General features: G+C 74.2%; 51 protein-coding genes (2 of these 51 cut by a window edge). 21 read left to right on the top strand and 30 right to left on the bottom strand.

The features are described 5' to 3' along the window. Positions 1-846, bottom strand: partial view of a xylulokinase gene (gene xylB / locus ACGFS9_RS04820; RefSeq protein ID WP_393250884.1) — the 5' portion only. It extends 600 nt beyond the left edge of the window; the window shows 846 of its 1,446 coding nt (coding positions 1-846); it begins with the start codon at positions 844-846; the stop codon falls past the left edge of the window. A 199-nt stretch (positions 847-1,045) separates the two neighbouring features. On the opposite strand from xylB, the gene xylA reads away from it, so the two are divergent. Continuing rightward, a complete protein-coding gene (gene xylA / locus ACGFS9_RS04815; RefSeq protein ID WP_393250883.1) occupies positions 1,046-2,212 on the top strand; it encodes a xylose isomerase in 1,167 nt (388 codons plus the stop codon). Positions 2,213-2,677: 465 nt separating this feature from the next. Then, a complete protein-coding gene (locus ACGFS9_RS04810; protein ID WP_393250882.1) occupies positions 2,678-2,860 on the top strand; it encodes a hypothetical protein in 183 nt (60 codons plus the stop codon). Positions 2,861-2,961: 101 nt separating this feature from the next. Here ACGFS9_RS04810 and ACGFS9_RS04805 read toward each other — a convergent pair whose 3' ends face one another. After that, complete coding sequence (locus ACGFS9_RS04805) at positions 2,962-3,873, bottom strand: hypothetical protein (RefSeq protein WP_393250881.1); 912 nt, start codon at positions 3,871-3,873, stop codon at positions 2,962-2,964. Positions 3,874-4,005: 132 nt separating this feature from the next. Beyond that, on the bottom strand, positions 4,006-4,278 hold the full coding sequence (locus ACGFS9_RS04800; protein WP_393251266.1) for a hypothetical protein: 273 nt from the start codon (positions 4,276-4,278) through the stop codon (positions 4,006-4,008). Between the two features lie 139 nt (positions 4,279-4,417). Between ACGFS9_RS04800 and ACGFS9_RS04795 the strand changes: the two genes are divergently transcribed. Then, positions 4,418-5,305, top strand: a complete 888-nt coding sequence (locus tag ACGFS9_RS04795) for an oxygenase MpaB family protein (RefSeq protein ID WP_393250880.1) — start codon at positions 4,418-4,420, stop codon at positions 5,303-5,305. Between the two features lie 63 nt (positions 5,306-5,368). On the opposite strand, the gene ACGFS9_RS04790 is transcribed toward ACGFS9_RS04795, so the two are convergent. Further along, positions 5,369-5,968, bottom strand: a complete 600-nt coding sequence (locus tag ACGFS9_RS04790; RefSeq protein ID WP_393250879.1) for a class I SAM-dependent methyltransferase — start codon at positions 5,966-5,968, stop codon at positions 5,369-5,371. Positions 5,969-6,120: 152 nt separating this feature from the next. On the opposite strand from ACGFS9_RS04790, the gene ACGFS9_RS04785 reads away from it, so the two are divergent. Genes ACGFS9_RS04785 through ACGFS9_RS04765 form a run of 5 tightly spaced genes read left to right on the top strand, consistent with a single transcriptional unit; the run spans position 6,121 to position 11,000 of the window. Then, positions 6,121-6,894, top strand: a complete 774-nt coding sequence (locus ACGFS9_RS04785; protein ID WP_393250878.1) for an MHYT domain-containing protein — start codon at positions 6,121-6,123, stop codon at positions 6,892-6,894. Between the two features lie 49 nt (positions 6,895-6,943). Beyond that, on the top strand, positions 6,944-9,472 hold the full coding sequence (locus tag ACGFS9_RS04780; protein WP_393250877.1) for a nitrate- and nitrite sensing domain-containing protein: 2,529 nt from the start codon (positions 6,944-6,946) through the stop codon (positions 9,470-9,472). Further along, positions 9,469-9,906, top strand: a complete 438-nt coding sequence (locus ACGFS9_RS04775; protein WP_393250876.1) for a roadblock/LC7 domain-containing protein — start codon at positions 9,469-9,471, stop codon at positions 9,904-9,906. The genes ACGFS9_RS04780 and ACGFS9_RS04775 overlap by 4 nt, the downstream gene beginning before the upstream one ends. Positions 9,907-9,924: 18 nt before the next feature. Next, positions 9,925-10,338, top strand: coding sequence for a DUF742 domain-containing protein (locus ACGFS9_RS04770; RefSeq protein WP_393250875.1), 414 nt, complete (start codon positions 9,925-9,927; stop codon positions 10,336-10,338). A 56-nt stretch (positions 10,339-10,394) separates the two neighbouring features. Further along, positions 10,395-11,000 (top strand): ATP/GTP-binding protein, encoded by a 606-nt coding sequence (locus tag ACGFS9_RS04765; protein WP_393250874.1) that lies wholly within the window; start codon positions 10,395-10,397, stop codon positions 10,998-11,000. Positions 11,001-11,032: 32 nt separating this feature from the next. Here ACGFS9_RS04765 and ACGFS9_RS04760 read toward each other — a convergent pair whose 3' ends face one another. Further along, positions 11,033-11,461, bottom strand: coding sequence for a PPOX class F420-dependent oxidoreductase (locus tag ACGFS9_RS04760; RefSeq protein ID WP_393250873.1), 429 nt, complete (start codon positions 11,459-11,461; stop codon positions 11,033-11,035). 94 nt (positions 11,462-11,555) lie between these two features. Here ACGFS9_RS04760 and ACGFS9_RS04755 point away from each other — a divergent pair, with 94 nt between their 5' ends. Next, positions 11,556-11,969 (top strand): roadblock/LC7 domain-containing protein, encoded by a 414-nt coding sequence (locus tag ACGFS9_RS04755; protein ID WP_393250872.1) that lies wholly within the window; start codon positions 11,556-11,558, stop codon positions 11,967-11,969. Positions 11,970-12,096: 127 nt separating this feature from the next. Continuing rightward, complete coding sequence (locus ACGFS9_RS04750) at positions 12,097-13,041, top strand: DUF6397 family protein (RefSeq protein WP_393250871.1); 945 nt, start codon at positions 12,097-12,099, stop codon at positions 13,039-13,041. On the opposite strand, the gene ACGFS9_RS04745 is transcribed toward ACGFS9_RS04750, so the two are convergent. Both ACGFS9_RS04745 and ACGFS9_RS04740 read right to left on the bottom strand, forming a co-directional pair. Beyond that, positions 13,028-13,894, bottom strand: a complete 867-nt coding sequence (locus ACGFS9_RS04745) for an acyl-CoA thioesterase (RefSeq protein WP_393250870.1) — start codon at positions 13,892-13,894, stop codon at positions 13,028-13,030. The two genes, ACGFS9_RS04750 and ACGFS9_RS04745, sit on opposite strands and share 14 nt — an antisense overlap. 19 nt (positions 13,895-13,913) lie before the next feature. Next, positions 13,914-16,427: a DEAD/DEAH box helicase gene (locus tag ACGFS9_RS04740; RefSeq protein WP_393250869.1), complete on the bottom strand. Its 2,514-nt coding sequence runs from the start codon at positions 16,425-16,427 to the stop codon at positions 13,914-13,916. A gap of 145 nt (positions 16,428-16,572) precedes the next feature. Here ACGFS9_RS04740 and ACGFS9_RS04735 point away from each other — a divergent pair, with 145 nt between their 5' ends. After that, positions 16,573-17,367: a metal-dependent hydrolase gene (locus ACGFS9_RS04735; protein WP_393250868.1), complete on the top strand. Its 795-nt coding sequence runs from the start codon at positions 16,573-16,575 to the stop codon at positions 17,365-17,367. 38 nt (positions 17,368-17,405) lie between these two features. Here the strand turns inward: ACGFS9_RS04735 and ACGFS9_RS04730 are convergent, their stop codons facing one another. The 4 genes from ACGFS9_RS04730 to ACGFS9_RS04715 form a co-directional block, all read right to left on the bottom strand. Next, entirely contained in the window at positions 17,406-17,681 is a 276-nt protein-coding gene (locus ACGFS9_RS04730) for a type B 50S ribosomal protein L31 (protein WP_393250867.1), read from the bottom strand. Positions 17,682-17,720: 39 nt separating this feature from the next. Next, positions 17,721-18,191, bottom strand: coding sequence for a DUF5709 domain-containing protein (locus ACGFS9_RS04725; protein ID WP_393250866.1), 471 nt, complete (start codon positions 18,189-18,191; stop codon positions 17,721-17,723). Between the two features lie 698 nt (positions 18,192-18,889). Next, a complete protein-coding gene (locus ACGFS9_RS04720) occupies positions 18,890-20,734 on the bottom strand; it encodes an ABC transporter ATP-binding protein (protein WP_393250864.1) in 1,845 nt (614 codons plus the stop codon). Then, the gene (locus ACGFS9_RS04715) at positions 20,731-22,599 is read right to left on the bottom strand and encodes an ABC transporter transmembrane domain-containing protein (protein WP_393250862.1); all 1,869 of its coding nucleotides are present in this window, start codon (positions 22,597-22,599) and stop codon (positions 20,731-20,733) included. The genes ACGFS9_RS04720 and ACGFS9_RS04715 overlap by 4 nt, the downstream gene beginning before the upstream one ends. Before the next feature lie 525 nt (positions 22,600-23,124). On the opposite strand from ACGFS9_RS04715, the gene ACGFS9_RS04710 reads away from it, so the two are divergent. Continuing rightward, on the top strand, positions 23,125-23,874 hold the full coding sequence (locus ACGFS9_RS04710; protein ID WP_393250860.1) for a L,D-transpeptidase family protein: 750 nt from the start codon (positions 23,125-23,127) through the stop codon (positions 23,872-23,874). Positions 23,875-24,284: 410 nt separating this feature from the next. On the opposite strand, the gene ACGFS9_RS04705 is transcribed toward ACGFS9_RS04710, so the two are convergent. After that, a complete protein-coding gene (locus tag ACGFS9_RS04705; protein WP_393250858.1) occupies positions 24,285-24,755 on the bottom strand; it encodes a MarR family winged helix-turn-helix transcriptional regulator in 471 nt (156 codons plus the stop codon). Between the two features lie 379 nt (positions 24,756-25,134). Here ACGFS9_RS04705 and ACGFS9_RS04700 point away from each other — a divergent pair, with 379 nt between their 5' ends. Next, a complete protein-coding gene (locus ACGFS9_RS04700) occupies positions 25,135-26,934 on the top strand; it encodes an ABC transporter ATP-binding protein (RefSeq protein ID WP_393250856.1) in 1,800 nt (599 codons plus the stop codon). A 44-nt stretch (positions 26,935-26,978) separates the two neighbouring features. Continuing rightward, a complete protein-coding gene (mltG, locus tag ACGFS9_RS04695; protein ID WP_393250854.1) occupies positions 26,979-27,836 on the top strand; it encodes an endolytic transglycosylase MltG in 858 nt (285 codons plus the stop codon). 107 nt (positions 27,837-27,943) lie between these two features. On the opposite strand, the gene ACGFS9_RS04690 is transcribed toward mltG, so the two are convergent. Further along, the gene (locus ACGFS9_RS04690) at positions 27,944-29,032 is read right to left on the bottom strand and encodes an NAD(P)-binding domain-containing protein (RefSeq protein WP_393250852.1); all 1,089 of its coding nucleotides are present in this window, start codon (positions 29,030-29,032) and stop codon (positions 27,944-27,946) included. Positions 29,033-29,236: 204 nt separating this feature from the next. Between ACGFS9_RS04690 and ACGFS9_RS04685 the strand changes: the two genes are divergently transcribed. Beyond that, positions 29,237-29,659, top strand: a complete 423-nt coding sequence (locus tag ACGFS9_RS04685) for a YjbQ family protein (protein ID WP_393250850.1) — start codon at positions 29,237-29,239, stop codon at positions 29,657-29,659. 164 nt (positions 29,660-29,823) lie between these two features. On the opposite strand, the gene ACGFS9_RS04680 is transcribed toward ACGFS9_RS04685, so the two are convergent. Beyond that, positions 29,824-31,686 carry a SpoIIE family protein phosphatase gene (locus tag ACGFS9_RS04680; protein ID WP_393250848.1) on the bottom strand — a complete coding sequence of 621 codons (1,863 nt, stop codon included), beginning with the start codon at positions 31,684-31,686 and terminating at the stop codon, positions 29,824-29,826. A 53-nt stretch (positions 31,687-31,739) separates the two neighbouring features. Then, positions 31,740-32,384, bottom strand: a complete 645-nt coding sequence (locus tag ACGFS9_RS04675) for a class I SAM-dependent methyltransferase (RefSeq protein ID WP_393251265.1) — start codon at positions 32,382-32,384, stop codon at positions 31,740-31,742. A gap of 347 nt (positions 32,385-32,731) precedes the next feature. On the opposite strand from ACGFS9_RS04675, the gene ACGFS9_RS04670 reads away from it, so the two are divergent. Continuing rightward, positions 32,732-33,796: an NAD(+)/NADH kinase gene (locus ACGFS9_RS04670; RefSeq protein WP_393250846.1), complete on the top strand. Its 1,065-nt coding sequence runs from the start codon at positions 32,732-32,734 to the stop codon at positions 33,794-33,796. 14 nt (positions 33,797-33,810) lie between these two features. Here ACGFS9_RS04670 and ACGFS9_RS04665 read toward each other — a convergent pair whose 3' ends face one another. Continuing rightward, a complete protein-coding gene (locus ACGFS9_RS04665) occupies positions 33,811-34,287 on the bottom strand; it encodes an Lrp/AsnC family transcriptional regulator (RefSeq protein WP_393250844.1) in 477 nt (158 codons plus the stop codon). A 241-nt stretch (positions 34,288-34,528) separates the two neighbouring features. Here ACGFS9_RS04665 and ACGFS9_RS04660 point away from each other — a divergent pair, with 241 nt between their 5' ends. From ACGFS9_RS04660 to ACGFS9_RS04650, 3 genes are all read left to right on the top strand, one after another. Beyond that, the gene (locus ACGFS9_RS04660; protein WP_393250842.1) at positions 34,529-36,016 is read left to right on the top strand and encodes an FUSC family protein; all 1,488 of its coding nucleotides are present in this window, start codon (positions 34,529-34,531) and stop codon (positions 36,014-36,016) included. Between the two features lie 743 nt (positions 36,017-36,759). After that, positions 36,760-37,857 (top strand): nitric oxide synthase oxygenase, encoded by a 1,098-nt coding sequence (locus ACGFS9_RS04655; protein WP_393251264.1) that lies wholly within the window; start codon positions 36,760-36,762, stop codon positions 37,855-37,857. A gap of 199 nt (positions 37,858-38,056) precedes the next feature. After that, on the top strand, positions 38,057-39,103 hold the full coding sequence (locus ACGFS9_RS04650) for a lactonase family protein (RefSeq protein WP_393250840.1): 1,047 nt from the start codon (positions 38,057-38,059) through the stop codon (positions 39,101-39,103). Between the two features lie 440 nt (positions 39,104-39,543). Here the strand turns inward: ACGFS9_RS04650 and ACGFS9_RS04645 are convergent, their stop codons facing one another. The 8 genes from ACGFS9_RS04645 to ACGFS9_RS04610 all read right to left on the bottom strand — a co-directional run bounded on the left by ACGFS9_RS04645 (position 39,544) and on the right by ACGFS9_RS04610 (position 50,622). After that, positions 39,544-40,464 (bottom strand): sirohydrochlorin chelatase, encoded by a 921-nt coding sequence (locus tag ACGFS9_RS04645; protein ID WP_393250838.1) that lies wholly within the window; start codon positions 40,462-40,464, stop codon positions 39,544-39,546. Positions 40,465-40,593: 129 nt separating this feature from the next. After that, complete coding sequence (locus tag ACGFS9_RS04640) at positions 40,594-41,682, bottom strand: N-acetylglucosamine kinase (RefSeq protein WP_393250836.1); 1,089 nt, start codon at positions 41,680-41,682, stop codon at positions 40,594-40,596. Beyond that, positions 41,679-42,356 (bottom strand): uracil-DNA glycosylase, encoded by a 678-nt coding sequence (locus tag ACGFS9_RS04635; protein ID WP_393250834.1) that lies wholly within the window; start codon positions 42,354-42,356, stop codon positions 41,679-41,681. The genes ACGFS9_RS04640 and ACGFS9_RS04635 overlap by 4 nt, the downstream gene beginning before the upstream one ends. Before the next feature lie 197 nt (positions 42,357-42,553). Continuing rightward, entirely contained in the window at positions 42,554-44,620 is a 2,067-nt protein-coding gene (locus ACGFS9_RS04630) for a HEAT repeat domain-containing protein (RefSeq protein WP_393250832.1), read from the bottom strand. 120 nt (positions 44,621-44,740) lie between these two features. Then, positions 44,741-46,546 (bottom strand): phosphatidylglycerol lysyltransferase domain-containing protein, encoded by a 1,806-nt coding sequence (locus ACGFS9_RS04625; protein ID WP_393250830.1) that lies wholly within the window; start codon positions 46,544-46,546, stop codon positions 44,741-44,743. 358 nt (positions 46,547-46,904) lie between these two features. Next, the gene (locus ACGFS9_RS04620) at positions 46,905-47,207 is read right to left on the bottom strand and encodes a hypothetical protein (protein WP_393250828.1); all 303 of its coding nucleotides are present in this window, start codon (positions 47,205-47,207) and stop codon (positions 46,905-46,907) included. A gap of 299 nt (positions 47,208-47,506) precedes the next feature. Next, positions 47,507-48,862: a nucleobase:cation symporter-2 family protein gene (locus ACGFS9_RS04615; protein WP_393250826.1), complete on the bottom strand. Its 1,356-nt coding sequence runs from the start codon at positions 48,860-48,862 to the stop codon at positions 47,507-47,509. Between the two features lie 380 nt (positions 48,863-49,242). Then, a complete protein-coding gene (locus ACGFS9_RS04610) occupies positions 49,243-50,622 on the bottom strand; it encodes an FAD-dependent oxidoreductase (RefSeq protein ID WP_393250824.1) in 1,380 nt (459 codons plus the stop codon). Between the two features lie 212 nt (positions 50,623-50,834). On the opposite strand from ACGFS9_RS04610, the gene ACGFS9_RS04605 reads away from it, so the two are divergent. Then, positions 50,835-51,302 carry a DUF6214 family protein gene (locus ACGFS9_RS04605; RefSeq protein ID WP_393251263.1) on the top strand — a complete coding sequence of 156 codons (468 nt, stop codon included), beginning with the start codon at positions 50,835-50,837 and terminating at the stop codon, positions 51,300-51,302. A 148-nt stretch (positions 51,303-51,450) separates the two neighbouring features. On the opposite strand, the gene ACGFS9_RS04600 is transcribed toward ACGFS9_RS04605, so the two are convergent. Further along, positions 51,451-52,185 carry a TetR/AcrR family transcriptional regulator gene (locus ACGFS9_RS04600; RefSeq protein ID WP_393250822.1) on the bottom strand — a complete coding sequence of 245 codons (735 nt, stop codon included), beginning with the start codon at positions 52,183-52,185 and terminating at the stop codon, positions 51,451-51,453. A gap of 159 nt (positions 52,186-52,344) precedes the next feature. Continuing rightward, the gene (locus ACGFS9_RS04595) at positions 52,345-52,599 is read right to left on the bottom strand and encodes a hypothetical protein (RefSeq protein ID WP_393250820.1); all 255 of its coding nucleotides are present in this window, start codon (positions 52,597-52,599) and stop codon (positions 52,345-52,347) included. 251 nt (positions 52,600-52,850) lie between these two features. Between ACGFS9_RS04595 and ACGFS9_RS04590 the strand changes: the two genes are divergently transcribed. Continuing rightward, entirely contained in the window at positions 52,851-53,096 is a 246-nt protein-coding gene (locus ACGFS9_RS04590) for a DUF2630 family protein (RefSeq protein ID WP_393250818.1), read from the top strand. Here ACGFS9_RS04590 and ACGFS9_RS04585 read toward each other — a convergent pair. The 4 genes from ACGFS9_RS04585 to ACGFS9_RS04570 form a co-directional block, all read right to left on the bottom strand. Continuing rightward, complete coding sequence (locus ACGFS9_RS04585; protein ID WP_393250816.1) at positions 53,084-53,809, bottom strand: HAD family hydrolase; 726 nt, start codon at positions 53,807-53,809, stop codon at positions 53,084-53,086. The two genes, ACGFS9_RS04590 and ACGFS9_RS04585, sit on opposite strands and share 13 nt — an antisense overlap. 231 nt (positions 53,810-54,040) lie before the next feature. Continuing rightward, positions 54,041-54,976, bottom strand: coding sequence for a M56 family metallopeptidase (locus tag ACGFS9_RS04580; protein WP_393250814.1), 936 nt, complete (start codon positions 54,974-54,976; stop codon positions 54,041-54,043). Positions 54,977-55,082: 106 nt separating this feature from the next. Beyond that, on the bottom strand, positions 55,083-55,709 hold the full coding sequence (locus ACGFS9_RS04575; protein WP_393250812.1) for a DUF5134 domain-containing protein: 627 nt from the start codon (positions 55,707-55,709) through the stop codon (positions 55,083-55,085). 656 nt (positions 55,710-56,365) lie between these two features. Continuing rightward, positions 56,366-56,459, bottom strand: partial view of a VOC family protein gene (locus tag ACGFS9_RS04570; RefSeq protein ID WP_393250810.1) — the 3' end only. Its footprint extends 293 nt past the window's final position; the window shows 94 of its 387 coding nt (coding positions 294-387); its start codon lies beyond the right edge, outside the window; its stop codon occupies positions 56,366-56,368.

Genomic DNA, 56,459 nt, shown 5'->3' with positions numbered 1-56,459 from the left:
GAAGCCCGCCACCGTGCCGGTCGGATCGGCCGGCCGCCGGGTGGACACGGCGTACACCGTGCCCGACGTGCCCAGACTCACCACCGGAGTCCCGGGCCGCAGGCCCAGGCCGAGCGCCGCTGCGGCGTTGTCGCCCGTTCCGGCAGCCACCAGGGTCCCTCGGGAGAACGGCAGGTCTCCGCCGGCGTGCACCGTTCCGGCGATCTCGCCGGGCCGGACGACGCGGGGCAGCAGGGCGGGGTCGAGCCCGATGTGCGCGAGGACCTCCTCGTCGTACGCCTCACCGGCCGAGGACCACCAGCCCGTCCCCGACGCGTCGCCCCGGTCGGTGGTGCCCTCGCCTGTCAGCCGCCCGGTGAGGTAGTCGTGCGGCAGGCGGACCGCTGCGGTGGCCCGCACGGCGTCCGGTTCGTGTTCGGCGAGCCAGGCCCACTTCGTGGCCGTGAACGAGGCGGTGGGCACGCTGCCCGTGCGCTCGGCCCAGGACTTCGGGCCGCCGAGTTCCTCGACCAGGCGGCGGGCCTGCGGCGCCGATCGCACGTCGTTCCAGAGCAGCGCGGGCCGGACGGGCCGGCCCTCGGCGTCGAGGGTCACGAGGCCGTGCTGCTGGCCGCCGACCGAGACCGCGGCCGCTTCGTGCGCCGCGCCGCCGCACTGGTGCAGCGCCGAGCGGAGGGCGTCCCACCACTGGCGGGGGTCGCTCTCGCGGGCCGCCCCGGCGGAGACGGTGTGCGGTGCCTGTCCGCTCGCGACCACCCGGCCGGTCGACGCGTCGACGACCAGCGCCTTGGTGGACTGGGTGGACGAGTCCACCCCGACGACGAGCGGACCCTCGGCTGCTGACATGGGGCTCTCCCTCTTCCGCGGCTCTGCGGGATCTGTCCTGGTTGCGGGGGTGCCCGGACCGTTTCGATCCGGGCGCCGCACGGCGTTCCCCGACCCTCACGCCGGGGGTTTCCTCCGTCGTCTCTTCCCAGAGACGCGTTCGCATACTAATTTGTAAACGGCCATGACGAAATAGTCGGAGTCAGCAGGGAGCCGCGACATGAACATCCAGCCCACCCCCGAGGACAGGTTCACCTTCGGTCTGTGGACCGTCGGCTGGCAGGGACGGGACCCCTTCGGCGACGCCACACGGCGCGCCCTCGACCCGGTCGAATCGGTACGCCGCCTGGCCGAACTCGGCGCCTACGGAGTGACCTTCCACGACGACGACCTGATCCCGTTCGGATCCTCGGACAGCGAGCGCGAGGCACACGTCAAGCGTTTCCGGCAGACCCTGGACGCCACCGGGCTCAAGGTGCCGATGGCCACCACCAACCTGTTCACCCACCCCGTCTTCAAGGACGGCGCCTTCACCGCGAACGACCGGGACGTGCGGCGCTACGCGCTGCGCAAGACCCTCCGCAACATCGACCTGGCGGCCGAGCTCGGCGCCGAGACGTACGTCGCCTGGGGCGGCCGGGAGGGAGCCGAGTCCGGCGCAGCCAAGGACGTACGCGTGGCACTGGACCGCATGAAGGAGGCGTTCGACCTCCTCGGCGAGTACGTGACCTCGCAGGGGTACGACCTGAGGTTCGCGATCGAGCCCAAGCCCAACGAGCCGCGCGGCGACATCCTGCTGCCCACCGTCGGCCACGCCCTGGCGTTCATCGAACGGCTGGAGCGCCCGGAGCTGTACGGCGTCAACCCCGAGGTCGGCCACGAGCAGATGGCCGGGCTGAACTTCCCGCACGGCATCGCGCAGGCCCTGTGGGCGGGCAAGCTGTTCCACATCGACCTGAACGGCCAGTCGGGGATCAAGTACGACCAGGACCTGCGGTTCGGCGCCGGCGACCTGCGGGCCGCCTTCTGGCTGGTGGACCTCCTGGAGAGCGCCGGCTACGCCGGTCCGAAGCACTTCGACTTCAAGCCTCCGCGCACCGAGGACTTCGACGGCGTGTGGGCCTCGGCGGCCGGCTGCATGCGCAACTACCTGATCCTGCGCGAGCGGGCGGCGGCCTTCCGGGCCGATCCGGAGGTCCAGGCGGCACTGCGGGCGTCTCGGCTCGACGAACTGGCGCAGCCCACCGCGGCGGACGGCCTGGAGAGCCTGCTCGCGGACCGGGGTGCCTTCGAGGACTTCGACGTCGAGGCCGCGGCCCTGCGGGGCATGGCCTTCGAGCAGCTGGACCAGCTGGCGATGGACCACCTGCTCGGAGCCCGCGGCTGACCGGTGCGGCCGGGGTACGGTCCGTCTCCCCGGGGCCCGAGCCGGCGGGCGGGGCCGCCGGGCCGGGCTGCGGGCGCCGGTCCTCCCGTGCGCGCGCGCCCGCGACGACCAGGCCCCACCCGCAGGAGTGCGGGCCACGAGGGTACCCGGGTAGGCGACCGTGGTCTCCGTGCCGCCGCCGACGGGCCGCCGCGTGCCTACCGCGCCGGAACCGTCGGTCGTCCCGGAGCCCCTGTCGTCGACGACCGTCGGGGCGCGGCAGCGGCAACCACCGGGCGGGGGCCCGTCGCGTGCCCTTGGTGGCATGACGAGACGCCGCACGTGCTCGGGCGGCGTCTCGGGGGCCTGTGGGGGACGGCCTCAGGGATTGTCAGGGATATATCAGGGTCGTGGTCCGGAACCGTGGGACGCGGGGACCCGTTCTCACCACAGAGAGCGGCAGCAGCCGCGGAGGAGGCGACCCACATGTCGAAGAACGCGAAGATCGCCGCAGGAGGCGTGGCCGTCGGCCTGATCCTTTTGATCTGGCTGCCCTGGTGGGCCGCCCTCTTGATCGTGCTGGGCGTCCCGGCGGCCGCGTACCTGGCCCTTGACCCTTCGCAGCGGCGCCGGCTGCGCCGTGTCTCCCGCCGGGAGATCGGCCGTTGAGCGGCGCCTGACGGCTGCCCTCCGCCACACCGGCGGCCGTTCCGGCGCGGGGACGGGGCATGCGGAGGCCCCTGTCGCCCAAAGGTCCGGCCGACGACCGTTCAGCTCGGCCGGACCGCCATCCCGTCGAGAGCCGCGAGGAGCCCGGGAAGCTCGGGACCGCGGCCCACCGGGAGGACCTCGCCGGGTTCCTCGTCGAGCAGGACGAACGCGATGTCGTCCGTTCTGGCGACGAGTGACCATCCCGGACCGTCGGCCCGCAGGGTCCGCGCGTCGCCGCTCGCGAACGACGACCGCACCCGGCCCAGCGGGGGAGGGGTGTCCACGTAGGCCCGGGCCTGGGCCAGGACCCGGCGCACGCCGGCGCGGTCCGGGCCGGCGGTTTCGTCCCCCGAGCCGTCGCCCGCATCCGTCTCCGCGGCCTCCTCGGCGTTCCCGGACGCGGCGTCGTCGGCCGGCTGCTCCGCACCGTCGGGGGCGGCGAACTCGCTGTCGTCGATCTGGTCCCGCCACACGGCCCACTGGAGCGCGATCTCGTCGGCCCCCATCCGGCGCTGGGCGGGCCCCCACACGGAGGTGTCCGGCGGCGCGAGCGGCGGGCGCTCCGCGACCTCGGCCGACGGATCGTGCGGGGCCGGTACCCCCGGGGCCGAGACGGCGACCTCGAGCGGCCAGCCGGGCAGGGCTGCCACGACCGTCCGCTCGTCCGGCGACAGTTCGTGCTCCATCCCGCAGTCCCACGAGGCGATCGCGACGGCCACCAGGGACACGTCGTCGATCACGACCGTCCAGCGCGCGCCCTCCCCGTCCTGGCCGAGCACCAGCCCGTACCCGTCGGCGAGCGGCGCGAGCCCGAGCGCCGCGCAGGCCTCCGGATAGTCGTCCCCGAGAACGCTGGGGAACTTCGCGGGTGTCAGCAGCACCGCCGTCAGCACGTACAGCGCGTCGTCGTCCACGGTGGCGACGGCTTCCTCGTCCACCGTGATGACGGCTTCTTCGTCCGTCCCGGCCATGCCAGCCTCCCGATCGGTCCATCTGTCGGCGCACCCTAATGCGACCGGAAGGCAGTTGTCACGGGCCTGAAACACATGCGGAGCTGCAGTTATCCGGCTGGACAGGGGCGAAACGCCCGCTGCTCCCGGCGGTCAGGCGACCGGAAGGCCGAGCAGGGCGCGGGTGACCGTCCGGGGCGTCTCGCCCCGCTCCCGGGCGAGAGCGACGACCGCCCGCGAGGCCAGTTCGGTCACCGCGAACGACAGCGCTTCCGGAGACACCCGGGAGGCGGCCTCGTCGATCCTGTCCTGATCGTCCTCCGCGCACGCGCACACATAGGCCGACGCGGCCTCGAACAGGTTGTGGCCGCGCCTCGCGGTGCCGTGTGCCTCCGTGCGCCCCGGCTCGGAAGTCCCCGCGGTCATGCCCCGCACCATCGCACGAAGCCTGTCGAACGTGGTCATCGGGCCGCCTCTCCCCTGCACGGTCGTGGTCTGCGACCGTTCGCCGTCTCTCCCGTCCAACGTAGAGTTGGACGCCCGACGGCAGAAGGGGGACGGCCCGGTGAAGCGCTATGAACGGCTCGAAAGGATCCGGCGGATGGATCCCGTGAAGGACGCCTCCGCCATCTACCGGCTCACCTCCGCCTACGAGTTCCCGTGGGATGTCGCCCGCTCCCTGGAGCTGGCGCTGTACCGCACCTACGCCGTGCCGAGCATCGGCCGCCTGCTCGCCGAGACGGCCGAACTCACCGTCCGGACGCAGAAGCGCTACGACGACACCGCCCTGCTGCTCGACGCCATCGTCGAGCACGGGTTCGGCGCCGATCAGGGCCGCACCGCGATCCAACGGATCAACCGGATGCACCGCGCCTACGACATCGCCGACGACGACATGCGGTACGTGCTGTGCACCTTCGTCGTGATGCCCAAGCGCTGGATCGACGCCTACGGATGGCGGAAGTTGTCACGCCACGAGACCGTCGCCTGCGCCGAGCACTACCGCACGCTCGGACGGCACATGGGGATCAAGGACATCCCGGAGACGTACGAGGAGTTCGAGTCCTGCCTCGACGCCTACGAAGAGGCGCGTTTCGGCTGGGACGAGGGAGGCCGGAGCGTCTCGGACGCGACCCTGGACCTGATGGCCTCGTGGTATCCGCGCCCGCTCGCGCCTCTGCTGCGGACCTCCACACTGGCCCTGCTCGACGAACCGCTGCTGCGCGCCTTTCGCTATGAGCCGCCGGGCGCGGCCACACGCGGGCTGGTGCGCCGCGCCGTACGCGCGCGTGGCCGGCTGGTCCGGCTGCTGCCGCCTCGACGCGCTCCGCACTTCGCCCGGCAGAACCGGGAGATCAAGGGCTACCGCGGCGGCTACCGCGTCGCCGACCTGGGCACCCACCCCGTCCCTGGGGTGCGCGGCTGCCCGGTGTCGCCGGGCAGCCCGCCGTGAGCCGAGCGGCCGTTCGCGGCCGGCCGGCGCGCTCGGGCGGCGCCGAGACGGCGGAGGGCGCCCTCAGTCTGTGCGGACGGCGAGCGCCAGGAAGCGGGACTCCTCGTCCGCGTAGGAGGTCATCGTCCAGCCCGAACTGGCCAGCAGCGGGCGCAGGTTGTGCTCGGCCCGCAGGTCCTCCGGCGTGAGCGCTCTGCCCTGGCGTGCCGCGAGGGCGGATCGGCCGATCGGATGGAAGAGGGCGAGCACGCCTCCCGGGCGCACCACACGGCCCAGTTCCCGCAGGTTCCCGCCCGGGTCCGGCAGATGCGCCACGAGGCCGGCGGCGAACACCGCGTCCAGGGAGGCCGATCGCAGGGGGAGCGCGGTGACGTCGGCCAGCAGCAGACGTCCGGCGCCGTCACGTCTCGCGCCGACCGCCGCCTCCAGCATGGCCGGGGCCAGATCGGCACCGAGGACGACTCCGGTGTCCGTCACGGCGCTCCTCAGCGGCGCCAGCGCCCGCCCGGTGCCGCAGCCGGCGTCGAGCACCCGGTCACCCGGGCGCAGCCCCATCTCCGCCACCGCGGCCTCGTACGCGGGCCCGTCGTCGGGGAAGCGTGCGTCCCAGCGGGCCGCGCGGGCACCGAAGAAATCCCGGACGTTCGTATGGTCGTCGTTCATGTGCCGCATGATCCCTCACTGACACGGAGCACGCAGACGCGCACAGGTTCGACCCCGACACGATCGTCGGACCGTACACTGTGGCCATATTCCAACAGGTTTCGCAATGCGCCCCCTGCGCGCCGCTCGGCGCCGACTAGCGTCCCCGGGCCATGGGACACCTGGACCATGCCGCCTTCGGCTGGCTGACCCCCGTGCTGTCGTACGCGATGGCCGCCGTCGGCGCCGCCCTCGGGCTGCGCTGCGCGGTCCGCGGGCTCGGCTCGACGGGCCGCGCACGCCGCAACTGGCTCCTCGCCGCGGCCTCGGCGATCGGTACGGGCATCTGGACGATGCACTTCGTGGCCATGCTGGGATTCGGCGTCACGGGCACGGAGATCCGCTACGACGTGCCCCTGACCATCCTCAGCCTGCTCGTCGCCATGGCGTTCGTCGGCGCCGGCCTCCTCGCGGTCGGATACGGACGGGACAGGACCCGCGCGTTCGCCGTCGGCGGGCTCACCACCGGGCTCGGCGTCGCCGGCATGCACTACCTCGGCATGGCGGCGCTGCGCCTGCACGGCCGGGTGGACTACGACGCGACCCTCGTCGTCCTCTCCGTCCTGCTCGCCGGGCTGGCCGCGACCGCCGCCCTGTGGGCCGCCCTCACCATCAGGTCGCCCGCGGCGGTCACCGCCGCCTCTCTCGGCATGGGCGGAGCGGTGAGCAGCATGCACTACACCGGAATGATGGCGGTGAGCGTGCACGTCACCCCTTCGGCCACCGAGCTGCCCGGGGCCACGGCCCTGCAGTTCATCTTCCCGCTCGCCGTGGGGCTCGGGTCCTACCTGTTCCTGACCGCGGCGTTCGTCGCGCTGTCCCCGATGGCCGACGCCCGCGGGACGACCGTGTCCGCGCACGCGCAGGCCGACAGCGCGGCCCACTAGAGGCGGCCCGCGGCCGAGACACCCCCGAACCTCTCCGATCGAGGAGGCCATGCGTACACCTCGCAGACCCACGCCCGCCGGATCCGGACCGCCGCCCCGCGCGCGGGGCCGCCGCGCCCACGCCGGGCCGCCGGCCGACGAGCGGGCCGGGGCCGGCGGCATCGCGCCCGCCGCCGCGGCACCGGCGTCTCCGTCCGCCCGGGGGCGCCACCTCAGGCCCCGTACCGTCCGGGCCAAGGTCGTCAGCCTGCTGATGGTGCCTGTGGTCTCGCTCCTGGCCCTGTGGGCCTTCGCCACGGTGGGTACCGCGCAGGACGTCGCACGGCTGCGGCAGGCGCACCGTGTCGACGCCACCGTCCGGGCGCCCGTCCTCGCCGCGATCGCCGCGCTGCAGGAGGAGCGCTCGGCAGCGGTCGGGTACGCGACCGAACCGGCGACCGACGGGGCGATCCGGGTGCGGGCCCTGGCGCGGCAGACCGACCGCGCCGCGGCGAGACTCCGCCTGGACGGGCGCCACACCGTCGCGGACGGTGCCGACCTGCCCGCGGGAGCTTCGGCCAGGCTCGCCGTCTTCGTCGCGGAGACGGACCGCTTGAGGGCGCTCCGCCCGTCCGTGCTCGCCCGCGGAACCGGCTGGGAGGAGACCTACGGCCGCTACACGAGCGCCATCGCCGCGGCCCTCGCAGCCGACGGAGCCCTCAGCGGTGTCCCTGGTGCGAGACCGGGCACCGACGCGCGGGTCCTGCTCGAATTCTCCCGAGCCGGTGAGGCGCTCGCACAGGAGGACGCCGTCCTCGCCGGTGCCCGCCGTGCCGGAACCCTCGACGGTGAGAGGCTCCGGCTGTTCACCGGAGCCATCGGCACCCGCCGCGCCCTGACGGACGCCGCCACGGCGGACCTCCGCGGATCCGAACTGTCCGCCTGGACGGACCTGGCCCGGTCGAGCGACTACCTGGACGTACGGGTGGCCGAGGACGCCGTGCTCGCCGCCCGTCCCGGTCCGAATGCGGTCCGGGCCGCCCCGGAGTCGCGCTGGGACATCGCCCGGGCCCGTGTGCAGGACGCTATGCGGGCGATCGTGAGGGACGCCGTGGCCACGGGCGATCCGAGCCCGTTCCGGGACGCTCTGCTGACGCCGGCGGGGGCGGCGGTCCTCTTCGGACTGGCGGCAGGCGTGGCCTCGCTGCTCATCTCCGTCCGCATCGGCCGCGACCTCGTCGTCGAGCTGGTGAGCCTGCGCGACAGCGCCCTGGACATCGCGCGCCGCGAACTCCCCGAGGCCATGCGCCGGGTCAGGGCGGGCGAGACCGTCGACGTCCGGACCGAGGCACCGCTCGGCAGACCCTCCGTCGACGAGACCGGCCAAGTCGCCGAAGCGCTCGACACCGTCCACCGGGCGGCCCTGCGCGCGGCCGTGGAACGCGCGGAGCTGGCCGGGGGGATCTCCGGCGTCTTCGTGAACCTGGCCCGCCGCAGCCAGGTGCTCCTGCACCGCCAACTCCGTCTCCTGGACGCCATGGAACGCAGGTCGGATGATCCCGACGAGCTCGGCGACCTGTTCCGTCTCGACCACCTCACCACCCGGATGCGCCGACACGCGGAGAGCCTGATCATCCTCTCCGGAGCAGCGCCCGGCCGGGCCTGGCGAACACCGGTCCCGCTCACCGACGTCGTACGCGCGGCCGTCTCCGAAGTCGAGGACTACGCGCGCGTGGAAGTACGACAGCTCCCGGACACCACGGTGACCGGGGCCGCGGTCGCCGACCTCACTCATCTCCTGGCAGAGATCGTGGAGAACGCCGCCCGGTTCTCGCCGCCGCACACGCGGGTACGGATCACCGGCGAGCCCGTCGGCACCGGCTTCGTGGTCGAGGTCGAGGACCGCGGACTGGGCATGGGCGAGGAGACGCTGGCCCAGGCGAACGAGCGCATCGAGCGGCCCGAGGCACTCGACCTCCTCGACAGCGACCGGCTCGGCCTGTTCGTGGTGAGCCGGCTGTCGGCCCGGCACGGGATCAAGGTGCGGTTGCGGACCTCGCCGTACGGCGGCACCACCGCGGTGGTCCTGTTGCCCACCACGCTCCTGCACAGCGAGCGGAGCGACGGCCTCGCCGCCGAGGACGGCAGCCCGGGGGCGGCGCCGAGCCACGACCCACCCGCCGCCTCCCCGTCCGGGCCGGACGCCGTCCGGGCCGTCGGCGAACGGCCCGCGCTGGTCCCTCCCGCGACCGTCGCGGCCGCCCCCGAACCCCCGTTGAAGGCCGCGCGGGATGCCGCGCCGACGGGGGCCGCGCCCCTCCGGCTCCATCGCGGTGACGACGCGGCCGGAGCCTGCGGGGAACTCCCCCGGCGGGTACGCCAGGCACACCTGGCACCTCAACTGCGCTCCCCGCGCTCGGAGGAACCGATGCGGACAACGCCGTCCGCGGCCGGTGACGAGCGCACCCCGGAACGCGTGCGCGCGCACATCACCGCCTACCGGGACGGCTGGGCACGCGGCGGCGGTAGGCCACCCGGTCCTCCCACGATCCCCGCACCGCGAACGGGCGGCGACGGCAGCGAAGGAGACTCCGCATGACCCAGGACCCCTGTCCCGGACCCGCCCCGCTCCCGGGCGAACTCGACTGGCTGCTGGACGACATGGTGCTGCGCGTCGGCGACGTCCGGCACGCCGTGGTGCTCTCGGGCGACGGCCTGGCGGTGGGAGCGTCGAAGGGCCTGCTCCGTGAGGACGCCGAACACCTCGCGGCCGTCGCGTCCGGATTCCACAGCCTTGCCAAAGGGACGGGCCGCCACTTCGGCGTCGGCGGCGTGCGGCAGACCATGGTGGAGATGGACGAGGGGTTCCTCTTCGTCGCCGCGGCGGGAGAGGGCTCCTGCCTCGCCGTCCTGACATCCGCCACCGCCGACATCGGCCTCGTGGCATACGAGATGGCCGTGCTCGTCAAGCGCGTCGGAGAGCACCTCGACACCCCGCCGCGCGCCACCACCCGCGCCCCGGCCGCGGGTTGAGCGGGGACGTCCGCGCAGATGACCGACGACATGCCGGACAGCGGGCCGCCGCCCTCCGGCCACTGGTACGACCAGGAGGCGGGCCCCCTCGTCCGTCCCTACGCGATGACGGGCGGACGCACCCAGCCGGGTCCCGCCGCCGTCCACTTCGACCTCATCGCCCTGGTGTCGATCGACGAGGACGCGCCCGCCGCGGGCGAGGGCACCGCGCTCGGCCCGGAACACCGTGCGCTGATCGAACTGTGCCGCGCCGAGCCCCAGTCGGTCGCCGAACTGGCGGCGGGCGCCGACCTTCCCGTGGGCGTCGTCCGCGTGCTCCTGGGGGATCTGCTGGAGCGCCGCCGCGTCTTGGTCAGCCGCCCGGTGCCGCCCGCCCGCCTGCCCGACGAGCGCGTCCTGCGCGAGGTGATCGAAGGGCTCCGGGCCCTGTAGTGGACCCCGCCGCAACCGCGGCCGACGGTGGTCGGCCCTCCCGAGAGAAGTGATCGATGGCCGCAGAGAAGCCCGACACCCCGGACGACGACTCCTCCGCCCTGGCGCTGAAGATTCTGGTCGCCGGTGGATTCGGCGTCGGCAAGACCACCCTGGTGGGAGCGGTCAGTGAGATCAGGCCGCTGCGCACCGAGGAACTCCTCAGCGAGGCCGGTCGGCCGGTGGACGACACCTGCGGGGTCGACCGGAAGGTCACCACGACCGTCGCCATGGACTTCGGGCGCATCACGATCAGGTCGGGACTGTCGCTCTATCTCTTCGGGACACCGGGCCAGGACCGCTTCTGGTTCCTCTGGGACGAGTTGTCGACCGGGGCCCTCGGTGCCGTCGTCCTCGCCGACACCCGGCGCCTGGAGGACTGCTTCCCCGCCGTGGACTACTTCGAGCACCGGCGCATCCCGTTCGTGGTCGCCGTGAACTGCTTCGCCGACGCACGCGCCTACGGCGCCCAGGACGTCTCCCGGGCCCTCGATCTCGACCGCGGCACACCGGTCGTGCTGTGCGACGCCCGCGATCGCGACTCCGGCAAGGAGGTGCTGATCCGGCTCGTCGAGTACGCCGGGCGGGTGCACACCGCCCGGCTTCTCGACTCCGTCGGCTGACGCCCGCGGCGGCTCCGGGGGCGGGCCGCCGGTCAGTCGGCCACGGCCGCGAAGGCCAGCACCTTCTCGATCCTCATCCGGACGAGGAGTTCCCCCGGTACGCCGTTGCGCCTGCCGAACTCCTCGGCACGGTCGGCGCCCATGTACCGGCCCCCGATCCGGGTGGCCCAGTGCCGCAGGTCGTCCGCGTCCTCCGACAGGGCCACCCGTCCCTGCAGCACCACGAAGGCGAAAGGCGGCCGGTCGTCGTCCACGCACAGGGCGACCCGGCCGTCCCGTGCCAGGTTCCTCCCCTTCACAGTGTCCTTCGCGGTGTTGAAGACCACGTCGTCGCCGTCCAGCACGAACCAGACGGGTGCCACGTGCGGGCTGCCGTCGGCGCGGACCGTGGACAGCTTTCCGGTGCGGGTTCCCTGCGAGACGAACGCCCGCCACTGCTCGTCGGTCATCTTCTCTGCCATGCCGTCCATCCTCCTTGCCCGCAGGGCGGCTGTGGGGAAGGCTTGCTGGGCGAATCCTCCGGTCGGGGGGAAGCGAACACGGGGAGACCGGACCATGGCACACAACAACGGCCTCGGCTGGCTGCTGGACGACCTCACCCAGCGCGTCGAGCACGTGAGGCACGCGCTGGTGCTCTCGAACGACGGACTGGTGACGGGTGCGAGCACGGGCCTGCGGCGGGAGGACGCCGAGCACCTCGCCGCCGTCTCGTCGGGACTGCACAGCCTGGCGAAGGGCTCCGGACGTCACTTCGGCGCCGGCCAGGTCCGCCAGACGATGGTGGAGTTCGACGACGCGGTGCTGTTCGTGACCGCCGCGGGCGCCGGCAGCTGCCTCTGTGTCCTCAGCGGCGCCGAGGCCGACATCGGTCAGGTCGCCTACGAGATGACCCTGCTGGTGAACCGGGTCGGCGAGCACCTCGGGGTCGACGCGCGGCACCCGGACGGCAAGCCCGCTACAGATCTCTGACCTGCGCACACGGTCATCGGAGTCGGGGTTTTCCACAGGCTCGACGCGATGTCCGCCCGCCCGGATACGGTTTTTCCCGAAGCGAGCGCACACGGCGCGAGCATCCGACTCCACGGGGGAGACCGCCATGTCCGTCAGCACGATCACCCGCTCCGCCACGACGTCCGTCGGCCGTGCCGCACGAGAACTGGACCTCGGGCGCCGCGAGTTCGACCTGGCCGTACAACTCGGCTGCGTGCGCACCGTGCCCGACGAGGGAGGCGGCGGACGCCGGGTCGCTCGGGCCGAGATCGACCGGCTGCGCGGCGAGGCGGGCTTTCCCGCGACCCTGCGCGAGCGGGTCAGGACGGTGGGAACCGCCGAGGCGGCAGCGCTCATGGGCGTGGCGACCGGCCGCTTCACCCGCCTGGCGCGGCTCGGCCTCGCCGTCCCCGTCACCTTCTACGTGAACCGCTACGGGGCGATCGTCTGGCTGTACCTCGCGGAGGAGATCGGGCAGTTCGCGCGGGACGGGAAGCACGCGCCGCTGCTGAAGGGCCGGACACCGGAGGTTCTGCGCGGTCAACTCGACGCGGGCGTCGACCTCAGGCCCCGCAACTGGCGCGGACGCCGGCTCGGGCACCTCCTCCGGCAGGCGGAGGATCCGTGGGCCCGCGCCGCTGCCGTCGCGTCCCTGCTCGCCCCGGTTCCCCTCGCCGAAGGGGTGCGGGACCCCTACGAGCGCGCCCACCTCGAACTCCTTCGCCCGGCCCGGCCGTCGGCCGCCGCCCCGGGCACACCCACGGCGCGGATCGTCGAGAGCGTCATCACCGCGGGTGATCCCGACGAGGTCGCGTGGCTCGTGGCCGAGCTGCGCCAGACCCTCGCCGAGGCCCGCGCGGACCGCCCGGCGCCCCGCCCCGCGGTGCCCTCGTCCCCGACGGAAGCGGCCGCAGCGCAAGGCCGGCCGGATCCGGCCCCGCTCATCCGCACGAGCAAGGCGCAGCGGGCACGGCCCGTCAGCCGCACCCTGCGGCTGCTCGGCCGGCGGCGCCGCGGGAAGCCGCGCGAGAGCCTCTCTACAGGGCCCTGAACAGCCCTTCCTGCACCACCGACACGAGCAGCTGTCCCTGCCGGTCGTAGATGCGGCCGCGGGCCAGACCGCGTCCCCCCGTCGCGATCGGCGACTCCTGGTCGTAGAGGAACCACTCGTCGGCGCGGAACGGCCGGTGGAACCACATGGCGTGGTCCAGGGAGGCCATGTCGAAGCCCCGCGGACCCCAGAGCGGTTCGACGGGAATGCGGACGGCGTCGAGGAGCGTCATGTCGCTCGCGTAGGTGAGAGCGCAGGTGTGCACGAGCGGGTCGTCGCCCAGCGGTCCCATGGCGCGCATCCACACCGCGCTGCGCGGCTCGGCGCCCTTGGTCTCCTCGGGCGTCCAGCGCAGCCGGTCCACGTAGCGGATGTCGAACGGTTGGCGTCGCGCCATGCGCTCCAGGGCTTCGGGCAGAGCCCCCAGGTGCTCCTTGATCTCCTGCGAGACGGTCGGCAGGGACTCCGGGTCCGGCACGTCACGTGCCGGTGGCAGCTGATGCTCGAAGCTCCCTTCCTCGGGCCGATGAAAGGAGGCGGTGAGATTGAAGATCGTCCGGCCCTGCTGCACGGCGGTGACCCGGCGCGTGGTGAACGACCGCCCGTCCCGCACGCGTTCGACCTGGTACACGATCGGGACGCCCGGCCGGCCGGGGCGCAGGAAGTACGCGTGCAGCGAGTGCACCGGCCGGTCGCCCTCGGTGGTGCGGCCGGCCGCCACCAGCGCCTGTCCGGCCACCTGCCCCCCGAAGACGCGCTGGAGGGACTCCTGGGGGCTGCGGCCCCGGAAGATGTTGACCTCGATCTGCTCCAGGTCGAGCAGGTCGACCAGCCTCTCGGCGGCGTTCGTCATGAGTGGGCCTCTCCTGTGCTCACAGCTGGCCGACGTCGGTGACCTTGACGATGGCACGGCCCTCCGCGTCGGACGCCACCAGGTCCACCTCCGCGCTGATGCCCCAGTCGTGATCGCCGTTGGGGTCGGCGAACGCCTGCCGGACACGCCACAGGCCGTTCTGCGGTTCCTCCACGATCGACAGCAGCTTCGGCCCGCGGGCGTCGGGGCCCGTGCCGAGGTCCTCGTACTCGTCCCAGTACGCGTCCATCGCCTCGCCCCACGCGTCGGCGTCCCAGCCGGCGTCGGCGTCCATCTCGCCGAGTTCCCCGACATTGTCGAGCGCGGCGAGCTCGACCCTGCGGAACATCGCGTTGCGGACGAGGACACGGAAGGCCCGCGCGTTCGCCGTGACCGGCTTGACCTGGTCGGCCTTCTCCTGCGCCTCCTCCGCGGTCATCACCTCGGGGTTGGCGAGCTGCTCCCACTCGTCGAGCAGACTGGAGTCGACCTGGCGGACCATCTCGCCCAGCCAGGCGATCAGATCCTCCAGATCCTCGGACTTCAGGTCGTCCGGGACCGTGTGCTCCAGCGCCTTGTAGGCGGAGGCCAGGTAGCGCAGCACGATGCCCTCGGTCCGGGCCAGCTCGTAGAAGGAGACGAACTCCGTGAAGGACATGGCCCGCTCGTACATGTCACGGATGATGGACTTGGGCGACAGGGGGTGGTCGCCCACCCAGGGGTGGCTCTTGCGGTACACGTTGTACGCGTGGAAGAGCAGCTCCTCCAGGGGCTTGGCGTACGTCACCTCCTGAAGCCGTTCCATGCGCTCCTCGTACTCGACGCCGTCGGCCTTCATCGCGGCGACGGCTTCCCCTCGCGCCTTGTTCTGCTGCGCGGCGAGGATCTGCCGGGGGTCGTCGAGCGTGGACTCCACCACCGAGACCATGTCGAGGGCGTAGGAGGGCGACTCGGGCTCCAGCAGGTCGAAGGCAGCGAGGGCGAAGGTCGACAGGGGCTGGTTGAGCGCGAAGTCCTGCTGGAGATCGACGGTGAGCCGGACGATACGGCCGGTGGCGTCGGGCTCGTCGAGCTTCTCGACGATGCCGCCGTCGAGGAGCGAGCGGTAGATCGCGATCGCCCTGCGGATGTGCCGCAGCTGCTGCTTGCGCGGCTCGTGGTTGTCCTCCAGCAGATGACGCATCGCCTCGAAGGCGTTGCCCGGGCGGGCGATCACCGACAGCAGCATGGTGTGCGTGACGCGGAAGCGGGAGGTCAGCGGTTCGGGATCGGAGGCGATGAGCTTCTCGAAGGTGTTCTCCGTCCAGCCGACGAAACCCTCGGGCGCCTTCTTGCGCACCACCTTGCGCCGCTTCTTCGGATCGTCGCCGGCCTTCGCCAGCGACTTCTCGTTCTCGATGACGTGCTCCGGCGCCTGCGCCACGACGAAGCCGGCGGTGTCGAAGCCGGCGCGCCCCGCCCGGCCGGCGATCTGGTGGAACTCGCGGGCCCGCAGCGTGCGCACCCGGGTACCGTCGTACTTGGTCAGGGCCGTGAAGAGTACCGTCCGGATGGGCACGTTGACGCCCACACCGAGCGTGTCCGTGCCGCAGATGACCTTCAGGAGCCCTGCCTGGGCCAGCTTCTCGACCAGTCGCCGGTACTTGGGCAGCATGCCGGCGTGGTGCACACCGATGCCGTGCCGGACGTAGCGGGAGAGGTTCTGGCCGAACCGGGTGGTGAAGCGGAAGTTGCCGATCAGCTCGGCGATCCGGTCCTTCTCCTCCCGCGTGCACATGTTGATGCTCATCAGCGCCTGCGCTCGCTCCACGGCCTGCGCCTGGGTGAAGTGCACGATGTACACGGGCGCCTGCCGGGTGGTGAGCAGTTCGGTGAGCGTCTCCGTGAGCGGGGTGAGCACGTACTCGTAGGACAGCGGAACGGGCCGGGTCGCGGAGCGCACCACCGCGGTGGGCCGCCCGGTGCGGCGCGTGAGGTCCTTCTCGAACATCGAGACGTCGCCGAGCGTGGCCGACATCAGGATGAACTGCGCCTGGGGGAGTTCCAGGATCGGAATCTGCCAGGCCCAGCCGCGGTCGCCCTCGGCGTAGAAGTGGAACTCGTCCATGACCACCTGGCCCACGTCCGCCTGCCGGCCGTCCCGCAGGGCGATCGAGGCGAGGACCTCGGCTGTGCAGCAGATGACGGGGGCGTCGGCGTTCACGGACGCGTCGCCGGTGAGCATGCCGACGTTCTCGGTCCCGAAGATCTTGCACAGCTCGAAGAACTTCTCCGAGACCAGGGCCTTGATCGGCGCGGTGTAGAAGGTGACCTCGTCCCGGGCGAGCGCGGCGAAGTGCGCACCGGCGGCGATCATGCTCTTGCCCGAGCCGGTGGGCGTCGAGACGATCACGTTGGCCCCCGAGACCACTTCGATCAGCGCCTCCTCCTGGTGGGGGTAGAGCGTGAGACCGCGTTCTCCGGCCCACGACTCGAAGGCTTCGTAGAGGGCGTCGGGGTCTGCGGTCTGCGGCAGCTGATCGATGAGGGTCACGCACCCATCTTGCCTGGCGACGCACGCAAGGGGGGAATCGGATGCCGCACCGAAGATCACGAACGCTACGCTGTGGCGCCGACGACGCGTCAGCGCGGGCGGGCAACTGGACAGCGGGACATACGAAATGGGGCGGGGAACGGCCATGATGGGACCAGCACACTCACTGTCGGGGGCCGCGGCCTGGCTCGGCGTCGGAGCGGCGGCCGCCGCTGCCGGGCACAGCATGCCCTGGCCGGTCCTGCTGGTCGGAGCGCTGATCTGCGCGGGTGCCGCACTCGCCCCGGACCTCGATCACAAGGCCGCGACCATCTCGCGCGCCTTCGGACCCGTGTCACGGTGGTTGTGCGAGATCGTCGACAAGCTGTCCTACGCCGTCTACAAGGGAACGAAGAAGCAGGGCGACCCCCGGCGCTCCGGCGGCCACCGCACGCTGACGCACACCTGGCTGTGGGCGGTCCTGATCGGCGCGGGCAGCTCCGTGCTGGCGATCACCGGCGGTCGCTGGGCGGTGCTCGCCATCCTCTTCGTGCACATGGTGCTCGCCATCGAGGGCCTGCTCTGGCGGGCCGCGCGTGGGTCCAGCAGCGACGTGCTGGTCTGGCTGCTCGCCGCGACCAGCGCCTGGATCCTCGCGGGAATACTGGACAGGCCGGGCAAGGGTGCGGACTGGCTGTTCACCGCGCCGGGCCAGGAGTATCTGTGGCTCGGCCTGCCGATCGTCCTCGGCGCGCTGGTGCACGACATCGGGGACGCCCTCACGGTGTCGGGCTGCCCGATCCTGTGGCCCATCCCGGTCGGCCGCAAGCGCTGGTATCCCATCGGCCCGCCCAAGGCGATGCGTTTCCGCGCGGGCAGCTGGATCGAGCTGAAGGTGCTGATGCCCGCGTTCATGCTGCTGGGAGGGGTCGGCTGCGCGGCCGCGCTGAACTTCATCTGAGGCGGAGCCGGGGAGCGGTCCGGCGAGGGAGGGGCGGTTCAGGCGTTCGCGTCGCCGCCGCTCGTCTGCGCGCCGCCTCCGTAGCGCCGTTCGAACCGGGCGACGCGGCCTTCGGAGTCCACGGTGCGGGCCTTGCCGGTGTAGAAGGGGTGGCTCTCCGAGGAGATCTCGACGTCGACGACGGGGTAGGTCTCCCCGTCGTCCCACTCGATCGTCCGCTCGCTCGTGGCCGTGGAGCGGGTGAGGAAGGCGTAGCCCGCGCTCAGGTCGCGGAAGACCACGGGCCGGTAGTCGGGCTGCTTGTCCTGCTGCATGGATGCTCCTTCGGGACGGTGTCCTCGGCCGGGCGCCGGTCAGCCGGACACGGAGTCCTCGTCGACGATGTGCATGGCGGCCTCCTCGGCCGAGGCCGCGGCGCCGTCGATGCCGATGTCCGTCGCGATCAGCCCGCTCTCCTCATCCTCGTGTGCTCCCTCGTCCGGTGCCACCAGGCGTCCGGAGCGCAGGTCGCCGACCTCGTTGTCGAGGAGTTCGCCGTCGCTGTCCGAGCAGTCACCGATCCCGTCGCCGTCGGAGGCCGCCACGTCGGGCACCTCCTCGGCGAGGCGGTCCGCCAGGCTCTCGCCCGCCACGGCCTCCGAAGCGGTCACCCCCTGGTGCTCCACCGCCCACGGCCGCTCGGGCGGGGACCAGCCCCGGTCCAGCGGGTCTGCGACGCCGTCGGTCATGAGGGTGTCCTCCGCGTCGAGCAGCCCCGCGTCGTCCTGTACCTCGGATCCGTCGGGCTGGTAGACCTCGTCTCCCCAACCGTCGGCGCTGTCCACGACTACCTCCAGGGGCTGCGGACGGGACCGGCTCCGCCTCTCGGGACGACGGTCGCGCGGGCCACGGGACACGTCTGCCGTTCCACGCGAACCGGGTGGTTCCCGCGGGTCCCCCGACCGGGTGTCCGCATCCAGCCTTCCACCCCCCTTCGGCACCGCGCAACGCCACGGCCTCGGACCAGCGGCGCGGCGGGGACCGCCGACGGGGACGGGGTCCCGGCGGGAGGGTGCCGCCGGCTCGCAGAGGCACCCGGTGCGGCCCGGTCCACGCACCCCTTCCGGTCGCCCCGTCCCACGGAAGCGTTCCGGCTCCACCGAACCGTTGCGGCCGGTCGCCCCTGTCACCGCGCCGGTCCACTCGCCTTCCGCAGACGGTCCGGCCTGCCGGGGAGGGGTGGCCGGCTCCCTCGCGGCCGGTCCGTCCGGCGCGTCGCACCGGGCGGACCGTGTTCCGGGCGGTCCGCGCGACGGACCCGCCGCACGGCGCCGGAGTCCTGCCCGGTCGCACTGCGCGCATCACCCGCCGGCGGCCCTCCGGGTACGGCGGTGCGCGCTGCGCGCGGATACCGGGCGGGCGGTCCGCCGGGACGGCACGGAGCAGGCGCCCTGCCCGTGCGCGGGAGCGATGCCACGTCCGTCGTCGCGCGGCCTCCGACGCCGGACGCGGCCCGGGGCCGCGCCTTCCGTGGGCCGCCCGCTCACCCGTGCCAGGACCGCCACAGAGCCGCGTAGGCGCCGTCCGCCGCCACGAGCTGGTCGTGGCTGCCCAGCTCACTGATCCGGCCCTTCTCGACGACGGCGATCACGTCCGCGTCGTGGGCCGTGTGGAGCCGGTGGGCGATCGCGACGACGGTGCGCCCGTCCAGGACACGGGCCAGCGAGCGTTCCAGGTGGCGCGCCGCGCGCGGGTCGAGCAGCGAGGTCGCCTCGTCCAGGACCAGTGTGTGCGGGTCGGCCAGGACCAGTCGGGCCAGCGCGATCTGCTGGGCCTGCGCGGGAGTGAGCGTGACGCCGCCCGACCCCACCTCGGTGTCCAGGCCGTCCTCCAGCGCCCGCGCCCAGCCGCCGGCGTCCACCGCGCCCAGCGCCGCCCACAGTCGTGCGTCCTCGGCGTGACCCGCCGCGGTATCGGCGCGCCGGGCCCCGGGGGCGGCGTCGGCCGCGTCGCGGCGCGAGCGGGCGACGGCGAGCAGCAGGTTGTCGCGCAGGGAGCCGACGAACACGTGGTGCTCCTGGTTGACCAAAGCCACGTGGCTGCGGATCTCCTCGGCGGGCATCCGGGAGAGTTCGGCGCCGCCGAGGGTGATCCGGCCGTCCCGGGGCGCGTAGATCCCGGCGAGCAGCCTGCCCAGCGTGGACTTGCCCGCGCCGGACGGGCCGACGAGTGCGACGCGTGTTCCGGGCGGTACGGCCAGGGTCACGTCGCGGAGCACGTCCACGCCCTTGCGGTAGCCGAAGTGGACGCCGTCGGCACGCACGTCCCGCCCGTCGGGCGACAGGGCGGGATCGCCGGCGGCGGGCTCGATGTCCCGGACGCCGACGAGCCGCGCCAGCGAGACCTGGGCGACCTGGAGCTCGTCGTACCACCGCAGGATCAGGCCGACCGGGTCGACGAGCATCTGCGCGATGAGGGCACCCGTCGTGAGCTGCCCCACTCCGATCCAGCCGTGCAGGACGAAGACCCCGCCGACCATCAGGACCGAGCAGAGCACCGTCACGTGCGTGACGTTGACGACGGGGAACAGTACCGAACGCAGCCAGAGCGTGTACCGCTCCCACGCCGTCCACTCCCGGATACGGCGGTCCGACAGCTCGATGCGGCGCCCGGCCAGCCGGTGGGACTCGACGGTGCGGCCGGCGTCGACGGTCTCGGCGAGGGTGGCGGCGACGGCCGCGTAGCCGGCCGCCTCCGACCGGTAGCCCGCCGGCGCCCGCCGGAAGTACCAGCGGCAGCCGACGACCAGCAGCGGGACGGCGACCAGGACGGCCGGAGCGAGCGCCGGGGCCGTCACGGCGAGTCCACCGAGCAGCAGGGCGGCCCAGACCACGCCGATGGCCAGCTGCGGCACCGCCTCGCGCATGGCGTTGGCGAGGCGGTCGATGTCGGTGGTGATGCGGGACAGCAGATCGCCCGTCCCGGCGCGTTCGAGGACGCCGGGCGGCAGCCCGACCGACCGGACGAGGAAGTCCTCGCGGAGGTCCGCCAGCATCCGCTCGCCGAGCATGGCGCCGCGCAGCCGTACCTGCCGGACGAACACGGCCTGGACGACCAGCGCGGCCACGAACAGGGCGGCCGTGCGCGCCGGATGGAGGTCGTGGGCCCGGTCGGTGACCCGCTCCACGAGCGACCCCAGGAGGTAGGGGCCCGCCATCGAGGCGACGACGGCCACGGTGTTGACGCCGACCAGCAGGAAGAAGGCGGTCCGGTGGCGGCGGAACAGTTCGGTGACGTAGGCGCGCACCGTCGCGGGCGCGCCGACGGGCAGGGTGGTGGCCGTCGTCGGTGCGGCCGGGTCGTAGGCCGGGGGCGCCACGCCGATCATGCGGTCTCCTCGATGTCGTGCAGTACGCCGTCCAGGACGGCTTCGTCGTCGGCTGTCAGGCCGCCGTTCCGGGGACGCGGCGCGATCCCGGCGGCGGCTTCCTCATCGGTCTCCCGGGTCACGACGGTCCGGTACCGCGGTTCTCCGCTCAGCAGCTCGCGGTGGGCTCCGACGGCGGCGACGCGGCCCTCGACTACGAGGACCACCCGGTCCGCGTTGTCGAGCAGGAGGGGAGAGGAGGTGAGCACGACCGTCGTGCGCCCGGCCCGCAGTGCGCGCAGGCCCTGCGCGATCCCCGCCTCCGTGTGGGAGTCGACCGCGGACGTCGGTTCGTCGAGGACCAGCACCTCCGGGTCGGTGACCAGGGACCGGGCCAGGGCGAGCCGCTGGCGCTGGCCTCCCGACAGCGAGCGACCGCGTTCGGTGATCCGGGCGTTCATCGGGTCCTCGGCGTCCAGCGAGCCCTGCGCCAGCGCCTCCAGCACGTCACCGCACCGCGCGGCCTCCAGCGCCGCCTCCGCGCCGACGAGCCCCGAGGCCGGCACGTCCAGCAGTTCGCGCAGCGAGCCGGACAGCAGGACCGGGTCCTTGTCCTGGACCAGGACCGCCGCGCGTGCGGAGTCCAGCGGCAGGTCGTCCAGCGGCACGTTCCCGAGAAGGACCGACTCGCCGTGAACCGCGTCCCCGTCGCGCGGCGCCTCACCGGGTTCGCAGGGGTGGCCGCCGAGCCGTTCGGCGAGCCGGCCGGCCGCGTCCGGGTCGCCGCACACCACGGCGGTGAGCAGGCCCTCGGGGGCGAGCAGCCCCGTCCCGGGGTCGTACAGATCACCGGACGGCGCCTGCGGCGGCCGGGAGCCGGCACTGTCCGTCGCGCGGTGCAGGGACAGCACCCGTGCGGCCCGCCGGGCGGACGGTCGCGAGAAGGACCAGGCCATCGCGATCTCCTCGAAGTGCCGCAGCGGATAGGCGAGAAGCATGACCGCGCTGTACACCGTGACGAGTTCGCCGACGTCGATGCGCCCGTCGCGGGCCAGCAGGACTCCGCGCCAGACGACGGCGATCAGCAGCAGGCCCGGCAGCAGCACCTGGATCGCGGCGATCAGCGACCACATGCGCGCACTGCGCACGGCCGCGCGGCGGACTTCCTGGGAGGCCCGGCGGTACCGGTCGAGGAAGAGGTCCTCGCCCCCGATGCCGCGCAGCACCCGCAGTCCCGCCACGGTGTCGGAGGCCAACTCGGTGGCGCGGCCCGCCTTCTCCCGCTGGAGGTCGGCCCGTCCGGTCGCCCGGGGCAGCAACGGCAGTACGGCGAGGGCCAGTACGGGCACGCCGAGGGCGACGATGACACCGAGCGCCGGCTGGTAGACGACCAGGCCGACGCAGACCAGCACCACCGTCAGCGCCGCGGCCGTGAAGCGGGAAACGGCCTCGACGAACCACCCGATCTTCTCGACGTCGCCGGTCGACACCGCCACCACCTCGCCGGCGGCGACCCGCCGGGTCAGCGCCGCGCCGAGGAGGGCGGTCCTGCGGGCGAGCAGCTGCTGGACGCGTGCCGCCGCGGTGATCCAGTTGGTGACGGCGGTGCGGTGCAGCATGGTCTCGCCGAGGGCGATACCGGCGCCGCACAGCGCCATCAGTGCGCCGGTCGCGGCGAGCCGGGTGCCCGATCGGTCGATCACCGCTTGGACGGCCGTGCCGACGCAGAACGGCAGCGCCGACACGGCCACGAAGTGCAGCAGGCCCCACGCCAGCGCCTTCAGCTGCCCGCCGAGCTGGTTGCGGCCGAGCCACCACAGGAATCGGGGACCCGAGCGGGCGTCGGGTACGCCCGGGTCGGGATACGGAAGGTCGTGAATCTGCATGACGTCCCAGTGGCTCGTGTCAGGTGAGGGGGGCCGCCCCGTGATCAGGCATCGCCCGTCGCCGGGGCCGGCAACAAACCGTGAAAGGTTCGCCTCGTAGCGTGGTGGAAGGCAACCGATTTTCCGGCGACGGGCGGAATCCGGCCCGCTTGTCGTACCGGGAGCGATCCCGGTGCACCGAAGGGACGCGAGGTCCGCAGTCGTCCGCCGCGACGGCTGCGCGGGATCCGCGCGCCCGGTGCGTGTCCGCCGTCGCGCCCAGCCGGCAGGGGCCGTACGCCCGTCCCCGTCCGGTCGGTCCCGTGGCCGGTCCGGCCGGGTGACCGGTTCGAACGATGGACGCGCCGACCGGGGCGCGCCAGGACCCGGATCAGCCGAGCGGAGGGGCAGCCGACGGAGGGACGGGCCGGATCGCGGACGGGGCGCGGAGCGGACGGCCGTGGACGAGGACGGGCCGACCGACGCGACCCGGCCGGGCGCCGGGGGACGGCGATGCGGCGTCCCCGGAGTGCGAGGATGGACGGCATGCGAATGAACGGTGCGACGCGTACAGGACTCGCCGCGGTCGGTTGCGGAGTCCTCGCCGTCGGTCTCGCGGCCTGCGGCGGCTCGGCTGACGACGGGGCCAAGGACGTGAAGGGGAAGGGCGGATCGGCCGGTCAGGCCGCCCACACCAGTGCTTCTCCGGCGGACCCGACCCGGATCCCGGACGTGGGTGACCGGCTCCAGAAGAAGATCCCGTCCGACTCACGCCAGGTCCTCGCGGTCTACGGCGCGGGCAAGGACTCGGCGACGTCCACCGCCGTGCTGTACACGAAGTCCGGCGCGAACTGGAAGAAGACCGCCGGCTGGGCGGCGCACAACGGCAAGAAGGGGTGGACGACCGACCACCACGAGGACGACAAGCGCAGTCCGGTCGGGGTGTTCACGCTCAGCGACGCGGGCGGCGTGCTCGACGACCCGGGAGCCCGGCTGCCCTACACCCAGTCGGCGGGCTTCCAGGCGCCGCACTACTGGGCGAAGTCGCACTGGCACGACTTCGACTACGTGATCGCCATCGACTACAACCGTGTCAAGGGCAATCCGCCGGACGACGGCACCCGCCCGTGGGGTGCCGACAAGGGCGGCGGCATCTGGCTCCACCTCGACCACGGCAGCGGCACGTCCGCCTGTGTGAGCCTGCCCAAGTCCGGCATGGAGTACCTGCTGCGCACGCTCGATCCCGACCGGCATCCGGTCATCGTGATGGGCGACAGGCAGGACCTTAAGGCGTAGAGCCGATGCCGCCGGGTGCGGCAGGGGAACGGTCGCGCCCTCCGGCTCCGGCAGGACCGAGCGGTAGCCCCGCCCCCGTCGCGCCCCCCCGGGCGGCGCACACACCGCCCGCCGATGGGGCGGGCGCCGAGCGAACCGGAGGCCGCGCACGCGGCCGCCGCGTCGGCGGGCCCCGCAGCACGCGAGTGGCGGGCGAACGCCTCCAGCGGAGGCCCCGGTGCGGGGGAGGACCACCGACCGGCGGGCCGTCGCGTGCCTCGTCGCCCCTCGCGGCAAACGCCGTCGTACTGAGCGGCCGTCAGGTCCCGGTCGCGGCGGGTCGCTTCGCGGACCGCGCACGCGCTCCAGGCAGCCGGCGACCCGCCCCGACGCGCGAGGCGTCCCGGGGTCTGCCGGGGCGCCGAACAGGATCAGCAGGGGTGCCCGGCCTCCGGCGGCCGGTCCGCCGGCACCCCGTCGACCAGGGTGTCCAGCAGACCGCCGAGCACCTCGCGCTGCTCGTCCGTCAACGGGGCCAGGATCTCCTCCGCGGCGCCGCGGCGCGCGGCGCGCAGCTCCCGGAGCGCGCCGCGGCCCTCCTCGGTGACCTCGATGCGGATCACCCGCCGGTTGCCGGGATCGGGCACCCGGCGCACCTTCCCTCCCGCCTCCAGGCCGTCGACCAGCGTGGTCACCGCCCGGGGCACCACTTCGAGGCGCTCGGCGAGGTCGGTCATCCGGGGTGGTGAGCCGTAGTGCGCGAGGGTGCGCAGGAGGCGGGACTGAGCGGGAGTGATGCCCAGCTCGCGCTGCTCCAGGTGGCGCTTCTGGATGCGGTGCACGCGGCGCGTGAGGCGCAGCAACTGCTCGGCGAGCAGGCCGTCGGCATCGGGGGTGGTCATGCGGGAACAATATCAGCACGCCGTTCATTGTGAGTATAGGTAACAATGAGCTAGGCTCCGACAGTCGTCGGAGTTCCGTCGACGAAACCCGCGCGACCCCGCGCCCCGCAGGACGTGCGCCACCCGGACGGCACGTCCGAACCGAAGCCCCGCACGCCCGTACCGGCCCGCGGACCGACCATGTGGTCGGACGACCTGTAGGGCGTGCGCCCCGTAAGGCCGCCGGGTCGGGCCCGACCTGCCGGTCCGTGCGGCCTGCTCCGTCTGCCCCGCCCGCCTGGCCGGACCGGGCGACGGACGGGCGGCCGCGCGAGGCCGGCGGTGCCGTCCGCATGGAGCACAGTCCCGTGCGACCCCTTCGAACATTCCTAGGAGTCCATTGCCTCCCGAACACATCACGTGGAGCCCGTCACCCGCCGACGCCGAGCAGCCCCGGCAGGTGCGCCGCATCCTGCGCCTCTTCCGCCCCTACCGCGGCCGCCTCGCGATCGTCGGCCTGCTCGTCGGCGCCGCCTCCCTGGTGTCGGTCGCCACACCGTTCCTGCTCAGGGTCATCCTCGACACGGCCATCCCGCAGGGCCGCACGGGTCTGCTGAGCCTGCTCGCGCTCGGCATGATCCTCAGCGCCGTCCTCGGCGGCGTCTTCGGCGTGCTCCAGACCCTGATCTCCACGACCGTCGGCCAACGCGTCATGCACGACCTGCGCACCGCCGTGTACGGCCGGCTCCAGCGCATGTCACTGGCCTTCTTCACCCGCACCCGCACCGGCGAGGTCCAGTCCCGCATCGCCAACGACATCGGCGGCATGCAGGCCACGGTCACCTCCACCGCGACCTCCCTGGTGTCGAACCTCACCAGCGTGGTCGCCACGGTGGTCGCCATGGTCGCCCTGGACTGGCGGCTCACCGTGGTCTCGCTGCTCCTGCTCCCGGTGTTCGTCTGGATCAGCCGCCGCGTCGGCAACGAACGCAAGCGGATCACCACCCAGCGGCAGAAGCAGATGGCGGCCATGGCGGCCACCGTCACCGAGTCGCTCTCCGTCAGCGGCATCCTGCTCGGGCGCACCATGGGGCGTTCGGACTCGCTGACCCGCGCCTTCGCCGACGAGTCCGAGGGGCTGGTCGACCTCGAAGTGCGGTCGAACATGGCGGGCCGCTGGCGGATGTCCGTCATCGGCATCGTGATGGCCGCGATGCCCGCCTTCATCTACTGGGCCGCGGGCGTCGCCCTCCAGCTCGGCGGACCGGCCATCTCCATCGGCACGCTGGTGGCCTTCGTCTCGCTCCAGCAGGGCCTGTTCCGGCCGACGGTCAGCCTGCTGTCGACCGGCGTGCAGATCCAGACCTCGCTGGCGCTCTTCCAGCGCATCTTCGAGTACCTCGACCTGCCCGTCGACATCACCGAGCCCGACGAACCGGTCCACCTCGACCAGGTCAAGGGCGAGATCCGCTTCGAGGACGTGGAGTTCCGCTACGACGGCCAGGGTGCCCCGATCCTCGACGCCATCGACGTCGAGGTCCCGGCGGGCGGCAGCCTCGCGGTCGTCGGGCCGACCGGTTCCGGCAAGTCCACGCTCAGCCACCTGGTGCCGCGCCTGTACGACGTCACCGGCGGCCGGGTCACCCTGGACGGAGTCGACGTGCGCGACCTCGACTTCGACACGCTGGCGCGGGCGGTCGGCGTCGTCTCCCAGGAGACGTACCTCTTCCACGCCTCGGTCGCCGAGAACCTGCGGTTCGCCAAACCGGACGCCACCGACGAGGAGCTGTACGCGGCCGCGCGCGCGGCACAGATCCACGACCACATCGCCGCGCTGCCCGACGGCTACGACACGGTCGTCGGCGAACGGGGCCACCGCTTCTCCGGGGGCGAGAAGCAGCGCCTCGCCATCGCCCGCACCATCCTGCGCGACCCGCCCGTACTCGTCCTGGACGAGGCGACCAGCGCGCTGGACACCCGCACGGAGCACGCGGTGCAGGAGGCCATCGACGCGCTGTCGGCAGACCGCACCACGATCACCATCGCCCACCGGCTGTCCACCGTCCGCGGCGCCGACCAGATCGTCGTGCTCGACGGGGGCCGCGTGGTCGAGCGCGGGACGCACGGGGAGCTCCTCGACCTCGGCGGGCGCTACGCCGCCCTCGTCCACCGGGACGCCCAACTGGAACCGACAAGATGACGATATGCCAGGTTTGTGGCGCTTAGCGGGTTAACGTGCCCTTTATGCAGATGAACACTCCGCCACGGAGCACGATTCGACTGACGCGCCGGGGCCGGGTCGCCCTCATCGCGACCGGAGCCGTCGTGGCGGCCACCGCCGTGGCGGTGCCGCTGCTCGGCGCGGGAGGCGAGGAGGACGCGAAGCCCAAGTCGCTCGCCATCCCGGAGGGCTGGCGGTCCGGCCAGATCTATACCGCCGTCGACAAGGCCCTGCGGGTGCCCGCGGGCACCACCAAGAAGTCGCTCGGCAAGGCGAACCTGAAGCTCCCCGACGACGCCGAGGGCAACCCGGAGGGCTACCTCTTCCCGGCGACGTATCCGCTCGACGCGAAGACGACGCCGCAGACACTGCTCAGGGCCATGGTCGACACGGCGAACAAGAAGTTCAACGGCGCGCCGGTCGCTGCGGGCGCGCAGCGCAACGCGATGAACGTCTACCAGGCCGTCACGATCGCGAGCATCGTCCAGTCCGAGGCGGCGACCGCGGCCGACATGGGCAAGGTGGCCCGGGTCGTCTTCAACCGGCTGGAGCGCGGGATGCCCCTCCAGATGGACTCCACCATCAACTACGCGATGAACCGATCGACTCTGAAGACCACCCGGGACGACACCCGGATCGACAGCCCCTACAACTCCTACCGGCGCATGGGGCTGCCCCCCACGCCGATCGCCAATCCCGGCGAGGAGGCGATGCGCGTCGCGATCAACCCGCCGGCGGGCGACTGGCTGTACTTCGTCACGGTCAAGCCCGGCGACACCCGCTTCACGGCGAGCTACGAGGAACACCAGCGCAACGTCGCGGAGTTCAACAGGAACCAGAGCCGCGCGACCGCTTCCCCGAGCACGTCGCCCACGGGCTGAGCGCGGCTCCGGCGTCCCGCCGGGCCGTGCGCGCGGAGCCCGCGGGAGCCGGGCCGCGAAGCCCCCGGGCGCGGCGGCGCGGCCGACGGAGGGCGGACCGGCGGACGTCAGGCGGCGGTCGGCGACACCGCCCGCAGTCGGCCGATGTCCCGCACCGCGGCCCGGCCGGCCCGGTTGGCGCCGATGGTGCTCGCGGACGGTCCGTAGCCCACCAGATGAATGCGCGGATCGGCGACCACCCGGGTCCCCTCGACGCGGATGCCGCCCCCCGGCTCCCGCAGCCGCAGGGGCGCCAGATGGTCGATGGCGGGCCGGAAGCCGGTCGCCCAGAGGATGACGTCGGCGTCCTCCCGCGATCCGTCGGGCCATTCCACCCCTTCCGCAGTGATGGCCGTGAACATCGGGCGCCGGTCCAGCACCCCGTCGGCCAGCGCCTGCCGGATCGCGTCGTTCAGCGGGAGCCCGGTCACGGAGACGACGCTGCGGGGCGGCAGTCCCCGCCGCACCCGCTCGTCCACCAGTGCGACCGCGGCCCGGCCGACGTCCTCGGTGAACGGCCCCTCGCGGAACACCGGAGGACGCCGTGTCACCCAGGTGGTCGCCGAGGCGTAGGGGGCCAGCTCCATCAGGTGCTGGGTTCCGGAGGCACCGCCGCCCACGACCACCACGCGCTGTCCGGCGAACTCGTGCGGGCCCCGGTACTGCGCCGTGTGCAGCTGCCGTCCGCCGAAGGTGTCCTGGCCCGGCAGCCGCGGCCAGAACGGCCGGTCCCACGTGCCCGTGGCGCTGATCAGGGCCCGCGTGGACCACGTGCCGTGGTCCGTCTCCACCAGCAGCCGGCCGCCCGGCCCCTCACGGACCGCCCGCCCGTCGACCGGCCGCCGCACCCGCAGGTCGAATTCGCGTTCGTAGGCCGCGAAGTACTCCGAGACGACCTCGGAGGAGGGGCGGTCCGGGTCCGCGTTCCTCAGCTCCCTGCCGGGCAGGGCGTACATCCCGTGCACCTTGCCGTACGTCAGCGACGGCCACCGGAACTGCCAGGCGCCTCCGGCGCGCGGCGCGTGGTCCAGGACGACGAAGTCCCTGCCCGGCACGGAACCGGTGCGCCGCAGGTGGTAGGCACTGGACAGGCCGGCCTGCCCGGCGCCGATCACGACCACGTCGATCTCCGTTGCGCGTACCTCTGACTCGGTCACGTCCGTCCCAACCCGGCGCCCTTGCGGGATCTTCCCGCCGGACGGTCCGGTGTGACGAGGCCGACGGGCCGCAGGAGCCGCCGTCCCACCCGCGGGCCGCCGCCGCCCCTCCCGGGAGCGTCCGCCTCCGCCGAGCGGGCGCCGTGAGGACACGGTGCCCGGAACGGGAGGACCGCGGCGGAGCGGTGGGCGAGGATGGGTGGCATGTCCGATGCCTTCGCCACGCGCGTTCTGAACGTGTCCTCCGGATCGTCCGAGACGGTCGTCGACCTCACCCGCGACTGCGCGGCCTTCCTCTGCGACGTCGCGGAGGGCCGCGACGGTCTCCTCAACGTCTTCGTGCCGCACGCAACCGCCGGGGTCGCCGTCATCGAGACGGGTGCGGGAAGCGACGACGATCTGCTCGCCGCCCTGCACGCCCTGCTTCCCGCGGACGACCGCTGGCAGCACCGCCACGGCAGTCCGGGACACGGCCGCGACCACGTCCTCCCGGCCATCGTCCCGCCGCACGCGACCCTCCCGGTGGTGGACGGGAATCTGGAGCTGGGGACCTGGCAGTCGGTGTGCCTCGTGGACACGAACAAGGACAACCCGGACCGCCGGGTCCGGCTGACCTTCCTCGGCTGAGTGCCCGGCGGCGGACGGCCCCGGCCGGGTCCCGCGGCTCCGGCGTGCGGGCCGGCACAAGGCCGGCCGCTGGGCGCGGGCACGCTCCCGGCCGGCAGGGGCGACGGAGCGTCACCCCCGTACCGTGCCCGGATCGGCGCCGCATCCCGCCGGGGCGCCGGGCGCTACCTCGCCGGGATCTTCTGCTCGAACCAGACGACCTTGCCGCTGCCGAGCCTGGTGGCACCCCAGCGCAGGGCGAGCTGGTCGACCAGGAAGAGCCCGCGTCCGCACTCCTCGCCGGGGTCCGCCGCGCGCATCCGCGGCACCAGCGGCGAATCGTCGGTCACCTCGCAGCGCAGCACCTCGGTGCGCAGCAGCCTGAGCGAGATGGGCCGCGAGGCGAAGCGGACTGCGTTCGTCACCACCTCGCTGACCATCAGTTCCGTGGTGTCGAGCAGACCCTCCAGACCCCAGCGGTGCAGGGCCCGGCGGATCAGCCGGCGCGCCTGGCCGGCGGTCATCGGATGCGGGGCCAGGTACCAGTAGGCGACGCTGTCCGGCGGGAAGCCCTCGAAGCGGGCGGTGAGCAGGGCGATGTCGTCGTCCCGGTTCCCCGGTCCGAGGGTGCCGAGGACGTGGTCGCAGAGCGTCTCCAGCGAGGTGGGCCCGGGCGCGGTCGCCTGGAGGCGGATCCGCAGTTCCTCCACCCCGCTGCCCACGTCGATGGTCCGCGACTCCACGAGCCCGTCCGTGTACAGCACCAGCGTCGAACCGGTGGGCGCGGCCATCTCCGTCGACTCGAAGACGACACCGCCGACACCGATCGGGGCGCCGGGCGGGACGTCCAGCACGTCGGCGCGGCCGTCCTCGTGGAGCAGCACCGCGGGCGGATGGCCGGCGTTCGCCACGAGCAGGCGGTGCGATATCGGGTCGTAGATCGCGTAGAGGCAGGTCGCGATGTGGTCGCTGCCGAGCCGCTGGGCCTGTTCGTCGAGGTGGTGCAGGACCTCGTGCGGCGGCAGGTCCAGGCCGGCGAGGGTCTGCACGATGGTGCGGAGCTGGCCCATGATCGCCGCGGACGTCATGGAGTGCCCCATCACGTCGCCGACGACCAGGGCGACCCGGTTGCCGGGCAGCGGGATCGCGTCGTACCAGTCGCCGCCGACCTGTGCGGTCCTGGACGCGGGCAGGTAGCGGCTGGCCAGCCGTACACCGGTGGGCTCGGGGAGCGACGACGGGAGCATGGTGTGCTGGAGCGTGTCCGCCACGGCGGCCTCGTGGCCGTACATCACCGCCTTCTGCACCCCCAGCGCGGTGTGCGTGGCGAGCTGCGAGGCGACGATCAGGTCGTCGTCGGTGAACGCGGTGCGCTCCGGGCCGCGCAGCAGGACGACGGTGCCCATCACGTGGTGGCTGCCGTGCAGCGGGGCGACGACCAGCCGGTGGCCCGGCGGCAGCGCGGCCAGGCCGTCCGCGCCGGAGGTGAGCAGTTCGGCCACGGCGGACGCGTTCCCGGGCGCGTCGCCGAAGGCAGGCTGGCCGTCCAGCAGTAACTCCGTGAGCCGGCCGCCGCCGACGGGCTCCACCCGGGCGGCGATCGCGGGAAGCGCGGGCGGGCGGGTCCGGCCGGGCCGGGGTGGGACGGCGGCGGGCCGATCCGCCGTGGCGGTGCCGCCGTGCAGACGCAGCACGAGGGGCGCGGCCGGGCGGTCCGGGCCGAGCGGCAGGGGGTCGTCGAGATGGATGAAGATGGCGTCGGCGAACGCCGGGACGGCCGCCTGCCGCAGCTCCCGGAGCGTTTCGTCCAGATCCATCCCGCGGGCGATGCGCCGCGTCGCCACGTCGAGGTACCGCAGGCGGTCGGTCTGCGCCACGCCGTCCCGCGGCGGGCCGGCGTCCGCGGCGGCCACCGCGCCGGGCCGGTCCGGCGGCGCCGCGTCCGCAACGGTCACCGCCGCGGGTGGCGCGAGGCCGGGCGGCGGTGCGGCGCCGTCGGGGGAGAGCGGCAGGGCGGTGCCCTCGGCAGAAGGGGGATGATCGGTCACGCGTTCTGTCCCGTCCGATGGGTGGCGCGGTCCGCGGCTCGGACCGGCCCTCCTCAGTCGCTCCGCCGGCAGCAGAGGAACACCTGTTCCTCCGGCGGGACGTCCGCCACCGAGGGGGCGTAGGTGTACGACGTCTCCTCGACGATCTCGAAACCCGCCGCCTCGACGACCTTGTGCAGGTCCTCCCGCAGGTATCCGGACACCCGGATCGTGTTCCCCAGGAAGGGGATCGCGAAGTCGTCCACGTCGGCCTCGACCATGGACAGGACGAACAGGCCGCCGGGCAGCAGCAGATGACGCACCGTCCGCAGCGCGAGGGGGATCTCCGCGCGCGGCAGCATCAGGAGCGAGAAGAACGCCGCGACCCCGTGGAAGCGACCGAGGTCGAGGGGGCCGCCCGGCCGCAGGTCCGCGATGTCCGCCTGGTGGAAGGTGCCCCGGGGGACATGGCGTCCCGCGCGTTCGACCATGCCCGGCGACAGGTCGACGCCCACGACGTCGAGTCCGGCCTCCGACAGCTGGCGGGCGGTCGGGACCCCGGTGCCGCAGCCCAGGTCCAGCACGCGGGACCCGGCGGTGAGCGCCGCGGCCAGCCAGCCGCCGGCGGCCAGCTGGCCCTCCTTGTGCGGGAAGGCCTCGTCGTAGCGGTCGCCGATGGCGTCGAAGGCGTCCGCCTGACCGGTGCGATCGAGCCGCATGCTCTCGTAATCAGTCCCGTGATTACCGTTGATCACGAAAGTACCTTCCCGAAGGGTCGATCGAGTGATTCCACCATCCGGCCGGAAGCGGCCGTGACGGGATCTCCGAGCGGAATCCCTCGCTCAGGAGACGTCAATTCGAGACGATAGTCGTTCATCGTTCGGTCGGGTGCCAGAGTGGCCGAAGTTGACTGCGGGTCAAAGAAGTTGAGAGGCGGACCTTCGGTCGCGCACCCGCCCGCGTTCGCCTCCCGGTCGTCTTTTCCCTCCGGTGCCGGCACCTCTCCCCGTAGCGGAATTCGCTATTCGTGGAAAGATCGTGTCCAGTCCAGCACCCGGAGGTTGCCGTGGCCGTGCACCGCGTCGGACTGGTCGTCCACCAGGGAAGAGCGGCGGCGCGGGACGCGGCCCGCGCCGTCGGCTCCTGGTGCGCGGCGCGCGGCATCCGCTGCACCGAGATCGACGTCTGGGCCAAGGACCACCGGCGCCGCGGCGGCCGTGCGGAGGCCGAGGCGGCCGGGAACCCCGACCTCGTCGTCACCCTCGGCGGCGACGGCACCTTCCTGCGCGGCGCGCGGATCGCCGTCAAGAGCGGGGCCAGCGTGCTGGGCGTCGACCTCGGCAGGGTCGGATTCCTCACCGAGGTGCCCGCGGCCGAGGTCACCGCCGCGCTCGACGCCGTGCACGAGGGGCACGCGGTGGTCGAGGAGCGCATGACCCTGACCATGCGCGCCTCCCGGGCCCTGGAGGTCCCGCCGGGCATGGAGGCCCTGCTGCACTACGGCCGGGGTGCCGCGCTGCCGCCGCCCCGGGTCCGCCCCGAGACGACGGAGGGGGACGGCTGGGGCGTCGCCCTGGACGTGACGGCTCTCAACGACGTCGTGCTGGAGAAGCTCGCCCGGGACCGGCAGGTCAGCGTGGGGGTCTACCTCGCCGGCCGGCGCCTGGCCTCCTACTCCGCGGACGCCTTCGCCGTCGCCACGCCCACCGGCTCGACGGCGTACAGCTTCGCCGCCGGGGGTCCCGTGCTCTCCCCGCACATGGACGCGGTGGTCTTCACCCCGATCGCCCCGCACATGACCTTCAACCGCAGCGTGGTCGCCGCGCCGGACGAGCCCGTGGCCCTGCGGGTCCTGCCCCACTCCGGGCAGGCGGCCGTCAGCATCGACGGACAGTTGCGCGGCGTCGTCGATCCCGGCGACTGGATCGGGGTCTTCCGGTCCCCGCAGCGGGTCCGGCTGATCCGGTTGCGCCCGACGGACTTCTACGGCCGGCTGCGCGACCGGTTCCGGCTGACCGACGCGCCCGCCACCGCGGCGGACGGCGAGGCCGCCCCGTTCTTCCGCCCCGACAGCCCGGTCCCGCCGGACCTCGCCGGCCTGCGGCTGCCGCCCCCGTCGGCGGCCCGCTGACGAGGGCGTCCCGCTCAGCCCCGCGCCGTCCGCCCGATCGACTCCACCAGGGGCAGCAACCGGTGCGGAACGCGTTCGCGCAGCGCCACCTCGGTACGGGTGCGGACCACCCCCGGCAGGCTGATCAGCGCCTGGATGACGTCCTCCAGGTGGGCGTTGTCGCGGGCGGCCACCCGGGTCATCAGATCGCCGCCACCGGTGATCGAGAAGGCCTCGATGATCTCCGGCACGGCGGCGAGGGCGTCGCCCACGTCGTCCAGATGGCCCTGGGTGACCTCGATGTGCACGAAGGCGAGCACCGGATGGCCGAGCGCCGCGGGGGAGAGCGACGGGGCGGTCCCGGTGATCACCCCGTCCCGCTCCAGCCGGTCGAGGCGCGCCTGGAGCGTGCCGCGGGCCACGCCGAGGAGGCGTGCGTACTCCCGCACGCTGGTGCGCGGCTGCTCCAGCAGCAGGCGCAGGATGCGGGTGTCCAGCTCGTCCACGGGCATGGTCCGTTGGCCTCCTCGTGGTCGACGACAGCCCGGCGCAACTGTACCAATGGCACAGTCCGAGGCGAGCCGGTTGAGCCATCGGGCGTCCGATGTCTACGGTGTCCGTATCCATGGCGCCGCGCAGCGCCGGACGGCAAGGTCGCCGTACCGGACCCGCGGCGCCTTTCGTATGCGCGCGGGCGCAGGCCGAGTGATCGACGACGTGTGAAGTGGGGGCGGGCCGCCGACGGTGAAGACGATGTTCACGGCTCCGGATCCGGGACTGCTGCGGCTGCGGGTCTCGCTCCGCGCGGTTCTCGGGATCGGCCTCGCGGTGGCTCTGTGCGAACTGGCCGGGCTCTCGCTCGCCGCCTCCGTCACCGGCGGGCTGGCGGCGCTCCTCGCGCTGTTCACGGTGGGCGACGCACGGGTGGCCGGGCAGGCCCGCACCACCGCGCTGCTGCCGGTCGCCGGGCTTCCGGTGCTCACCCTCGCCACCGCGCTGCACGGGACGCCGACGCTGCGCGACGCGAGCTGGCTCGCCGTCGTCTTCGCCGGGGTCCACGCCCGCCGCTGGGGGCCCCGCGGGCACGCGCTCGGCATCTTCGCCTTCATGATGTTCTTCGCCACCCAGTTCCTGCACGCGGTGCCCGGCGGGCTGCCGCAGCTGTACGCCGCCGTCCTGCTGTCCCTCGGGGCCTCCTCGGCGGTCCGCTTCGGGCTCTGGTGCATCGAGCGGCGCACGCCCCCGCCCGCCGCACCGGCGCCGCCGGACGGCCGGGGCCTGGCGCGCCCCACCACGCGGCAGGCGTTCCAGGCCACGGCGGCCTGCGCCTTCGCACTCGTGGCCGGCCAGTTCCTCTCGCACGACCGCTGGTACTGGGCCGTCGGCACCGCGTGGTGGATCTTCGTGAACACGGCCTCGCGCGGCGAGACGCTCGTGCGCGGCTTCCGGCGGGTCCTCGGCACGGTCGCCGGGATCGCGGCGGGGCTCGTGGTGGCCGTGCCGCTGCACGGGGCGCCGGCGCCCACCGCCGCGCTCGTCGCCGTCTGCGTGTTCGGGATCTTCTACACGGCGGCGCTCTCGTACAGCTGGATGATGTTCTTCGTGACCGTCATGGCGGGGCTGCTCTACGGACTGCTCGGCGTCCTGCACCCGGGGCTCCTCGGACTCCGGTTCACCGAGACCGCCGTCGGCGCGCTGGGCGCGGCCCTGTCCGTCGCCGTCGTCCTGCCGGTCACCACCCATGCCGTGACCGACCGCTGGATCGAGCGGGCCCTGCACGCGGTGCACGGCTGCACCGCGGCGGCGGCCCGACGACTCGCGGGGGACACGCAGGCCGACCCGGCGCCGGTCGCGGGGGAGCTCGAAGCACTCCTGGGGCGCGTACGACTGTCGCTCGCGCCCCTCGTTCATCCGCTCAACCCGATGCGGGAGCGCAAGGCGCGGGCCCGTGCCGTGCTCGCCCTGCTCGACGACTGCGCCCGCGAGGCACACGGACTCGCCGCCGTGGCCGCCGACCCCGACGCGTCCCACGACGCCCGGCTGACCGCCGCCTGCCGGCGGGTCGAGACCGCGATGACGTCCCTGGTCGGAGCGCTTCCGGACGGCGTCCCCGACGCCCACCACGGCGCCCCCGGACACCACCCCGGAGCCGAGCAGGCACTCGCCCACCTGCACGGCCTGGAGCAGGCCCTGGTCGGCCTGGCGGCGCCGCTGCGCGGCTCCCGGCTCGTCGGCGCCTGACGCCCCGGAACGCTCCCCCCGCGCGCGCTCCGTCCCGTTCCGGTGGACACCGGTGCCCGGTATGCGGCAGATTTGCCGGCCACGTACAGGGTGGATCAACACACCGGCCGGGTAACTCCGCGGCTATCGGACGCACGGACACCGCGGACCGTGCGCGTGCGGCCCGCGGGCGGACTCTTGGGGGCGGCAGCATGCGCGACTTCCCGCGCGGGACGAGCGACGCAGAGCGCGGCACGGACGACCGGGGCGGCCCGGGACCCGACTCGCCGGCCCGGGGCGGCGCGCCCACCCCGCCGGGCCCGGCGCGCGGCGGCGAGAGCCCCGGAGGATGGCTGGAAAGGCTCCGCTCCGGTGACGACCCCGGCGGGCCCGCCGCCGTCCCCCGTGCCCAGGGCGCCTCCCTGTCCGTCGTCCCGCTCGACGCCCGGCGGCCCGCCGCGGCCGCCGGCTCACGCGCCCTGCACGCCCAGCTCGACGCCGTGGCCCGGCTGCTCACCGGTCCGGCCGCCGCGCCGCCTCCGCCCGCTCCGCCGCTCCGGACACCCCCGGCGCTCCCGGTCCCCGGGGGCCCTCCCGCGGAGGCCCGGAGCTGCCCCGTGACCGGGAGCGGCCGGACCGCTGCGGGCGGGCGCCCCGGCGCGCGGGTCCCCGACGCGGCACCGGCCGCCGGGCCCGCGCCCCGTCCCGCATCCGGCCCCCCGCCCGCTCCGGCCCCGACCCAGGGGTGGCCGGACACCCGCGACCTGCTCCGCGCGGCCGGCGCGTTCGTCGTGCTGCACCACACCGAGGCACGCCTCGGCGATCCCGCCGCGCGACTCGCCGCCGTGCGCGCGCAGATCGAGGAGACGGGCACCTACCGGCACACCACGGCCGAGCTGGTGTTCGGCGCGCGTGTGGCCTGGCGCAACGCCAACCGCTGCATCGGCAGGCTGTACTGGAACTCGCTGACGGTGCGCGACCGCAGGGACGTGCGCGACGCCCGCGGCGTCGCCGAGGAGTCCGCGCAGCACCTGCGGGAAGCCACCCGCGGCGGCCGCATCCGGGCCCTGCTCACGGTGTTCGCGCCCGACGCCCCGGACCGGCCCGCTCCGCGGATCTGGAACGAGCAACTCGTCCGCTACGCCGGCTACACCCGTCCCGACGGCGGTGTGACCGGCGATCCGCGCAACACCGGCCTCACCGACGCGGCACTGCGGTGCGGCTGGCCCGGCGGCCCCGGCACCCCCTTCGACGTCCTGCCGCTGCTCGTCCAGGAGGCGGGCGCCCCGCCGCGCTGGTTCGCCCTCCCCGGCGACGCGGTCCTCGAAGTCGAGCTGACGCACCCCGAACACGCCTGGTGGACCTCGCTCGGACTCCGCTGGCACGCGGTGCCCGCCCTGTCCAACATGTGCCTGGAGATCGGCGGCATCTGCTACCCGACCGCGCCCTTCAACGGCTGGTACATGGGCACCGAGATCGGTGCCCGCAACCTCGCCGACACCGACCGGTACGACCTGCTGCCGGCCGTCGCCGAAGGGCTCGGCCTCGACACCGGCACCGACCGCACGCTGTGGAAGGACCGCGCCCTGGTCGAGCTGAACCGTTCCGTCCTGCACTCCTTCGACCGCGCCGGCGTCACCGTCACCGACCACCACACCGAGTCCCGCCGCTTCGTCACCCACCTGGACCGCGAGGAGCGCAAGGGCCGCCGGGTGGGTGCGGACTGGTCGTGGATCGTGCCGCCGATCTCCGCCAGTGCCACACCCGTCTTCCACCGCACCTACGAGACGATCGACAGCGACCCGGCGTACGTCCACCACCCGGACGCACTCGAACGGGCCCGGGGGCTCGGCGACTTCTGAGGTGTGGGCCGGCCCCGGGGCCCTTCCGGCCGGGCGCCCTGCCGCGCCAAGGGGCCCCGCCCGGGATCGTGCCGCTCGCCGACGCCGGCCGTCTCCCGCGGGCCGGCGGCGGGCAGTCCCGCGACGCGCCCTGGTCTAGACCGCACGGTGCCGGCTGCTACCGTCGCCCCGAGCGGACGGGACCGGAGAGGGGACAGCTGTGGCGGACGGCGGCAGGCGGCAACAGAGGGCCTACATCGGCTCGTTCACGGCCGCGGGGGGCCGCGGCGTCCTCACCGCGGCCGTGGACCGGGACACGGGCGCCCTGACCGTCCTGGGCGCGGTCGACGGCGTGCCCGACCCCTCGTACCTCGCGGTGTCGCCCGACAGGGACCTGCTGTACGCCGTCAGCGAGACGGCGCAGGGCGCCGTGGCCGCGTACCGCCTGAACGCCGCCGAGCCGGAACTCGTCGGCCCGCCCACCCGGATCGGCGGCAGCGGCCCCACGCATCTCACCGTCTTCGGCGGGCACGTGCTGACCGCCAACTACGACTCCGGCAGCGTCTCCGTCCTGCCCGTGACGCCCGGCGGCGGACTCGCCGGAGCCGCCTCGTGCGTGCTCCGGCACCAGGGCTCGGGACCCTTCACGCCGCGTCAGCAGACTCCGCACGCCCATCAGGTGCAGCCCGACCCCACCGGGCGCTGGGCGGTCAGCGTCGACCTCGGCACCGACTCCGTCCGTGTGTGCGCCCTCGACGGCGGCACCCTGACCGTGCACCGGGAGACGGCGCTGCGGCCCGGCTCCGGACCCCGCCACCTCGCCTTCCACCCCGGCGGCGGGCACGCCTACGTCCTCAACGAACTCGCCCCGACGGTCACCGTCTGCCGCTGGGACGCGGCCGAGGGCTCGCTGCGGCCGGTCGCCGAGACGGCGGTCCTGCCCGGCGCCCCGGACGGCGACGCGTTCCCCTCGGGGATCGCCGTCTCGCCCGACGGGCGCTTCGTCTGGGCGGCCACCCGCGGCCAGGACGTCGTGTCCGTCCTCACGGCCGACGCGTCGGGCAAGAGCCTCCGCCTGGTGGCCACGGTGCCGTGCGGCGGCGTCTGGCCCCGCGCGCTGACCCTCGACCCCTCGGGCCGCTTCCTCTACGCCGCCAACGAGCGCTCCGGCGACGTGACCTGGTTCGTCGTCGACCCGGACACCGGCGTGCCGCGCCGCGGCGGCTCCGTCCCGGCGCCGGCGGCCTCCTGCGTGGTCTTCGGCTGAACCGGCGTCCGCGGAGGCGGGACGGGAGCGTGCCGCGAACGCCCCGGCTGCCGCGCGACCCCCGGCACGCACGGTCGCCGCACCGGACGAAAGCTCGGGCTCAGCCCGTACGAGGGCTTCCGCCGGCCCGCCCGGGGCACCCGTCCGAGGCCGCGCGGCCCGCGCCTCCGCGCGGACGACGGGACGTCCGCGACACGCCCTGGGCGGACGGCGCCGGCGGGGAGCGCCGCGGCGCGGCGCGCGGCGGCCGTACGGGTCGCCGAGCGGCCGGCTGCCCGGCGGGGCGTCACGGGCCGGGTCCGCGTGCTGTAACCGGCGGTGTGCGGACCGCGGAACGGCGAGAGGGCCCGCTCCCTCTCGGGGGCGGGCCCTCTCGCCGTACGCGTCGAGCACGGCGTGCAGGTCCTGCGGGCCGTGCGGTGACGGCGGGCGACCGCCGGTCAGCGGACCGGCGCACCCTGCGTCTGCGGCGGCGCGATGCCCAGCGCCGACGTGTACTTGGCCAGGGCGAGCTTGCCGATCGCCGGGTACGGGCCGAGCGCCTCGGCGGCGGGGCAGTCGGCCTCCTTCGCGGCAGCCTCGAGCAGCCCGGCGTCGAGCTCCGGTCCGATCAGATACGGGGCCAGGGCGAGCTGCTGCGAACCGGAGTTGCGCAGTTCCTCCGCGGTGGCCGCGATGGAGCCCTCCTCGTCGAGCGCCGCCGCCATGACGGGCACGGCCAGTCGCGCCGCGAGCAGCATGCCGGTGATCCCGGCGGCCTGCACGGCCTCCTCGCCGCCCACCGCGGCGAGCACGATGCCGTCCGCGGCGGTCGCCACCGTGAACAGGCGGGCGCGGTCGGCGCGCGCCAGGCCGGCCTCGGAGAGCCGCACGTGCAGCGCCTCGGCGAGCAGCGGGTGCGGGCCGAGGACGTCGGTCAGCTCGGCCGCCACCCGGCTCTCCATGACCGCCTGGCGGAGGCGGCGCAGCAGCGCGTTGTCCGGACCGGCGAGCAGCGGCACCACGACGGCCACCGGGCCGTCGGGCTCGGCGACGTCGGAACCGGCGGCGCGGGCCTGCTCGAAGCGCGCGGAACGCTCCTCCGCGGCACGGGCCAGCACGGACGGCAGCGCGGGGAACTCGTCGTCCCCGTCCAGGTACCCGATCCGGGCGTCGAGGCCGGGGAGCTCGGAGCGCGCGATGCTCACGACCTCCTCGGCGAGGCTGCGCGTGGCGGCGCTGGGGGTGCCCGGCACCGCGAGGACGAGCGCGGGCGCGCCCTCGGGAGCCGCCAGGGGTTCCGGACGGCGGTGCCGCCCGGGCTGGCGGGGTCGCGGCATTCGTACTGGCAGGCCGGACGCGGGCCCAGTGGGGGAGCTCATGGCGCCGCATGTTACTGGCTTCCCGGGCTCCCCTGTTCGGGGAGGGTGCAGGTGAGCGGTATCCGTCCGGTTTTGTCTGATGAGTTACGTGCCGATCGGATGTGATCGGTACTCGTGCACTTGTCGTTCCTATGGCGCCTTGAGGCCATCGATTTCCGGATAGGGCTTTTCGGCCACCACGGACAGCATCCGGTCGTCCCGGGGGAGCGCGAGCCGCCCGTCCGCCAGATCCGCGGCGATCCGCAGGGCTCCGGCGAGCGGGTCTCCCGCGGCGGACGCGGGCACGGCGTGCGGGACCAGGGCGGCCAACTCCGTTCGCAGCGGCGCGAGAAGCGGTTCGCCCGTCTTGAACAGGCCGCCGGTGAGGGCGAGGAGAGGGGCGCCGCCGGCCGGGCAGACGGCCGCCGCCGACTCGGCGATGCACCGGGCCGCCGCACCCAGGATGCCGGCGGCCACCGGATCGGACCCGGCGAGCGCGGCGACCGACGGCGCGAAGGAGGCGAGCACGGCCGCCCGGTCGCTGCGCGGGTAGAGGCCGGCCGGCAGGTCCCGCATCGGCCCGAACACCTCCTCCGCCCGGGCCAGCAGAGCGGTCGACCCGCCCGCACGCCCGTCGAGGGCCCGCAGGGCCGCCTCCAGACCGGCCCTGCCGATCCAGGCGCCGCCGCCGCAGTCGCCGAGCAGATGGCCCCAGCCGTCGGCCCTGCGCCACGTTCCCAGGTCCGTCCCGACGGCGATCATGCCGGTGCCCGCCGCCACCACCACGCCGGCCCGCGGGCCGAGGGCCCCCGTGTAGGCGGTCACCGCGTCGGCCGCCAGCGCGACCCTCCGTACGCCGAGTTCCCGCTCCAGGGCGGCGGGCAGGTCCTGGCGCAGTTCGTCGCCGAGCGTGGCGAGGCCGGCGGCGCCGACGGCGACGGCCCCGAGTCGTTCGGCGCCGCCGGCGTCGAGCAACCGGCGCGCCATCGGCAGGAGTTGCTCCATCAGGTGCCGGGCCGAGATGCCCCGTGCCCCGGTGCGGACCGGTTCGCGTGAGGTCAGGGCGGCGCCGAGCGCGGCCGGCGCGGTGTCGGCCGCCGCGTCCTGGCCCGCCGTGTCACCGGCACCTCCGGACCGGGCCAGGGCGACGCGCAGTCCGGAGCCGCCCGAGTCCACGGCCAGCACCAGTCGCCGCCCGGCCCCGGCCGGGTGGGCGCGATGTCCGGCCGCGGCTGTCACGGCAGGCGCCAGTCCACCGGCTGGGCTCCCTGCCGCACCAGCAGGTCGTTGGCCCGGCTGAACGGCCGCGAGCCGAAGAATCCGCGGTCCGCCGACATGGGGGACGGGTGGGAGGACTCCACCGACGGCAGGTCCCCGAGCAGGGGGCGGAGGTTGCGGGCGTCGCGCCCCCACAGGATCGACACCAGAGGCCGCCCGCGGGCCGCCAGTGCCCGGATCGCCTGCTCGGTGACCTCCTCCCATCCCTTGCCGCGATGCGCCGCGGGCTTGCGGGGAGCCGTGGTCAGCGCCCTGTTCAGCAGCAGCACGCCCTGGCGCGTCCACGGCGTGAGGTCGCCGTCTGCCGGCTGGGGCACCCCGAGATCGGTCGTCAGCTCGCGGTAGATGTTGAGCAGGCTCGGCGGGAGCGGGCGCACCTGTGGGGCCACGGAGAACGACAGGCCCACCGCGTGCCCGGGGGTGGGGTAGGGGTCCTGCCCGACGATGAGGACCCGGACCTCGTCGAAGGGCTGCTGGAACGCGCGCAGGACGTTCGCGCCGGCCGGCAGGTAGGTGCGTCCCGCGCCGATCTCCGCGCGCAGGAAGTCGCCCATCTCGGCGATCCGCCCGGCGACGGGGTCCAGGGCCTTCGCCCAGCCCGGTTCGACGATTTCGTGCAACGGTCGTGGTGCCACGGCGTCACCCTACTGCCGTACACGGCACGGAGATCAACCGGTGTCGTCGGACGATCACGACTGACCGTTTCCCGGTGCTTCGCGGGCTCCTTGGACAACACGGCCTCCGCCGCCGGGCGTTGGGGCTCGTCCCGCGACCGGCACGCGTGGCACGGGCCCGCTCCCGAGGGTGCCGCGGGCGCCGCCGCCCGCGCCGGCTACCCGCCCTCCAGCACCGCGCGGCAGTCCCGCAGCAGCATCTCGTCCTCCAGGACGTCGTGACTGCCATGGCCGCCGGAGCGGGCCCGGTGGCGCCGGGGGCAGGCCAGTTCCGCGGCGACGAGGTCGTGCGCGGGGGCGCCCGCGCCGCCCATCCGGACGAGGCAGGCGGCGACCGTGCCCCGGGTGTGCGGGTTCTCGCGCCACACGGCGCGGAACACCGGCAGGACGGGCTCCGGATCCGCGGTGATCTCCCAGATCGCGCGGGCCGCCGCCGTCCGTTCCCAGACGCCGGAGCCGGGACCCGTCAGGCTCCGCAGTCCCGGAAGGGCGGGCGCGGCGGCAGGTCCCATGCGGGCCAGCGCGTCGGCGGCCGGCCGGGAGCCGCCCACCGGCGCGCGGGCCGCCAGCCCGCGGAGCAGGGCCGGCAGGACGGCCTCCGCGTCCCCCTCCACCGACCACAGCGCCGCAGCCGCCGCCGCGCGGTTCTCGCCGGTCAGCAGGTCCCGCAGCACGGGTATCGCCTCCCGGGACGCCGGCCCGAACGCGGCCAGCGCGGCGGCCAGGGTCCGCACGTGCGCGTCCCGGGTCCGCAGGTCGCGGGGGACGGCCCGCAGCAGCCGCAGCACCTCGGGGACGGCGGCGCCGTCCCCGAGGGAGCCGAGGGCGGACACCAGGGGAGCTGCCCGCCCGAGCGCCTCCGGGTCTCCGGGCGGGATCTCCGCGAGCCGGTCCCGCAGCAGCGGGGCCAGGGGCAGCGCGGCGGACCCCAGGTGGCGTACGGCGTGAGCGGTCTCGGCCGGCACCGTCGGTCCGCGCAGCACCTCGGCGAGTGCCGGCACGGCGCGCGCGTCCCCCGTCCGGACCAGGGCCCGCAGGGGGCCGCCCAGCGTCGCCGCCCCGCGGCCCCAGGAGTCCGGATCGGAGGCGACGAGCGCGGCGAGCGGGTCGGCCGCCGGTCGTGCGAGCGTGAAGAGGAACTCGAGGACCGACACCGCCGCCTGCCGCAGCCGCTCCTCCTCCGAGGCCACCTGCTCGCCGATCAGGGCGACGGTCTCCGTGTAGTCGGCACGCCACTCGCGGAACAGGCCGGCCGACATCCACACGGCGTTGCACCGGTCGGCCGTGTCCGTGCCGCCGAGCTGCCCCGCGAGCAGGGCGATCCGGTCCGCGGTACGGGCGCCCAGGGCCGTGTGCAGGGTACGGAGCAGCCGGGCGCCCTCCTCGTCGGCCGGGCGCAGCCGGCGCAGCCGGCCGATCAGGGTGTCGGTGGCGGTCCGTGCGGGCTCTCGCGGCGGCCGGGACGTCCGCGACCGGCTGCGGACCAGCGACACCACGGTCGGCACGAGGTCGGCGGGCAGCCTGCCCGGGGCGCACAGGGCCAGTTGCCCCAGGGCGGCGAGGCGCACGGCCGGCTCGTGCGGAGCGGCGCCCAGCGACACCAGCAGGTCGACCGCCGGCGCCCGGTGTGCGGGGTGCAGCCTCACGAACAGCCCGAGCCCCTCGACCAGGGCGAGGCGGACCCCGTCGTCCTGCTCGTCGGCGAGCCGTTGGCCCAGCAGGGCCAGGACGCGGTCGGGCGCCTGGTGGAACCGGACGAGCGCCGTCGGCACGGCACGGCGCACCTCCGGGTCGCCGTCCACCACGAGGTCCAGGAAGACCGGGGCACCCGCCCGGACCGCCGCGCGCGCCCGGGCGCGGTTGTCCGCGGGGTGCGCCGGGCCAGGTGGGCCGGGCCGGGCGGAAACGGGTGCCTCCTCGGCACCCGTCCGGCCTGCGGGGTCCCCGTCGTCCGCTCCGCCGATGCTGGCGAGCAGCTCCGCGATGCCGCCGCGGTCGGCGAGCCCGGGGCGGCGCAGCAGACCGAAGAGGAAGGGGACGGACGCGAGCGTCGAGTCGTACACGCCGCCCTGGTGGTGCACCGCCCCGTACATCCCGTCGAGCGCCGTCTGCCGTTCACGGGGGTGCGGCGAGGCCAGGCCCCGCAGCAGATCCGGCACGTCCGCGGCACTCCCGTAGGCATGCTCCATCGAGGCCCAGTCGACCTCGTCGATCCCCCTGAACACGGCATCCTCCCCAGGCGTACGGCCAATGATCGTGAGTGTGCACCACGCCACTGACAGTGACGCCCCGAGGTCGTCCCGTCGACGGCCGGAACCCGGCCAACTCCCGTGAGAACGGCCGCTTTACGACGGTCGGCCGGCGCGCCCGGGGCGCCGGGCGGGGAACCGGGGGAGCGCCGGGGGCGCGAGGAAGCCCTCGGCCCGGGCCGCCGCGACGCCGATGCGGGGGAGGTCCGCGCTCTTCTCGAAGAGCAGATAGCGCGGCTCCCAGACCGGCCGGTACTTGGCGTTGGCGCGGTAGAGGGATTCGAGCTGCCACCAGCGGGACAGGAAGGTCAGCACCGAGCACCACAGCCGCAGCACCGGGCCCGCGCCCAGCCGCGTCCCCCGTTCGAAGACGGAACGGAACATGGCGAAGTTCAGGGACAGCCGGTCGACGCCGATCTCGTCGGCGCGCAGCAGGAGTTCGGCCACCATGAACTCCATGAGCCCGTTGTCGCAGTCGCGGTCCCGGCGCATGAGGTCCAGGGACAGTCCCCGTTCCCCCCAGGGCACGAAGCTGAGCACGGCCCGCGCCGTCCCGTCGCCGTCCCGGCACTCCAGCATCACGCACCGGCCGTCCGCCGGGTCGCCCAGCCTGCCGAGGGCCATCGAGAAGCCGCGCTCGGTCTCCCCGTCGCGCCACTGGTCCGCGCGGTCCGTCAGTACGGACATCTCCGCCTCGGGGATGGCCTCGTGCCGCCGGACCCGGATGGTGTACCCGGCCCGCCGGACCCGCTTGTGCGCCTGCCGGACCCCTCGCATGGCGCGTCCCTCCAGGGTGAATTCGGCCGTCTCCACCACGGCCTCGTCGCCGAGTTCGAGCGCGTCCATGCCGTGCCGGGCGTACACGGTCCCGGCCTCCTCGCTCGCGCCCATCACCGCGGGGGTCCACGCGTGCCGCCGCGCCTCGCGCAGCCAGGCGTCGATGGCGCCGGGCCACGCCTCCGGGTCGCCGATGGGATCGCCGGACGCGAGCGTCACGCCTCCGACGACGCCGTAGGCGATCGCCGCCTTGCCGCTCGGCGACCAGATCACCGCCTTGTCGCGGCGCAGCGCGAAGTAGCCCAGCGAGTCCCGCTCCCCGTGCCGTGCCAGCAGCGCGCGCAGCCGCGCCTCGTCCTGCTCCCCGAGGAGTTCGAGTCCCCGCGGTGAGCGGAAGCACGCGTAGAGGACCAGCAGGAACGTACCCGCCGTCAGTCCGTTGACCAGGACGTCCACCCAGCGCGGCGCCGCCACGGTGTCGAAGCGGTCGGCGAGCGGACCGACGCTGACGCCGCGGAGCAGGGTGTACGCGATCCGGTCGCTCAGCGGGGTTCCCGGCACGCGGTTGGTGGCGCTCACGAGGGCCGTTCCGAGCGCGGTGCCGACGAGCAGCCCGCCGGCACCGACGGCCAGCGCCAATCGCGGGTTCGAGCGGTCCCCGACGGCGTGGAACTCCCTCCGCCCCAGCAGCAGCGCGACGACGAACAGGCCGGTGAGCAGCACCGAGAGCCAGTTGAACCAGTGCTGGCGGTAGCGGTCCTGGGTCAGCGCGGCGCCGTAGAGCACCAGGAGCGGGCCGGCCAGCAGCAGGTTGAAGATCCACGCGGCCCGCTTGCGGCGGCGCATCACGATCGCGAGGAAGAGGGCGAGCGCTGCGGAGACCAGTCCGGCGGTGGCCAGATAGGGGGTGAAGTACTCGCCCGCGTTGTGCTCGTGGACCTCCTCGCCGAACGGCAGCGAGACGACCGCGACGACGTTGAGCACGGCGAGCAGTCTCAGGTACCGGACGGTGGACACCGCGGCCCGCCGCCGGACGGCGCCGCCGCCCCGGTCCGCCGTGGACGCCTTCCTGCGCGCGTCGGGGGTTCGTGGTTCCTTGGCGGGCGCTGACTGTTGTACGGACACCGTGGAGCATCACCTTGGAGAGCGGCCGGGCGAACCGGTGTGAGTGGAAGGCGGAAGCACTACATGGTGTAGGGAAGGCCCGGGTCGGCGCTACGCGGGAGCGGGTTGCGGGGGTAAGGGAGTGGTGTGAATCGACGCGCCGGGGCAAGGGGCGCGGGCGGCAGCGTCCGTTCGCTCACCACCCGAGCGCCGGGGCGGGCGGACGGCCTCGCGCGGCGTGCACGGCGTTCGGGGCGTCCGCGGGGGTATTCCTTCGACGGGTCGCCGAGCGTCGTCGGCTCCGGCGGACGAGCGCCGTCTGTGCCGCCGACGTCGGGCGGGGTGCCTCGGGAGGCGTCCATCTGCCGCCCGACGGCCTTCAGTTGGGGCGGGACTTGTCCAACTGCCCGCCCGGGCAGGGGTCGCGGGGATCACCGGTGGGCCGACCGCGAGTGGCGGCCCACCACAGCAGGTCGCCCGTCGCGGCTCCCGCCGCCACGAGGGCCGCGATGACGCCGGCCATGGTCAGCCCGTCGCCGAGGTGCGGGCGTCCGTGCAGGGCGTGCAGGTCGAATCCGCACAGGTGGTACACGCCCACCGCGGCGATCCCCAGACTGGGCACGAGCAGTGCCAGCACGGACGCCGGACCGCGTTCCGTGCGTCCGGCGTCACGTTCCCTCACAGGTTCCCCCTGACGTACGACGCTCTCACCCGGGGGAACCTACAGCACGTAGGGTCGCCCCGCGTGGCCTTGTTCCCATTGTGTCCGCCGGGTACCCCGGGGTCGGCCGGTCACGCACCGGCGTGTCGGGGAGGGCGGTCAACGGGCCTGCCGGCGGCAGCAGTTCGCGTCCGGTCCACGAGAGCCGTCGCCTGAACGGCGTCGGTCGTGCCCCGGTGGGACCACCGGGGCACGACCGACGCGTCCGGGGGCGCGGGCGGTACGGAGCGCCTGCCGCCGGGCCGAGGGGACCCGGACGGTCAGGCGGTCGCCGAGGCGGCCCCCTTCCCTCCTTCGATCGCCGGTTCGCGCTCCGCGCCGGGTGTGTGGTTGAAGAGCAGGTTGAGGACGATCGCCGTCACGCACCCCGCGCTGATACCGCTGTTCATGACCGTCTGGAACCAGTCGGGGAACCGGTCGTAGACGCCGGGCACCCCGACCGGGAGCATGCCGATCGCGACCGAGACCGCCACCACCGTCAGATTGCCGTTGCCCCGGTAGTCCACCGTCGCCAGCGTCCGCACGCCGCTCGCCGCGACGGTTCCGAACATCACCAGGCCGGCGCCGCCGAGTACGGGCGCGGGTATCGCGGCGACGACCGCGCCGAGCTTCGGCAGCAGTCCGAGCACCACGAGGATGCCGCCCGCCGCGGCGACCACCCACCTGCTGCGCACGCGGGTCATGCCCACCAGGCCCACGTTCTGGGCGAACGCCGTGTACGGGAACGTGTTGAAGACCCCGCCGAGGACCGTGGACAGACCGTCCGCCCGCAGGCCGTCGGCGAGGGTGCGCGGTTCGACGGGCCGACCGGTCATCTCGCCGACCGCGATGAAGTCACCGGTCGTCTCGGTCATCGTCACCAGCGCCACGACGAGCATCGACACGATGGCGGAGACGTGGAAGGCCGGCGCCCCGAAATGGAACGGCGTGCTGATCCCCACCCAGTCGGCGTCCCCGACCCCGCCGAAGTCCGTGAAGCCGAACGGCACCGCCACCGCGAGTCCCACGGCGATGCCCACGAGGACGGCGATCCGGCTCAGAAACGCGGGCGCGAACCGCTGGACGCCGAGCACGACGGCCAGCACGAACGCCGCGAGGGCCACGTTCCGCGGCTCCCCGAAGTCCTTCGACCCGGCGCCTCCGGCCGCCCAGTTGCCCGCGACGGGCAGCAGCGAGACGCCGATGACGAGGATGACCGTGCCGGTGACCAGTGGCGGGAAGAAGCGCAGCAGCCGTCCGAACACCGGGGCCAGCAGGACGATCGCGAGGCCCGCGACGATCACGGACCCGTAGATCGCGGGCAGTCCGCCGCCCGTCGTGCCGATGAGCACCATCGGCGAGACGGCGGCGAAGGTGCAGCCCTGCATGATCGGCAGGCGTACACCGAAGCGCCAGAAGCCCACGCACTGGACGAGTGTCGCGATCCCGCACACCAGCAGGTCGGCGGTGATCAGATAGGCGAGGTCGGCGGGCGGCAGCTTCATCGCGCCGCCCACGATCAGCGGCACGGCCACCGCGCCCGCGTACATCGCGAGCACGTGCTGGAGCCCGAAGGCGGCCAGATGGCGTACGGGTGGAACCTCGTCGACGGGATGCACGGGAGCGGTGCTTGCCATGGGCACTCCTGAGGCTGCGGGGTGGCAGGGGGCGTCCGGGCGGTCGGCGCACGCCCGGACAGCACGAGACCGTAGGCGCCTTGAACAGTTTGTTGATTTCCGGACTGTTGCCGGTGTGTGTCCTGGTGAACGGCCCCGCCTCCCGCTGCTCGGCCCGGGGCCCGGTACCGAGAGGCGGTGATCCTCCAAGGCCCTCGCCCCTCCACCGACTGCGCCCTCGCGAAGGGAACCGAACCTGCGCGCCCGGCCGGCCGTCGTGCCTCCCCTCGACGGCGGGGCGCGCCGATCGGGGAACCTGTCGGGCAGCCCGCAGCCCGCAGCCTGCGAGCGGTCGGGCGAGCCGCCGGAACTCCGCCCCGCTCCCGCAGGCCGGCGGGCCTCTACGGGGCGGACGACGGCCGCTCCGGTCCCGGAGACCGGTCCGCCCGCGCCGCGGCCCACAGCGCGTCCCAGTCCGGCAGTTTGACCCGGCGCCGACCGAGCCGCGCGCCGAGGTCGGACTCCGCCCGCTCGATCGCCTGCCACCCCGACCACGCGACGGGCCGCACGCCGGCCGCCCGCAGGGCGTCCAGCGGGTCCGCGGCGATCCGGCGGCGCAGCAGGACGGGAGCGTCCTCGAGCAGCGAGGCCACCGTCTCCTTGGCGCACGGCCGGTTGGACCCGATGACCCCGGTCGGGCCGCGCTTGATCCAGCCCGCCACGTACGCGCCCGGGACGACGGCGCCGTCCCGCACGACCCGCCCGGCCAGGTTCGGAACCGTGCCGAGGACCGGGTCGAAGGGCAGTCCGTCGAGCGGCGTCCCCCGGTAGCCCACGGAACGCAGCACCAGATCCGCCGGGATCTCCTCGAACCGCCCCGTTCCGGTGACCCCGCCCGCCCCGTCCGGTGCCGTCCGCTCGAAGCGCACGGCGCCCACCCGCCCGCCGTCCGGGAGGATCTCGACGGGACGGAGGAAGAAGCGCGGGCGGATGCGCCGGGCCCGGCCGAGGGGCGGCGCGTCCGCCCAGCCCCGCAGCACCTCCACGTTCCGGCGCCGCGCGGCGGGCAGGCCGGAGGGGTCGAGCCATGCCGGATCCAGGGCCGGTTCGGAGGGGTCCACGACGACCTCGACGTCGGGCAGCGCACCCAGTTCGCGCAGCTCCTTGGTGGTGAACCGGGCCTGCGAGGGGCCGCGCCGGCCGACCATGCTGATGTCGGTGATCCGACTGGCCCCGAGGGCGGCGAGCGCCGCCTCGGGCATGTCGGTGGCGCTGAGCTCGTGCGCTCCCCGCGCCAGGATGCGGGTCACGTCCACGGCGACGTTGCCCACCCCGATGACGACGGCCGACCGCGCCCCGCGCACGAAGGAGCCGGCCGCCGCGTCGGGGTGCGCGCTGTACCAGGACACGAACGCGGTCGCCGACCAACTGCCCGGCAGGTCCTCGCCGGGGATGCCGAGACGGCGGTCGGTGGCCGCGCCGACGCAGTACACGACCGCGTGGTACATCTCCCGCAGGCGGGCGACCGGTACCCCGCCGGGGCCGATCTGCACTCCACCGAGGAACCGCACCCGCTCGTCCTCCAGCACCGTCCGCAGGTTGTCCTGGAGGGACTTGATCTTCTCGTGGTCGGGCGCCACCCCGTAGCGCACCAGGCCGTAGGGGCACGGCAGCCGGTCCAGGACGTCGACCCGGACGTCGGGCGGACCGTCGCGCCGGACGAGTTCCTGCGCGCTGTAGACCCCGCTGGGCCCCGAGCCGACCACGGCGACATGCAGCACGGCGGTACTCCTCACCCGAGGGACCGGAAGATCGCGGACGTGAGAGCGCTGGCCCTTCCAGGATCGCACCCGGGGTGCTCCGCTGACAGGGTGCTGCACCGGCCGGCGGCGCGCGTGTCCGTTCGTATGGAATGTGATGATGCGGTTACGTTCCGTATGTGCTAGAAGCATCGTTCCTTAATCTGTCCGACCGCTGCCGTACGGACGGCACGGTGTCGGTGTGGCCCGCCTGGCAGGTCCGTCAGGACGGGGCCGCCACCTCCTGGTTCCATGTCCGGCTGGCCTTCGGTGACGGCGCCCGGGTCGACCTGCTCGCCGTGCTGTCGGAGGCCGGCCTGTCGGTCGAGGACGTGCGGGCGGAGCCGCCCCTGTCGCTGGAGGATCTCGCGGCGGTCGCCGACTGGGTGGAGGAGCCGCTGTTCGAGGCGTGCGGGCGCAGGCTCGGCGCGGACGACGGCCAGGGCGGTGGACGGGCGGCCCGCCGGGCCCGGCCGGCCTGGCCCTGCGGCGCCGAGGGCCGGCGGCTCGTGGCCGACGAGTACCGCACCGCGCAGGAGGAGGGCGCCGACCCCGTGCTCGCCGTCATGGACGCGACCGGGCACAGCCGCCGCACGTCGCTGCGGCTGATCGCCGGGGCCCGGGACGCGGGCCTGCTGACGCCTCGTCACGCCCGTCGCTGACCCGGGCGGAGGGCGACGGGGCTGCCGGGCGCTCCTCGGCGGACGCGGGCGGTGGGCCCGGCGGCGGTGCCGGTCCCGTCGTGGGCGCGTTGTTCCCGCCGGGACCGGCGTGTCCGGCGCGGGGCTCGTCGGGACGTCCGGGCCGGCCTCAGCGACCCGCCGCGTCGGGCCGCTGCGGCTGGTCGTCCGCCGGCGCAGGTCCGGTCTCGAAGAAGCGGGAGAGATCCGCTCGCCGGGCGCCGTGCGGGTCCTGGGAGCCTCGGTCGGGGCCCGCGTCGGGCGAGGGGTCGGTGTCGGGTGGTACCCCCAGCTCCCATTCCAGCGCGTACCGTGCGAACAGTTCGGCGCGCAGGACCGGGACCTTCATCGGCACGCCCGGCACGAGCGCGGCGTACACCGCGCCCATGAGCAGGGCGCGCAGCATCGGGTAGTCGGCCGTGACCTGTGTCGAGCCGTACGCGGCGACGGTCGCGCCGAGCAGTTCGGAGAGGTGCCGCTGCTCCGGGCACTGGACGAATCCCTCGGCCTGGAGCAGCCCCGCCATGTGCTGGCGCATGAGCACCGGCTGGTCGCGGGCGAGTCCCAGGATGGCGTCGATGGCGCGCGCCATCCGCTCCCTGCCGTCCTCGCTGCGCGGCTCGCGGTCGAGCGCCTCCTGGAGGGTGCGGTGCATCAGCCGGTGCACGGCGGACTGCACGAGCTGCCGCTTGCCCGGGAAGTAGTAGGACACCAGACCGCGGGCCGATCCCGCCCGGTCCGCGATGTCCCCGAGGGTCGTCGCGTCGTAGCCCCGCTCGCTCACCAGCTCCACCGCGGCCTGCAGCAGCCGTTCCCGGGAACGCCGCCGCAACTCTTCATTGACCGAGGCGCTTCGCGGGGACATGCTGTAACTCCTGCGTTGACTGGCTGCCAGCCAACTATACTCAACGCGTCCGGACCGAGCCCTCCGCGGGCCGCCTCCGGGCTGCCGTCCACCTGGGGCGACGCGGGGGATCGCCTCAGGTGGGACGCGGCAGCTTGGCTGCGCCGGGTCGGCGGTGCCTCACGGGCCCACTTCCCGGAGCGCCTCCTGGTCTGCCTCCTCGTCCGCCCGCGCCCGAGCCTCCGGCGCGGAGTCGCCGCGCGTGCGGATCAGGACCCGACGCCAGCTGCCGACCGTGTACCAGCCCGTGGACAGGCTCAGCAGCACGTTGCCGGCCAGGGATTCCCTGTCCCGGCTGAGCGCGGCGTTGTGGAGGGCGGCGCCGCTCACGTACGTGAGCAGCCCGGCGAGCAGGATCCAGAGTGCTGTCTTCAAGAGAACCTCGTGACACGTGCGATGGAGGCGCCAACCTAGTCGCGTCTGCCACATGGCGAGGTGTTTGACCCGATGTGGCGCAAGCTTGACCGTCGTCGGCCGATCAGGTGCGGGAACGATCTCCTGCGGTAGGCGCAGTCCGTCGGGCGCCGGCACGAACCGCACGGCGGCGCCGCTCGGGCGCCCGCATCGTTCGCCGAGGTCCCGTGTCCTCCATAGAGTGGCCTGGAGGCCGGAGGAGGCACAGGGACATGGATCAAGAACAGATCCTGACCAGGATCACGGCGATGGTGGACGACGAGCGGCGGTTGCGCGACGCCGTGGCGGCCGGGGAGATCGACGGCCCCACGGAACAGGCGCGCCTCGCGGAGCTGGAGCGCGAACTCGACCAGTGCTGGGATCTGCTGCGCCGACGGCGTGCGAAGGCCGAGTTCGGCGAGAACCCGGACGAGGTTCAGCCGCGGTCGTCGGAGCAGGTCGAAGGCTATCTGGGCTGAGACGGGCCGACCGGGCCGCCGGTCAGGTCGAGCACGGCCCGCAGCGCGTCCGGTCGGTCCGCGACGGGCCGGTGGCCGACGAGGTGCACCGAGCAGCCCAGCGCCGCGGCCCCGCCATCGGCCCGCGGGTCGTCGCCGACCATCAGCGTGTCCTCGGGGGCGGCGCCGAGCGCGGAGCAGGCGATCGCGAACAGCCGGGGGTCCGGCTTCTGGATGCCCTGCTCGTACGACAGCACGTAGGTGTCCACGTGGCGGTCGAGGCCGTGGGCCCGGAACACGGGCCGCAGATCCCAGCCGATGTTGCTGACGACGCCGACCGGGACCCCGCGCTCGCGCAGGGCGCCGAGCACGTCGGCGGCGTCGGCGTAGGGGCTCCAGGCCGCGGGTGTCATGTGGCGCCGGTACAGCGCGTCGTGCAGGGCCGGGTCGGGCAGGGGCACCCGCCGGGAGAGACCGGTGTACGCCCGCCGGTGTTCCGCGGCGCTCCGGTCGCGGGCCGCCCACACGGCGTGCAGGTCCGCCGGGACCGGCCTCGCCGGCTTGGCGCCGCCGGGCAGGGCGCCCGCGGACTCCAGTTCCCGAGCCGTGCGCACCACCTCCTCCTCGGGCAGGTCGTGTCCCGCCTCGGCGAGCACGGCACGCAGCCAGGACTCGGTCGGCTCGACACGGAAGAGCGTCCCGGAGAAGTCGAACAGCACGGCCTCGACGGTCATGGGGTGAATCCTTCGGCGGTCGAACTCCCCGGTCAAGAGGGCCTCGGCACCCACCGCTCACGGGGATGGCGGTGAGGGGCGGGATTGTCGCTGCGACGATCCCGCCGCCCGGTGCGCCCCCGCGGCCGGCCTACCCCGGGGCGCACGCCGGGCGTCGTCCCGTCTCCCGCCGCCGTGCGCCGGAAGACGGGCCTTCCCGCAGGGTGCCGTCGGCCGGCGGTCGTCGTCGGGCTAGGCCAGGGCCCGCAGGCCCGGGACGAACGCCACCAGGACCGGGACCACCGGCACCAGGGCGGCCGCCGCCGTCAGCTGGAGCCGGCGCGTGGCCGTGAGCCGGTGCCGCGGGGTGAGCAGCCGGTCCACGCGCTCGGGGACCTGCGCGCCCGGGGTCGGGCACGGTCCGAACACCCCTCGGTCCTCGTTGAGTTCGACCAGGGCCAGCGCGATCGTCAGCCGGCCGAAACGCCGTGACGCCACATCGTCCGCCGCAAGTTCCACCAGGCGGTGCATCTCGGCCCGGAACGCGGCGAACACCGGCACCTGGGGGAAGCCGTTGGCCAACGCGCCCGAACAGTGCAGCAGCCAGTCGTGGCGGGCCCGTGCGTGCCCCTGCTCGTGGGCGAGCACGGCGTCGAGCCGGCGCCCCTTCAGGCGCCGCAACGCGCCGGTGGTGATGATCAGTTGGGGCGCCGCGCCGGGCAGCCACCAGGCGTCGGGGCGGTCCCCCTCCAGGACGACGAGCCGGTCCGCGCCGGGCTCCTCGCCGGGCAGCAGCGGGGCCCGCACCAGCAGTTCACGGCGGCTGCGGTGGCGCCGACGGCGTGCCCGGAAGACCTCCCGGGCCAGCATCGCCACCGTCCAGGCGCCCCCGCAGGCGAGCGTGACCGCCGTGGTCGCGGCCCAGGCGCTGCCGACGCCCGGCGCGTAGGCGTCCACGACGGGTGCCGGTGCGCCGTCGAAGACGTGGCCGCGCACGGCGGCCCAGGCGGCGGCCGCGGAGAGGGTCATCGACAACGCGCAGCACAGCAGCACCGCCGCCACCACGCACTGCCACACCCACAGGGCGACCACCGGCTCCCGGTCCGGCCAGTCCGCCCGGGCGAGCAGCCGCGGGGCGACCACGGCGACCAGGGCGCCGAGCAGCAGCAGTGCCGCGGGGACCATCATGGGCGGAAGCCTATGAGCGGGGCGTCTCCGCTGGATACGGTCCGCGACGGCAAGTGACGTACGCCACGGGCTTCGTGGCGGCCTCCGGGGCGCGGGCGCCGGCCCGTCACAGGGTGAGCAGCATGGCCAGCATGGCGATCCCCATCGACAGGCGGCAGGCCTGCGAGAGTTCGGGCCGGTCCCCCCATCCGACGGAGCGCCGCCCCGCCCGCCCTCTGGTGCCGGTGCCGGTGCCGGTGCCGGTGCCGGGCCCGGCACCGTGGTCCGCCGCCACGGGCCGGCCGGCCGGGACGGTCGCCGGGAGCAGGCGGGCGCCCGCCCTCAGCACGTAACCGGTGAAGTAGAGGAGGAGAGCCGCGGTGAGGACCGGCACCCCGGCTCCGCCGTGGCCGTGTCCGTGATGGCCCGGCGACAGCGACATCACCGCGGACATGTAGGCCATCGCGACCGCGCCCATCAGGTGGTGCATCCGGTGCGGACTCGTGCGGGCGGTCCGCAGACCCCGCAGGGCCGCCGCGCCGAACACCGCCAGATAGACGAACCACGCCCAGCGGGGCGGGGTCACCACCGCCGCGGGCACGGCCATCGCGGCCATCCCGAACCCCATCAGCGCCTCGGCGCCGGCGCTGCGCCGCTGTTCCGCGACGGGGCTGCGCAGGCGCAGCAGGCAGTAGGCCCCGGTGGCCGCGCACAGCGCGACCAGCAGCCATCCGGGCGAAGCCGGTTCGTACACCGTGGAGCCTCCCCGCTCGACGGCGCCCGACGTACGGCGCCGCGCATCCGACATGCGACGCCCGGTCGGTCAGGGCATGCCCCGGGGGAGAGGGGCGCAAGCGAGCGCAAGGGTGTACGCGGGGGAGCGCGGGAGGTGCGTCGCTGCCGGGGCGTCTGCCGGGCGGCCCCGGCGCTGCCGATCGTCGAGGGCGGGGGAGCGCAGCCGCCCGGCGCGCCGATGACCGGCCCGGTCGTTGCTCCCTGCGCCGGGCCCTGGTCGGCTTGACCGCTGCCGCTGCCGCTGCCGCTGCCGCTGCCGCTGCCGCTGCCGCTGCCGCTGCCGCTGCCGCTGTTGCTGTTGCCGCGGGTACGGGCAGGGATCGGTGGGGCGGCGACCGGGCGGCTCGTCGACGCCGCGAAGACACCGGTGACCGCCGGGCCGCCCGCGTCCGGTTCACGGGCGCGGGACACGAGCCGGCCGAGGCGGCGGCGTCCTTCGCTGGCCGATCGTCCGGGAGATGGCCGCCTGAGCCGTCGCCGGGGCTCGGCGGCAAGGTGAACCGGCCTTCCTCCCGGGCGATTCGCCGGCCCGGCTCGCCGGGCCCCGGTCTGCGGCGGGGCTGACGGCGCGCCACGTGCCGGGCCCGCGCCGTGCTCGCGGGCCCGGGTGCCCGCTCAGGGCCGGTAGCGCAGTGGATGGTCGGCCGGTGTCTCCACCAGCACGATCTCCGTCCCGTCCGGGTCCGCGATCCACATCTCGATCAGGCCC

Origin of the sequence: Streptomyces sp. NPDC048566, from assembly GCF_043199735.1 — a bacterium.
Lineage (GTDB): Bacteria > Actinomycetota > Actinomycetes > Streptomycetales > Streptomycetaceae > Streptomyces.
This window is presented reverse-complemented; position numbering and strand designations above follow the sequence as displayed.

Coding starts and splice junctions, on each gene's coding strand:
- xylA (WP_393250883.1), top strand. CDS start 1,046: ATGAACATCCAGCCCACCCCCGAGGACAGGTTCACCTTCGGTCTGTGG.
- ACGFS9_RS04810 (WP_393250882.1), top strand. CDS start 2,678: ATGTCGAAGAACGCGAAGATCGCCGCAGGAGGCGTGGCCGTCGGCCTG.
- ACGFS9_RS04805 (WP_393250881.1), bottom strand. CDS start 3,873: ATGGCCGGGACGGACGAAGAAGCCGTCATCACGGTGGACGAGGAAGCC.
- ACGFS9_RS04800 (WP_393251266.1), bottom strand. CDS start 4,278: ATGACCGCGGGGACTTCCGAGCCGGGGCGCACGGAGGCACACGGCACC.
- ACGFS9_RS04790 (WP_393250879.1), bottom strand. CDS start 5,968: ATGAACGACGACCATACGAACGTCCGGGATTTCTTCGGTGCCCGCGCG.
- ACGFS9_RS04785 (WP_393250878.1), top strand. CDS start 6,121: ATGGGACACCTGGACCATGCCGCCTTCGGCTGGCTGACCCCCGTGCTG.
- ACGFS9_RS04780 (WP_393250877.1), top strand. CDS start 6,944: ATGCGTACACCTCGCAGACCCACGCCCGCCGGATCCGGACCGCCGCCC.
- ACGFS9_RS04775 (WP_393250876.1), top strand. CDS start 9,469: ATGACCCAGGACCCCTGTCCCGGACCCGCCCCGCTCCCGGGCGAACTC.
- ACGFS9_RS04770 (WP_393250875.1), top strand. CDS start 9,925: ATGACCGACGACATGCCGGACAGCGGGCCGCCGCCCTCCGGCCACTGG.
- ACGFS9_RS04765 (WP_393250874.1), top strand. CDS start 10,395: ATGGCCGCAGAGAAGCCCGACACCCCGGACGACGACTCCTCCGCCCTG.
- ACGFS9_RS04760 (WP_393250873.1), bottom strand. CDS start 11,461: ATGGCAGAGAAGATGACCGACGAGCAGTGGCGGGCGTTCGTCTCGCAG.
- ACGFS9_RS04755 (WP_393250872.1), top strand. CDS start 11,556: ATGGCACACAACAACGGCCTCGGCTGGCTGCTGGACGACCTCACCCAG.
- ACGFS9_RS04750 (WP_393250871.1), top strand. CDS start 12,097: ATGTCCGTCAGCACGATCACCCGCTCCGCCACGACGTCCGTCGGCCGT.
- ACGFS9_RS04745 (WP_393250870.1), bottom strand. CDS start 13,894: ATGACGAACGCCGCCGAGAGGCTGGTCGACCTGCTCGACCTGGAGCAG.
- ACGFS9_RS04735 (WP_393250868.1), top strand. CDS start 16,573: ATGATGGGACCAGCACACTCACTGTCGGGGGCCGCGGCCTGGCTCGGC.
- ACGFS9_RS04730 (WP_393250867.1), bottom strand. CDS start 17,681: ATGCAGCAGGACAAGCAGCCCGACTACCGGCCCGTGGTCTTCCGCGAC.
- ACGFS9_RS04720 (WP_393250864.1), bottom strand. CDS start 20,734: ATGATCGGCGTGGCGCCCCCGGCCTACGACCCGGCCGCACCGACGACG.
- ACGFS9_RS04715 (WP_393250862.1), bottom strand. CDS start 22,599: ATGCAGATTCACGACCTTCCGTATCCCGACCCGGGCGTACCCGACGCC.
- ACGFS9_RS04710 (WP_393250860.1), top strand. CDS start 23,125: ATGCGAATGAACGGTGCGACGCGTACAGGACTCGCCGCGGTCGGTTGC.
- ACGFS9_RS04705 (WP_393250858.1), bottom strand. CDS start 24,755: ATGACCACCCCCGATGCCGACGGCCTGCTCGCCGAGCAGTTGCTGCGC.
- mltG (WP_393250854.1), top strand. CDS start 26,979: ATGCAGATGAACACTCCGCCACGGAGCACGATTCGACTGACGCGCCGG.
- ACGFS9_RS04685 (WP_393250850.1), top strand. CDS start 29,237: ATGTCCGATGCCTTCGCCACGCGCGTTCTGAACGTGTCCTCCGGATCG.
- ACGFS9_RS04675 (WP_393251265.1), bottom strand. CDS start 32,384: ATGCGGCTCGATCGCACCGGTCAGGCGGACGCCTTCGACGCCATCGGC.
- ACGFS9_RS04665 (WP_393250844.1), bottom strand. CDS start 34,287: ATGCCCGTGGACGAGCTGGACACCCGCATCCTGCGCCTGCTGCTGGAG.
- ACGFS9_RS04660 (WP_393250842.1), top strand. CDS start 34,529: ATGTTCACGGCTCCGGATCCGGGACTGCTGCGGCTGCGGGTCTCGCTC.
- ACGFS9_RS04645 (WP_393250838.1), bottom strand. CDS start 40,464: ATGAGCTCCCCCACTGGGCCCGCGTCCGGCCTGCCAGTACGAATGCCG.
- ACGFS9_RS04615 (WP_393250826.1), bottom strand. CDS start 48,862: ATGGCAAGCACCGCTCCCGTGCATCCCGTCGACGAGGTTCCACCCGTA.
- ACGFS9_RS04600 (WP_393250822.1), bottom strand. CDS start 52,185: ATGTCCCCGCGAAGCGCCTCGGTCAATGAAGAGTTGCGGCGGCGTTCC.
- ACGFS9_RS04590 (WP_393250818.1), top strand. CDS start 52,851: ATGGATCAAGAACAGATCCTGACCAGGATCACGGCGATGGTGGACGAC.
- ACGFS9_RS04585 (WP_393250816.1), bottom strand. CDS start 53,809: ATGACCGTCGAGGCCGTGCTGTTCGACTTCTCCGGGACGCTCTTCCGT.
- ACGFS9_RS04580 (WP_393250814.1), bottom strand. CDS start 54,976: ATGATGGTCCCCGCGGCACTGCTGCTGCTCGGCGCCCTGGTCGCCGTG.